At 72.8% G+C, this 57367-nt stretch carries 50 protein-coding genes and 2 pseudogenes (2 of these 52 only partly in view); 36 read left to right on the top strand and 16 right to left on the bottom strand.

The genetic code is table 11. The annotated features are described in order from the left end of the window. A protein-coding gene (locus ACSU53_RS10445) for a SpoIIE family protein phosphatase (protein ID WP_437026682.1) crosses the window boundary here: on the top strand, positions 1-1353 show its 3' portion. It extends 1326 nt beyond the left edge of the window; the window shows 1353 of its 2679 coding nt (coding positions 1327-2679); the start codon falls outside the window, past its left edge; it ends in the stop codon at positions 1351-1353. A 119-nt stretch (positions 1354-1472) separates the two neighbouring features. Continuing rightward, positions 1473-2744: a hypothetical protein gene (locus tag ACSU53_RS10440; RefSeq protein ID WP_437026681.1), complete on the top strand. Its 1272-nt coding sequence runs from the start codon at positions 1473-1475 to the stop codon at positions 2742-2744. Here ACSU53_RS10440 and ACSU53_RS10435 read toward each other — a convergent pair. From ACSU53_RS10435 to ACSU53_RS10420, 4 genes are all read right to left on the bottom strand, one after another. After that, positions 2741-3505 (bottom strand): succinate dehydrogenase/fumarate reductase iron-sulfur subunit, encoded by a 765-nt coding sequence (locus tag ACSU53_RS10435; RefSeq protein WP_437026679.1) that lies wholly within the window; start codon positions 3503-3505, stop codon positions 2741-2743. The genes ACSU53_RS10440 and ACSU53_RS10435 overlap by 4 nt on opposite strands. Beyond that, the gene (locus ACSU53_RS10430; protein ID WP_437026677.1) at positions 3502-5490 is read right to left on the bottom strand and encodes a fumarate reductase/succinate dehydrogenase flavoprotein subunit; all 1989 of its coding nucleotides are present in this window, start codon (positions 5488-5490) and stop codon (positions 3502-3504) included. The genes ACSU53_RS10435 and ACSU53_RS10430 overlap by 4 nt, the downstream gene beginning before the upstream one ends. A 55-nt stretch (positions 5491-5545) precedes the next feature. Then, positions 5546-6382, bottom strand: a complete 837-nt coding sequence (locus tag ACSU53_RS10425; protein ID WP_437026675.1) for a hypothetical protein — start codon at positions 6380-6382, stop codon at positions 5546-5548. Between the two features lie 160 nt (positions 6383-6542). Beyond that, on the bottom strand, positions 6543-6836 hold the full coding sequence (locus ACSU53_RS10420; RefSeq protein WP_437026673.1) for a hypothetical protein: 294 nt from the start codon (positions 6834-6836) through the stop codon (positions 6543-6545). Positions 6837-7125: 289 nt separating this feature from the next. Here ACSU53_RS10420 and ACSU53_RS10415 point away from each other — a divergent pair, with 289 nt between their 5' ends. The 12 genes from ACSU53_RS10415 to ACSU53_RS10360 all read left to right on the top strand — a co-directional run bounded on the left by ACSU53_RS10415 (position 7126) and on the right by ACSU53_RS10360 (position 24272). Continuing rightward, positions 7126-9426, top strand: coding sequence for an ABC transporter family substrate-binding protein (locus ACSU53_RS10415; RefSeq protein WP_437026672.1), 2301 nt, complete (start codon positions 7126-7128; stop codon positions 9424-9426). A gap of 423 nt (positions 9427-9849) precedes the next feature. Next, positions 9850-11766: a translational GTPase TypA gene (gene typA, locus ACSU53_RS10410; RefSeq protein ID WP_437026670.1), complete on the top strand. Its 1917-nt coding sequence runs from the start codon at positions 9850-9852 to the stop codon at positions 11764-11766. An 827-nt stretch (positions 11767-12593) separates the two neighbouring features. Beyond that, a complete protein-coding gene (locus ACSU53_RS10405) occupies positions 12594-14213 on the top strand; it encodes a peptide ABC transporter substrate-binding protein (protein ID WP_437026668.1) in 1620 nt (539 codons plus the stop codon). Positions 14214-14345: 132 nt separating this feature from the next. Beyond that, on the top strand, positions 14346-15275 hold the full coding sequence (locus ACSU53_RS10400; protein ID WP_437026666.1) for an ABC transporter permease: 930 nt from the start codon (positions 14346-14348) through the stop codon (positions 15273-15275). Beyond that, a complete protein-coding gene (locus tag ACSU53_RS10395) occupies positions 15268-16233 on the top strand; it encodes an ABC transporter permease (RefSeq protein ID WP_437026664.1) in 966 nt (321 codons plus the stop codon). Before ACSU53_RS10400 ends, ACSU53_RS10395 begins: the two co-directional genes overlap by 8 nt. Before the next feature lie 11 nt (positions 16234-16244). After that, the gene (locus tag ACSU53_RS10390) at positions 16245-17303 is read left to right on the top strand and encodes an ABC transporter ATP-binding protein (protein WP_437026662.1); all 1059 of its coding nucleotides are present in this window, start codon (positions 16245-16247) and stop codon (positions 17301-17303) included. Then, on the top strand, positions 17296-18444 hold the full coding sequence (locus tag ACSU53_RS10385) for an ABC transporter ATP-binding protein (RefSeq protein WP_437026660.1): 1149 nt from the start codon (positions 17296-17298) through the stop codon (positions 18442-18444). The genes ACSU53_RS10390 and ACSU53_RS10385 overlap by 8 nt, the downstream gene beginning before the upstream one ends. 242 nt (positions 18445-18686) lie before the next feature. Next, a complete protein-coding gene (locus ACSU53_RS10380) occupies positions 18687-20324 on the top strand; it encodes a peptide ABC transporter substrate-binding protein (protein ID WP_437026658.1) in 1638 nt (545 codons plus the stop codon). A 7-nt stretch (positions 20325-20331) separates the two neighbouring features. Further along, on the top strand, positions 20332-21255 hold the full coding sequence (locus tag ACSU53_RS10375; RefSeq protein ID WP_437026656.1) for an ABC transporter permease: 924 nt from the start codon (positions 20332-20334) through the stop codon (positions 21253-21255). Beyond that, complete coding sequence (locus tag ACSU53_RS10370) at positions 21248-22237, top strand: ABC transporter permease (protein WP_437026654.1); 990 nt, start codon at positions 21248-21250, stop codon at positions 22235-22237. The genes ACSU53_RS10375 and ACSU53_RS10370 overlap by 8 nt, the downstream gene beginning before the upstream one ends. 9 nt (positions 22238-22246) lie before the next feature. Continuing rightward, positions 22247-23230 (top strand): ABC transporter ATP-binding protein, encoded by a 984-nt coding sequence (locus ACSU53_RS10365; RefSeq protein ID WP_437026652.1) that lies wholly within the window; start codon positions 22247-22249, stop codon positions 23228-23230. After that, positions 23223-24272 carry an ABC transporter ATP-binding protein gene (locus ACSU53_RS10360; protein ID WP_437026651.1) on the top strand — a complete coding sequence of 350 codons (1050 nt, stop codon included), beginning with the start codon at positions 23223-23225 and terminating at the stop codon, positions 24270-24272. Before ACSU53_RS10365 ends, ACSU53_RS10360 begins: the two co-directional genes overlap by 8 nt. 218 nt (positions 24273-24490) lie before the next feature. On the opposite strand, the gene ACSU53_RS10355 is transcribed toward ACSU53_RS10360, so the two are convergent. Then, positions 24491-26653 (bottom strand): prolyl oligopeptidase family serine peptidase, encoded by a 2163-nt coding sequence (locus tag ACSU53_RS10355; RefSeq protein WP_437026649.1) that lies wholly within the window; start codon positions 26651-26653, stop codon positions 24491-24493. Between the two features lie 200 nt (positions 26654-26853). On the opposite strand from ACSU53_RS10355, the gene ACSU53_RS10350 reads away from it, so the two are divergent. Further along, entirely contained in the window at positions 26854-27048 is a 195-nt protein-coding gene (locus ACSU53_RS10350; protein WP_164333022.1) for a hypothetical protein, read from the top strand. Positions 27049-27133: 85 nt separating this feature from the next. Next, positions 27134-28585 (top strand): amidase, encoded by a 1452-nt coding sequence (locus ACSU53_RS10345; protein ID WP_437026647.1) that lies wholly within the window; start codon positions 27134-27136, stop codon positions 28583-28585. A 54-nt stretch (positions 28586-28639) separates the two neighbouring features. On the opposite strand, the gene ACSU53_RS10340 is transcribed toward ACSU53_RS10345, so the two are convergent. Further along, positions 28640-28825, bottom strand: a complete 186-nt coding sequence (locus ACSU53_RS10340) for a DUF397 domain-containing protein (RefSeq protein WP_437026645.1) — start codon at positions 28823-28825, stop codon at positions 28640-28642. Between the two features lie 16 nt (positions 28826-28841). Further along, positions 28842-28982 (bottom strand): annotated as a pseudogene (locus ACSU53_RS10335) (transcriptional regulator); the annotation flags it as partial. On the opposite strand from ACSU53_RS10335, the pseudogene ACSU53_RS10330 reads away from it, so the two are divergent. The 8 genes and pseudogenes from ACSU53_RS10330 to ACSU53_RS10295 form a co-directional block, all read left to right on the top strand. Further along, a pseudogene (locus ACSU53_RS10330) lies at positions 28977-29165 on the top strand (ATP-binding protein); the annotation flags it as partial. The pseudogenes ACSU53_RS10335 and ACSU53_RS10330 overlap by 6 nt on opposite strands. Positions 29166-29395: 230 nt before the next feature. Continuing rightward, positions 29396-30343: a helix-turn-helix domain-containing protein gene (locus ACSU53_RS10325; RefSeq protein WP_437026643.1), complete on the top strand. Its 948-nt coding sequence runs from the start codon at positions 29396-29398 to the stop codon at positions 30341-30343. A gap of 294 nt (positions 30344-30637) precedes the next feature. Next, positions 30638-31309, top strand: a complete 672-nt coding sequence (locus ACSU53_RS10320) for a phosphotransferase (RefSeq protein ID WP_437026641.1) — start codon at positions 30638-30640, stop codon at positions 31307-31309. Between the two features lie 59 nt (positions 31310-31368). Next, positions 31369-32274 carry an N-acetyl-1-D-myo-inositol-2-amino-2-deoxy-alpha-D-glucopyranoside deacetylase gene (mshB, locus tag ACSU53_RS10315; protein ID WP_437026639.1) on the top strand — a complete coding sequence of 302 codons (906 nt, stop codon included), beginning with the start codon at positions 31369-31371 and terminating at the stop codon, positions 32272-32274. Next, positions 32271-32684 carry a DUF6113 family protein gene (locus tag ACSU53_RS10310; protein ID WP_437026638.1) on the top strand — a complete coding sequence of 138 codons (414 nt, stop codon included), beginning with the start codon at positions 32271-32273 and terminating at the stop codon, positions 32682-32684. The genes mshB and ACSU53_RS10310 overlap by 4 nt, the downstream gene beginning before the upstream one ends. Positions 32685-32876: 192 nt before the next feature. Further along, positions 32877-35066 (top strand): hypothetical protein, encoded by a 2190-nt coding sequence (locus ACSU53_RS10305; protein ID WP_437026636.1) that lies wholly within the window; start codon positions 32877-32879, stop codon positions 35064-35066. Positions 35067-35296: 230 nt separating this feature from the next. Next, positions 35297-36640: a sensor histidine kinase gene (locus tag ACSU53_RS10300; RefSeq protein WP_437033105.1), complete on the top strand. Its 1344-nt coding sequence runs from the start codon at positions 35297-35299 to the stop codon at positions 36638-36640. Next, positions 36637-37251: a response regulator gene (locus tag ACSU53_RS10295; RefSeq protein WP_437026634.1), complete on the top strand. Its 615-nt coding sequence runs from the start codon at positions 36637-36639 to the stop codon at positions 37249-37251. The genes ACSU53_RS10300 and ACSU53_RS10295 overlap by 4 nt, the downstream gene beginning before the upstream one ends. A 99-nt stretch (positions 37252-37350) precedes the next feature. On the opposite strand, the gene ACSU53_RS10290 is transcribed toward ACSU53_RS10295, so the two are convergent. Both ACSU53_RS10290 and ACSU53_RS10285 read right to left on the bottom strand, forming a co-directional pair. Next, positions 37351-38202 (bottom strand): transglutaminase family protein, encoded by an 852-nt coding sequence (locus ACSU53_RS10290; protein WP_437026633.1) that lies wholly within the window; start codon positions 38200-38202, stop codon positions 37351-37353. Positions 38203-38219: 17 nt separating this feature from the next. Beyond that, entirely contained in the window at positions 38220-39302 is a 1083-nt protein-coding gene (locus tag ACSU53_RS10285; protein ID WP_437033103.1) for a GNAT family N-acetyltransferase, read from the bottom strand. 140 nt (positions 39303-39442) lie between these two features. Between ACSU53_RS10285 and fdxA the strand changes: the two genes are divergently transcribed. Continuing rightward, positions 39443-39760 carry a ferredoxin gene (gene fdxA / locus ACSU53_RS10280; RefSeq protein WP_004926152.1) on the top strand — a complete coding sequence of 106 codons (318 nt, stop codon included), beginning with the start codon at positions 39443-39445 and terminating at the stop codon, positions 39758-39760. 133 nt (positions 39761-39893) lie between these two features. After that, positions 39894-40991 carry a bifunctional succinyldiaminopimelate transaminase/glutamate-prephenate aminotransferase gene (locus ACSU53_RS10275; protein ID WP_437026631.1) on the top strand — a complete coding sequence of 366 codons (1098 nt, stop codon included), beginning with the start codon at positions 39894-39896 and terminating at the stop codon, positions 40989-40991. A gap of 242 nt (positions 40992-41233) precedes the next feature. Here the strand turns inward: ACSU53_RS10275 and ACSU53_RS10270 are convergent, their stop codons facing one another. After that, positions 41234-41614 carry an ATP-binding protein gene (locus tag ACSU53_RS10270; protein WP_437026630.1) on the bottom strand — a complete coding sequence of 127 codons (381 nt, stop codon included), beginning with the start codon at positions 41612-41614 and terminating at the stop codon, positions 41234-41236. 272 nt (positions 41615-41886) lie between these two features. Next, on the bottom strand, positions 41887-42906 hold the full coding sequence (locus tag ACSU53_RS10265; RefSeq protein WP_437026628.1) for a heavy metal transporter: 1020 nt from the start codon (positions 42904-42906) through the stop codon (positions 41887-41889). An 83-nt stretch (positions 42907-42989) separates the two neighbouring features. Between ACSU53_RS10265 and dapE the strand changes: the two genes are divergently transcribed. Next, complete coding sequence (gene dapE, locus ACSU53_RS10260) at positions 42990-44069, top strand: succinyl-diaminopimelate desuccinylase (RefSeq protein ID WP_437026626.1); 1080 nt, start codon at positions 42990-42992, stop codon at positions 44067-44069. Between the two features lie 117 nt (positions 44070-44186). Next, positions 44187-44945: a TIGR00730 family Rossman fold protein gene (locus ACSU53_RS10255; protein ID WP_437026624.1), complete on the top strand. Its 759-nt coding sequence runs from the start codon at positions 44187-44189 to the stop codon at positions 44943-44945. Between the two features lie 415 nt (positions 44946-45360). Here the strand turns inward: ACSU53_RS10255 and folP are convergent, their stop codons facing one another. Next, positions 45361-46221: a dihydropteroate synthase gene (folP, locus tag ACSU53_RS10250; protein WP_437026622.1), complete on the bottom strand. Its 861-nt coding sequence runs from the start codon at positions 46219-46221 to the stop codon at positions 45361-45363. A gap of 152 nt (positions 46222-46373) precedes the next feature. Between folP and ACSU53_RS10245 the strand changes: the two genes are divergently transcribed. After that, positions 46374-46730, top strand: coding sequence for a DivIVA domain-containing protein (locus ACSU53_RS10245; RefSeq protein ID WP_437033101.1), 357 nt, complete (start codon positions 46374-46376; stop codon positions 46728-46730). Next, positions 46727-47311 (top strand): DNA-3-methyladenine glycosylase I, encoded by a 585-nt coding sequence (locus ACSU53_RS10240; RefSeq protein ID WP_437026620.1) that lies wholly within the window; start codon positions 46727-46729, stop codon positions 47309-47311. Before ACSU53_RS10245 ends, ACSU53_RS10240 begins: the two co-directional genes overlap by 4 nt. 77 nt (positions 47312-47388) lie before the next feature. Here ACSU53_RS10240 and ACSU53_RS10235 read toward each other — a convergent pair whose 3' ends face one another. Continuing rightward, positions 47389-48195 (bottom strand): enoyl-CoA hydratase/isomerase family protein, encoded by an 807-nt coding sequence (locus ACSU53_RS10235; protein WP_437026618.1) that lies wholly within the window; start codon positions 48193-48195, stop codon positions 47389-47391. Between the two features lie 385 nt (positions 48196-48580). On the opposite strand from ACSU53_RS10235, the gene ACSU53_RS10230 reads away from it, so the two are divergent. After that, on the top strand, positions 48581-48748 hold the full coding sequence (locus ACSU53_RS10230; protein ID WP_003966491.1) for a DUF3117 domain-containing protein: 168 nt from the start codon (positions 48581-48583) through the stop codon (positions 48746-48748). A gap of 150 nt (positions 48749-48898) precedes the next feature. Here the strand turns inward: ACSU53_RS10230 and ACSU53_RS10225 are convergent, their stop codons facing one another. Then, positions 48899-49612, bottom strand: coding sequence for an O-methyltransferase (locus ACSU53_RS10225; RefSeq protein WP_362091361.1), 714 nt, complete (start codon positions 49610-49612; stop codon positions 48899-48901). Positions 49613-49871: 259 nt separating this feature from the next. On the opposite strand from ACSU53_RS10225, the gene sigE reads away from it, so the two are divergent. From sigE to ACSU53_RS10200, 5 genes are all read left to right on the top strand, one after another. Beyond that, complete coding sequence (gene sigE, locus ACSU53_RS10220; protein ID WP_437026616.1) at positions 49872-50531, top strand: RNA polymerase sigma factor SigE; 660 nt, start codon at positions 49872-49874, stop codon at positions 50529-50531. Beyond that, positions 50528-51466, top strand: a complete 939-nt coding sequence (locus ACSU53_RS10215) for an anti-sigma factor family protein (RefSeq protein WP_437026615.1) — start codon at positions 50528-50530, stop codon at positions 51464-51466. Before sigE ends, ACSU53_RS10215 begins: the two co-directional genes overlap by 4 nt. 154 nt (positions 51467-51620) lie before the next feature. Beyond that, positions 51621-53798, top strand: coding sequence for a trypsin-like peptidase domain-containing protein (locus ACSU53_RS10210; protein ID WP_437026613.1), 2178 nt, complete (start codon positions 51621-51623; stop codon positions 53796-53798). A gap of 151 nt (positions 53799-53949) precedes the next feature. After that, positions 53950-54402, top strand: coding sequence for a sec-independent translocase (locus ACSU53_RS10205; protein ID WP_437026611.1), 453 nt, complete (start codon positions 53950-53952; stop codon positions 54400-54402). A gap of 331 nt (positions 54403-54733) precedes the next feature. Beyond that, positions 54734-55411 carry a hypothetical protein gene (locus ACSU53_RS10200; RefSeq protein WP_437026609.1) on the top strand — a complete coding sequence of 226 codons (678 nt, stop codon included), beginning with the start codon at positions 54734-54736 and terminating at the stop codon, positions 55409-55411. Positions 55412-55742: 331 nt separating this feature from the next. Here the strand turns inward: ACSU53_RS10200 and ACSU53_RS10195 are convergent, their stop codons facing one another. Continuing rightward, positions 55743-56876: an Mrp/NBP35 family ATP-binding protein gene (locus ACSU53_RS10195; protein WP_437026608.1), complete on the bottom strand. Its 1134-nt coding sequence runs from the start codon at positions 56874-56876 to the stop codon at positions 55743-55745. Between the two features lie 42 nt (positions 56877-56918). Further along, positions 56919-57367: the 3' portion of a DUF1003 domain-containing protein gene (locus ACSU53_RS10190; protein ID WP_437026606.1), read on the bottom strand. Its footprint extends 163 nt past the window's final position; 449 of the gene's 612 nt are visible here — the last part of the coding sequence; its start codon lies beyond the right edge, outside the window; the stop codon is at positions 56919-56921.

Genomic DNA, 57367 nt, shown 5'->3' with positions numbered 1-57367 from the left:
GGCAGTGAGCCCTTCGGCGACCGCGACCGCGACCTCGCCGTCGAACTCGCCGCGCGGGCCGCCGTCTGCATCGACAACGCGCGCCTGTACCGGCGGGAGCACGAACGGGCGTTGATACTGCAGCGATCCCTGCTCCCGCCCGGCGACCCGGAGGCGTCCGGCCTGGACATCGCCTGCCGGTATCTGCCCGGCAACGTGGCCACCGGGCGGCCCAGCGAGGTCGGCGGCGACTGGTTCGACGTCATCGAACTCCCCGGTCACCGCACCGCGCTGGTCGTCGGCGACGTGATGGGACGCGGCCTGCGCGCCGCCGTCGCCATGGGCGAACTGCGCACCGCCGTGCGCACCCTGGCCCAGCTCGACCTCGAACCGGCCGAGGTGCTCTCCCAGTTGGACGAGATCGCGCGCGGCCTCGGCGCACCGGGCGGCATCCACCAGGCGACCCGCGCGGCCCGCCGCCCCCGGGAGGCCGACCTCTCCGAGGTGTACCTGGCGACCTGTGTCTACGCCGTCTACGACTCCGTCACCAGACGCTGCACCTTCGCCAACGCGGGCCACCTGCCGCCCGTCCTGGTGGAACCGGGGGAGCCCGCGCTGATGCTGGACGTGCCGCCCGGCATGCCGCTCGGCGTCGGCGGGGAGCCCTTCGAGGAGGTGGAGGTCGAACTGCCCGAAGGCGCCCTGCTCGCGCTCTACACGGATGGACTGGTCGAAAGCCGCGATCACCCCCTCGACGAGGGCCTGCAGGCCTTCGTCGGCGCCCTCACCGACCCGTCCCCGGCGACCGGCGACCACCCGGCGGCGACGGGGCCGCCCGCCGGTGCCCGGCCGAACCTCGAGGACGTCTGCGACCACGTGCTCAACACCCTCGACACCCACCACGGCGAGGACGACATCGCCCTGCTGATGGCCCGGGTCCAGGGTCTGCCCGCCGAGTCCGTCGGCGACTGGACCCTGCCGAGGGAACCCCGCAGCGTGGGCCGCGCCCGCGAGCACGCCCGCGCCCAGCTCCTCGGCTGGGACCTGGAACCCCTCGTCGACACCACGGAACTGCTGGTCAGCGAGCTGGTCACCAACGCCCTGCGCTACGGCGAGGGCGAGATCAGACTCCGCCTGCTGCTGGACCGCACCCTGGTCTGCGAGGTGTGGGACTCCGGCCTGGTCCAGCCCCGCCGCCGCCGCGCCCGGGACACCGACGAGGGCGGCCGCGGCCTCCAGCTCGTCGGCCTGCTCAGCGCCGCCTGGGGGTCGCGTCGTACGCCCCGCGGCAAGACGGTCTGGTTCGAGCTGCCGCTCCCCGGCGGGGACACCACGCTGACCGACCCGGCGGAGGCCCTGCTGAGCCTGTTCTGACGCCCCGCCCCCACGGAAGGCCGCAGGCCGCAGCCGCAACCGCGGCCTCCCCGGTGATCGTCATCCCCGGCAACATCAGCCACGCGGGCCCGCCGGGCCCGCCGGGGAGGGGATGCGCCATGGAGCCGACCGACCACTCGCGGACGGCCCGGCAGGCACCACCCGGGGCCCGGGCCCCCGCAGACCGACCGGACTCAGGCGGGTCAGAGGACACGGGGCAGGACGGAGCGGGCGGCCACGCCACCGCACCCGCACCCGAGCCCGCATCCGCGCCCGCGCCCGATCCCGCACCTGCACCCGATCCCACCCCCGCCCCCGACTCCATCCCCGACCCCACCCCCACCCCCACCCCCACCAGCCGTCACCGCCGGCTGCGCCTGGCCCGGCGCGCCGTTCTCGGCGTGCTGCTGGTGCTGCTCCTCCCGGTGCTCGCCGCCCAGGCGGCCCTGCGGATCAACTACGCCGGTGATCCCGCCGAAGGAACGCACACCCGGGGCCGGGACGCCCTCTGGCTCGGCCACGCCTGGGTCGACGGGCGGAAGAAGGACGCCGATGTGCGGGACCTGGCCCGCCGGCTGGAGGGGACCGGGATCCGGGACCTGTACGTGCACTCCGGCCCGCTGGAGCACGACGGGACCCTGCCGGAGTCGGCCTACCCGCGCGCCCGTTGGTTCATCGGCGCCGTCCACCGCGAGCTGCCGGGCGTCCGGGTCCAGGCGTTCCTCGGGGACGTCCTCGCCAACGGCGGCCCCGACGGGCTGCACCTGGACCGCGCCGCCACCCGCGCCGAAGTCGTCCGCAGCGCCGGCCAGGTCCTGGACGCGGGCTACGAGGGCGTCCATCTCGACCTGGAGCCCCTGCACTCGGACGACCAGGACTACCTCCTGCTCCTGGACGACCTGCGCACCCTCACCCGCGCCGAGAAGGCGCAGCTGTCCGTCGCCGCCCACCAGATCGACCCGCTCCCGGCCCTGCACACCGTCGCCGGTGTCTTCGCCGAGCACCCCAAGTGGTGGTCCCAGAGCTTCTTCGGCCAGGTCGCCCGGCGCGTCGACCAGATCGCGGTGATGTCCTACGACACGGCGCAGCCCCTGGAGAGCACCTACGGCGGATACGTGGCCCTGCAGACCTCCCTCGCCCTGGAGGTCACCCCGCCGACCACTCACCTGCTCATGGGCCTGCCCTTCTACCACGAGAGCAACTTCAGCCACTGGGGCCATGCGGAGACCGTCGCCGCCGCCGTCCGCGGTGCCCGCCTCGGCCTCTCCCGGACGGACGCCGACCGCGAACTCTTCGGTCTCGCCCCCTACATCGACTTCGCGGCCACGGAGACGAACTGGCAGGAGTACCGGGAGGGCTGGCTGGCACCCGGGGCCGCCGACAGGACCTAGCGCCTCCGGATCTTCGACCCCAGCCACACCAGCGGGTCGTACTTCCGGTCCACCGCCCGCTCCTTGAGCGGGATGAGCGCGTTGTCGGTGATCCGGATGCCCTCGGGGCACACCTCCGTGCAGCACTTGGTGATGTTGCAGTAGCCGAGGCCGTGTTCGTCCTGGGCCGTGCGCTTGCGGTCCAGGCCGGACGCCTCGGCCTCGTCCAGCGGGTGCATGTCCAGCTCGGCGACCCGCATCAGGAAGCGCGGCCCGGCGAACGCCTGCTTGTTCTCCTCGTGGTCGCGGACCACGTGACAGACGTCCTGGCACAGGAAGCACTCGATGCACTTGCGGAACTCCTGCGGGCGGTCCACGTCCTCCTGCATCATCCGGTACTCGCCCGGCCCGAGTCCTTCCGGCGGCACGAACGCGGGAACCTGCCGGGCCGTGGTGTAGTTGAAGCCGACGTCCGTCACCAGGTCCCGGATCACCGGGAACGCCCGCAGCGGCGTCACGGTGATGGTCTCCTCGCGGCTGAACACCGACATGCGGGTCATGCACAGCAGCCGGGGGCGGCCGTTGATCTCGGCCGAGCACGAACCGCACTTGCCGGCCTTGCAGTTCCAGCGCACGGCGAGGTCGGGGGCCTGGGTGGCCTGGAGGCGGTGGATGATGTCGAGGACGACCTCCCCGTCGTTCACCTCGACCGAGAAGTCCTCCAGGCCGCCGCCGTCCACGTCCCCGCGCCACACCTTGAAGCGGGCCTCGTAGCTGCTCACTCGTACAGCTCCTCTTCGGCGAGGTACTTGACCAGCTCCTCCTTCTCGAAGAGGGCGAGCAGGTCCGGGCGGATGGGTTCGGTGGTCTCCCGGGACAGGGTGATCTGGCCGCGCACCGGGTCGGTCGCCGCGAGACCGCCCGTCGGGTCGGTCAGCCGGCACAGCAGGTTGACGTTGCGCCAGGCGCGGTCCATCGCGGCGTGGTCCTCGCGGGTGTGGCCGCCGCGCGACTCGGTGCGCTCCAGCGCGGCCCGCGCCACGCACTCGCTGACCAGCAGCATGTTCCTGAGGTCCAGCGCGAGGTGCCAGCCCGGGTTGAACTGCCGGTGCCCCTCGACCCCGGCCCGGCGGGCGCGCACCCGCAGCTCCGCCAGCTTCTCCAGGGCCTGGCGCATCTCGTGGTCCCGGCGGATGATGCCGACCAGGTCGTTCATGGTCTGCTGGAGTTCCTGGTGCAGGGTGTACGGGTTCTCGGGAGGACCGGCGTCGCCTTCCCCGTCCTGCGACTCGGCGGAGAACGGCCGCAGCGCCTCCGCGGCGGCCGCGTCGACCTGCGCGTCGTCCACCCGGGGACGCGGGCCGCCTCCGTGCCCCTCCCCGGCCGCGTAGGCGGCGGCGTGCAGGCCCGCCCGGCGGCCGAACACCAGCAGGTCGGACAGGGAGTTGCCGCCCAGCCGGTTCGAGCCGTGCATGCCGCCGGCCACCTCCCCGGCCGCGAACAGCCCCGGCACCCCGCGCGCCGCCGCCGAGTCGGAGTCGACGGCGATGCCGCCCATCACGTAGTGGCAGGTCGGCCCGACCTCCATCGGCTCGGCCGTGATGTCGACGTCCGCCAGCTCCTTGAACTGGTGGTACATCGACGGCAGCCGCCGCTTGATGACCTCGGCGGGCATCCGGGTGGACACGTCCAGGAAGACCCCGCCGTGCGGGGAGCCCCGGCCTGCCTTGACCTCGGCGTTGATGGCGCGGGCCACCTCGTCGCGGGGGAGCAGTTCCGGCGGGCGCCGGTTGTGGTCCGGGTCGTCGTACCAGCGGTCGCCCTCCTCCTCGGACTCGGCGTACTTGTCCTTGAAGACGTCCGGCACGTAGTCGAACATGAACCGCTTGCCCTCGGAGTTGCGCAGCACCCCGCCGTCGCCGCGCACCGACTCGGTGACGAGGATGCCCTTCACCGACGGCGGCCAGACCATGCCCGTCGGGTGGAACTGCACGAACTCCATGTTCAGCAGCGGCGCCCCGGCCAGCAGGGCGAGCGCGTGGCCGTCGCCGGTGTACTCCCAGGAGTTCGACGTGACCTTGAAGGACTTCCCGATGCCGCCGGTGGCGATCACCACCGCGGGGGCCTCCAGCACGAAGAATCGGCCGGTCTCCCGCGCGTAGGCGAACACCCCCGAGACCCTCCCGCGGCCGTCGCCCGGGGGGACCCCCGGCTCGCTCCGCCCGTCCTCCTGCAGCACCCGGGTGACCGTGCACTCCTGGAAGACCTTCAGCCGGGACTCGTGGTCGCCGGTCTCCCGGAAGTCCTCCTGCTGGAGCGCCACGACCTTCTGCTGGAGGGTGCGGATCAGCTCCAGGCCGGTGCGGTCGCCGACGTGGGCGAGGCGCGGGTACTCGTGGCCGCCGAAGTTGCGCTGCGAGATCCGCCCGTCGCCGGTGCGGTCGAACAGGGCACCCCAGGTCTCCAGCTCCCACACCCGCTGCGGTGCCTCCTGGGCGTGCAGCTCGGCCATCCGCCACTGGTTGAGGAACTTCCCGCCGCGCATCGTGTCGCGGAAGTGGACCTGCCAGGTGTCGCCGGAGTTGACGTTGCCCATGGCCGCCGCGATGCCGCCCTCGGCCATCACGGTGTGCGCCTTGCCGAACAGCGACTTGCAGATCACGGCCGTACGGGCGCCCCGCTCGCGCGCCTCGATGGCGGCGCGCAGTCCGGCGCCGCCCGCCCCGACCACGACGACGTCCCACTCCTGCCGGTCGACCACGGTCATTCCTCAGCGCCCCAGTCGTCGTAAGCCATCAGAGAACCCCGCACCCCGTGCCATGTCAGAACAGGCGCGGGTCGTCGAAGACACCGGTCGCCACGAGGTACACGTACAGGTCGGCGACCGCCACGCTCAGCAGCGACGCCCAGGCCAGCTGCATGTGCCGCGCGTTGAGCCGCCCCACCCACTGCCACATCCGGTAGCGCACCGGATGGCGTGAGAAGTGCTTCAGCTTCCCGCCGACGATGTGCCGGCAGGAGTGGCAGGAGATCGTGTACAGCCAGATCAGCGCGATGTTGACCAGGAAGACCAGCGTGCCGAGGCCCATGTGGCCCCAGGCGTAGTTCTCGTCCCGGAAGGCCAGCACCATGTCGTACGTCAGGACGAGCGCGACCAGCAGCGCCGCGTAGAAGAAGTAGCGGTGGATGTTCTGCAGGATCAGCGGGAAGCGGGTCTCGCCGGTGTAGGTGCGGTGCGGTTCGGCCACCGCGCAGGCCGGCGGGGACGCACAGAACCCGCGGTAGTACGCCTTGCGGTAGTAGTAGCAGGTCAGGCGGAAGCCCAGCGGGAAGATCAGGATGATGATCGCCGGGGAGAGGCCCCACCAGGAGCCGAACAGCTCCCAGTTCGGTCCGCCGCGCATCGGCACGCAGTTCTCCGCCAGGCACGGCGAGTAGAACGGCGAGACGTACGGCGCCGCGTAGTAGTCGGTGTTCGCGAAGGCCCGCCAGGTCGAGTAGACGACGAACGCCAGCAGACCGGCGGCGGTGGCGGCCGGGGCCAGCCACCAGCGGTCGGTCCGCAGGTGGGGGGCGGCGATGGCGGCCCGCGTACCCGTTCGTACGCCGCCGCGGCGGGGATGGGGGTCGGTGGCGGGGGGTTCCGTACCAGTGGCCACGTGTCCGCTCCGGGAGGGGTCAGGAAGGCGCGGCGGTCGGGGACAGGACTGCGGGGGTCGGGGACGGGACGGCGGTGGCCGGGCCGGAGGGTGCCGGTCCCGGGCCGGGCGGGGGGCGGGGCGGCGAGCCGGCGGACCGGGCGGCCCGCCGGGTCCGCGCTCAGGGCGCGCGCCGGTCGCGTGCGCCCAGTCCCTCGTCGTCGGTGTCGACCCACAGGGACGGGTCGTACGGGGTGTCGGAGATGGTGACGAGGTCGGGCCGCTTCGGCAGGGCGGCCGGGCCGGCCGCCGACTCGCGCAGCAGCGCCACGCTCTCGCGCAGGTGGTTGGTGTCGGCCCGGACGCGGCGCATCTCCAGACCGCCGCTGCCCAGCTGCTTCTCCAGGCGTCCCACGGACCTCAGCAGGTCGTCGAGGCAGCGCTGGACGGATGCCATTTCATCGTGCACGGACATGACTTGCCCTCACTTCCGCGGGTCCTTCAGGCCCAAGGCGGCAACGTTCATGCGCTTGAGAGTGTTGCGCGTCACACCTTGCGCTGTGAAGGGATGTGCATCGATTGGCCGAGGCGTACGGGTGCACCGGCCGGTGCGTTGCGCCGCACGGGTGGGCTTCCCTGCCGTGGCCGCCGTGTCGCCCTCGGTTGCCGAACCCTTTCCTCTTCAGTGGCGGCATACATCAGATGAGCACCAAATACCGCCAAAAGTGATCGTAACGCCCGCGGCCTTCCGGAGGTACCCAGAGATGTCCCACGACGGCGTCCGCCCGCGCGCGGTACTGCGCTCGGTCACCTTCCTCACCGCCGGCGCGCTCGCGGTGACCGCCCTGGCGGGATGCAGCTCCGACGATCCCGCGGGCAAGCCGCTGGCCGGCGCGGACATCGCCCCCGCGGCCCGCTCCGAGATCACCGACGGCGGCACCCTGCGCTGGGCCGTGGACACCGTCCCGGACACCCTGAACACCTTCCAGTCCGACGCCGACGCCACCACCGTCCGGGTCGCGCAGGCCGTCCTGCCGTCGATGTTCCGCATGGACGCCGACGGCCGCCCCGAGCGCAACCCCGACTACCTGGAGTCCGCCGAGGTCGTCGAGACCGAGCCCAAGCAGGTCGTGCTGTACAAGCTCAACCAGCAGGCCGTGTGGAGCGACGGCCGCGAGATCGGCGCCGCCGACTTCGCGGCCCAGTGGCGTGCCCTGTCCGGCAAGGACACCGCCTACTGGACCGCCCGCAACGCGGGCTACGACCGCATCGAGAAGATCGAGCGCGGCAAAGGGAACCTGGAGGTCAAGGTCACCTTCAGCCGCGCCTACGCGGACTGGCGGTCACTGTTCACGCCCCTGTACCCCAAAGAGGTGATGGGGTCGCCCGACTCCTTCAACGACGGGGCGCGCAAGAAGCTCAAGGTCTCCGCCGGCCCCTTCCAGGTCAAGAAGGTCGACGGCAAGAAGGACCAGGTCACCCTGACCCGCAACGCGCGGTGGTGGGGCGACCCGGCCCGGCTCGAGGAGATCGTGCTGCGCGCGGTGCCCCGCGACGAGCGGGTCTCCGCGCTCGCCGCCGGGAAGATCGACCTGGCGGAGATCGACGCCTCGGCCGCCCGGCGCATCACCGTCAGCGCCCGGTCGAAGGACGGCGCCACCCCCCTGATGGGCCCCGGCCGCGACGCCGCCTCCTCGGCCGAGGCCCTGCACTCCTGGGCCGAGGCGAACGGCTCGGACGAGGACGCCTCGGACGAGGAGGTCACTGCCCGCGAGAAGGCGGCCGCCCGCGCGAAGGAGGAGAAGGCCCTCACCGGCTTCGAGGTGCGCAAGTCGCTCGAACCCGCCTACACCCAGCTCGCCCTCAACGGTGCCGAGGGCCCCCTCGCCGACGAGCGGGTCCGCCGGGCGGTGGCCCGCGCCCTGGACCGCAGGGCCCTGGCCGTGGCGGTGCTGAAGCCGCTCGGTCTGCCCGCCGAACCCGTCGGCAGCCACCTCGCCCTGGCCGGCCAGGCCGCCTACGCGGACAACAGCGGCGCCCTCGGCGACCAGGACGCCAAGGAGGCGCGGGCCCTCCTGGCGGACGCCGGCTGGGTGCCCGGCGGCCCGGTGAAGGAGAAGAAGGGGGACGGGGACAAGGAGAAGGCGGCCGGCGGGGAGGGCGAGAAGGCCGACGGGTCGGGGAACGGCTCCGGAAGCGACGAGGACGACGACGGCACCTACATCGTCGGCGAGGACGGCGAGGACGGCGAGAAGGACGGCGACGAGAAGAAGGAGAAGGGCGAGAGCGAGGAGAAGAAGGACGACGGGAAGGACGACGGGAAGAAGGACGGCGCCGGGGACGACGGCAAGGCGCCGGCGGAGTCGGAGGCCGGGTCCGGTGAGGACCACCTGGCCCAGGACGGTCCGCAGCTGAAGCAGGGCACCGCCCCCGGCGCCTACGCGCCCAAGGGCACGGCCGCCCCGGCCCGGGCCGAGACCGCCCCGCTCGCCAAGAACGGCAAGGCGCTCACCCTGCGCTTCGTGCTCCCCTCCGGGCCCGGTTCGGACGTCCTGCGCACCGTGTCCGACCGGATCACCCGGATGCTCGCCCGGGTCGGCATCCGCACGGACGTCACCAAGGTCGACGACGAGAGCTTCTTCCGGGACCACATCGCGTCCGGTCAGTACGACCTGGCCCTCTACTCCTGGCCCGCCACCGCCTACCCCGCCACCGACGCGCGCCCCGTCTACGCCAAGCCCGTGCCGGCCGCCGACGGCTCGCTGAACGTCGAGCAGAACTACACCCGGGTCGGCACCGACCAGGTCGACCAGCTCTTCGACCAGGCCGTCTCCACCCTGGACGACGGCGATCGCAGCGCCCTGCTCCGCAAGGCCGACTCCCGGATCTGGGCGGCGGCCGGCTCCATCCCCCTCTACCAGCGCCCGCAGCTCACGGCCGCCCGCAAGGACCTCGTCAACGCCGGGGCCTTCGGATTCCGCACCCCGGTGTACGAGGACATGGGCTTTCTGAAGAAGTCCGCCGGGGGCCCGGCCGGCGAGCGCGCCACGCCCGGCGCGGACTGACCGAGCGGCCGTGCCCCGGGGCCGGACCCCACGGCTCCGGCCCGTGAACCGCGCGTGACGTGGGCCGGAAGCCGGGGTGACGCGATCCCCGCTCCGGCCCATGGCGCGTCCCGTCGTCACATTGTGCGGCAGGTCACGCCCGGCCCTGGCGCGATGGCGGCGGAGCCACCCCGTGAGGGGCCCGCAGCGGCCCGCAGGGGCGGTCGAGCTGCGGGCTTTCCGTTCGCGGGCCCCGCCGGACCGGGGGCCGCCGAGGCGCTGATCAGGGGCTCCGGGGGCCCGGGGCGGAACGTTCCGCGCAGGCGGGCGGATGCCGGGCCCGTAACATGGGGAGAGGCCGTGGCGTGTTCAGCCCGGCAGGGTCCGCGCACCACAGCCGTCTGCGCAGGGCCATTCCTCACCATTCCGGGAGTACGCCAACCCATGGCTTTGTCCATCCAGCGTCACGACATCCGCAACGTCGCCATCGTCGCCCACGTCGACCACGGCAAGACCACCATCGTCGACGGCATGCTCAAGCAGGCCGGCGCCTTCGCCGCCCACCAGCTCGACCAGGTCGACGAGCGCATGATGGACTCCGGCGACCTGGAACGTGAGAAGGGCATCACGATCCTCGCCAAGAACACGGCGGTGAAGTACCACCCCAAGGACGGCGGGGACCCGATCACGATCAACATCATCGACACCCCCGGCCACGCCGACTTCGGCGGCGAGGTCGAGCGCGCGCTGTCGATGGTCGACGGTGTCGTGCTGCTCGTGGACTCCTCCGAGGGCCCGCTGCCGCAGACCCGCTTCGTGCTGCGCAAGGCGCTCCAGGCGCGGCTGCCGATCATCCTGTGCATCAACAAGACGGACCGTCCGGACAGCAGGATCGACGAGGTCGTCAACGAGGCCTACGACCTCTTCCTCGACCTGGACGCCGACGAGGAGCAGATCGAGTTCCCGATCGTCTACGCCTGCGGCCGCGACGGCATCGCCTCGCTGACCAAGCCGCAGGACGGCACGGTCCCCTCGGACTCCGACTCCCTGGAGCCGTTCTTCTCCACGATCCTGCAGCACATCCCCGCGCCCACCTACGAGGAGGGCGCCCCGCTCCAGGCGCACGTCACCAACCTCGACGCGGACAACTTCCTCGGCCGCATCGCCCTGCTGCGCGTGCACCAGGGCGAGCTGAAGAAGGGCCAGACGGTCGCCTGGATGAAGCGCGACGGTTCCGTGCAGAACGTGCGGATCTCCGAGCTGATGATGACCGAGGCGCTCACCCGCAAGCCCGCCGAGAAGGCCGGCCCCGGTGACATCTGCGCGGTGGCCGGCATCCCGGACATCATGATCGGCGAGACGCTGGCCGACCCGGAGAACCCGGTCCCGCTGCCGCTGATCACGGTGGACGAGCCCGCGATCTCGATGACCATCGGCACCAACACCTCCCCGCTGGTGGGCCGTGGCGGCAGCGGCAAGGGCGCCGACAACAAGGCGGCCGTGAAGGACCGCAAGGTCACCGCGCGTCAGGTCAAGGACCGGCTGGACCGCGAGCTCATCGGCAACGTCTCGCTGCGCGTCCTGGACACCGACCGGCCCGACGCCTGGGAGGTGCAGGGCCGCGGCGAGCTGGCGCTGGCCATCCTGGTCGAGCAGATGCGCCGCGAGGGCTACGAGCTGACCGTCGGCAAGCCGCAGGTCGTCACCAAGGAGGTCGACGGCGCGGTGCACGAGCCCGTCGAGCGGATGACGATCGACGTGCCCGAGGAGCACATGGGCGCGGTCACCCAGGTGATGGGCGTCCGCAAGGGCCGCATGGACAACATGTCGAACCACGGCTCCGGCTGGGTGCGCATGGAGTTCGTGGTGCCCTCCCGCGGCCTGATCGGCTTCCGCACGGAGTTCCTGACGCAGACCCGCGGCACCGGCATCGCCCACTCCATCCACGAGGGCCACGAGCCCTGGTTCGGCACGCTCCAGACCCGCAACAACGGCTCCCTGGTCGCCGACCGCGCCGGTGCGGTCACCGCGTTCGCGATGACCAACCTCCAGGAGCGCGGGGTGCTGTTCGTCGAGCCCGGCACCGAGGTGTACGAGGGCATGATCGTCGGTGAGAACTCCCGTTCCGACGACATGGACGTCAACATCACCAAGGAGAAGAAGCTCACCAACATGCGCTCCTCCACGGCCGATGTGACCGAGTCCATCGTGCCGCCGCGCAAGCTGTCGCTGGAGCAGTCCCTGGAGTTCTGCCGCGACGACGAGTGCGTCGAGGTCACGCCGGAGTCCATCCGGATCCGCAAGGTGAACCTGGACGCCCGCGAGCGCGCCCGCGCCGCGAGCCGCGCCAAGCACGGCTGACCGGCCCTCAGGGGCCCTGCGGGGCCTTCTCCGGCCGTCCCGCGCGCGGGACGGCCGGATCCCGGCCGTGGCCACGGGCCGCGGCGCTCCGGCCGTCCCCACGGGCCGGCGGCGCGTGCCGGGCGGCCCGGTGGCGTCGGACCCGTGCGGCGGTGTGCCGCCGCGCGGCACGGCCGGTGCCGGGCCGCTGCGGCGGGTGGTGTGACCTGCGGTGTGAGGTGCGCCTCAGTGGCCGGCCGGCGCCATGGCGTGTCCGGCCAGGAGCGGTGATCGGCGAGGTGGGGAAGGGGTAGGGGGAAAACCCTCGATCTGCCCTGCGAACCCGTCCCGAGCGGCTGTTTCGCACTACCCTGCTGCCGGATGGCGCGCCCTGCCGTCGGTACGTCCCTGATCCGTGGGCCACACGGTCAACGGCCGTACCGGGCAAGCGTGCTGAGCGCACGGCAGCCCTCACGGGCACCCTGCAGCGCGGCCACGTTACTCGCAATCGATTTTTCGCTCCCGGGCGTCCGCATAGCGGACGCCCGCTTCCGATAGATGTGTAACAAGTCCGTTTCGCAGGGATCTTTCACCAAACCCTTTGTCCGGATTTTGGAAGATGTAGGACCGAGCTGTGATCGAACCGAGACCTCGTGGGTGTGGTTCGGTCCTGGCGCATGGCAGATAGTTGGGCGCGTAGAGCTCGGATGAACGGGTCACGCGCTGACGGCGCCGACTCACGAGCGCGGGGGCACCTGACTATCTCCGGCACCGGCGACGGGCGGTGGACGGTGGAGTGTCGTGTGCTCCCCTTTGCGGTGAACCAATGGACTCATGAGGAGGAACCCATGCGCGGTGCCAAGAGCGCCAAGTGGGTCGCGGGTGCGATAGCCGTCGCTCTGGCCGCTACTGCCTGTGGTGGTGGCAGTGGGAGTGACGACGAGGGGCAGAAGAAGCGTTCCGGCCCCGAGGGTTACGTCTCGATCGACGTCGGTGAGCCGCAGAAGCCGCTGATCCCGGCCGACACCAACGAGACCAACGGCTCGTACGTGATCCAGTCCCTGTTCACGCAGCTGCTGGACTTCGACAGCAAGGGCGAGATCGTCTACACGAACGCCGAGTCCGTCGAGACCGAGGACTCGAAGACCTGGACGGTCAAGCTCAAGCAGGGCTGGAAGTTCCACAACGGCGAGGACGTCACGGCCAAGTCGTACGTCGACGCCTGGAACTGGTACGCCAACATCAAGAACAACCAGCAGAACTCCTTCTGGTTCTCGGACATCAAGGGCTACGACGACGTCCACCCGGAGAAGGGTGACCCGAAGGCCGACGCCATGTCCGGTCTGAAGGTCGTGGACGACACCACCTTCACGATCGAGCTGAAGGAGCGCGTCCCCTACTTCAACTACAAGCTGGGCTACTCCACCTTCGCCCCGCTGCCCAAGGTGTTCTTCGACGACCCGAAGGCCTTCGGTCAGAAGCCGGTCGGCAACGGTCCCTACGTCTTCGAGAAGTGGGACCACAAGAAGCTCATCCAGGTCAAGGCCAACAAGGACTACAAGGGTCCGAACAAGGCCAAGAACGAGGGCATCCAGTTCAAGAACTACTCGACCCTCGAGGCCGCCTACCGGGACGTCGTCTCCGGCAACCTGGACATGATCCGTCAGGTCGGCCCGACGGACCTGCCGAAGTACAAGCAGGACCTCGGTGACGGCGCCATCGAGCAGCCGTACGCGGCCATCCAGACGCTGGTCCCCGCGTTCTACACCAAGACGTTCAAGGACATCGACCCCAAGGTCCTCCAGGGCCTGTCGATGGCGATCGACCGTGACACGATCACCAAGACCGTCCTGAACAACACCCGTACGCCGGCGATCAGCTTCACGCCGCCGCAGGTCAAGGGCCACCAGGACCTGGGTACGGACGTGTTCACCTACAACCCGGAGAAGGCCAAGAAGCTCATCAAGGAGGGCGGCGGCGTTCCGGGGAACAAGTTCTCCATCCAGTACAACAGCGACGGCGGCCACAAGGAGTGGGTGACCGCGGTCTGCGAGTCCATCCGCAAGGCCACCGGCGTGGACTGCGTCGGCGACGCCAAGCCGGACTTCCCCACGGACCTCGAGGCCCGTGACAACAACCAGGTGAAGGGCATGTACCGCGGTGGCTGGGTCGCCGACTACCCGGTCAACGTGAACTTCATCAAGGAGCTGTACCACACCAACGCCGAGTCCAACAACGGTCGCTTCTCCGACAAGGAGATCGACGGTCTGATGGCCAAGGGTGACAACGCGGAGTCCCTGGAAGAGGCCGTGTCGGCCTACCAGGAGGTCGAGAAGAAGCTTCTCGAGAAGATGCCCGCGATCCCGCTCTGGTACTACCGGATCAACGGCGGCCACGGCAAGGGAGTCGAGAACGTCAACGTCGACTTCCACGGCGACCTCGAACTGACCGAGGTCACCGTCAAGTAAGGAGGCCGTGGGCCTCACCTCACTCGGCCGTTGCCCGCCGCCGCCGATCCGGCGGCGGCGGGGGCCGGACCGGGGGTCGTTCCTTCACGGACGACCCCTTTCGGCCGTAGCACACCCCTCACGGAGGCACGCATGGGGCGTTATGTCGTACGACGACTGCTCCAGATGATCCCGGTTTTCATCGGGTCAACCCTGTTGATCTTCGCCATGATGTACGCCCTGCCCGGCGACCCCGTCAGAGCGCTCATGGGAGATCAGGCGTACGACCCCGCGGTCGTCGCCAGCATCAAGAAGGACCTCGGGCTCGACCAGCCCCTCTGGCAGCAGTACGCGAACTACCTGGGCGGCCTGGTCCAGGGCGACTTCGGCACGGAGATCGCGAGCAAGCGGCCCATCGCCGACATCATCGCCGACGCGTTCCCGGTCACCATCAGGCTCACGCTGTTCGCGTTCACCTTCACGGTCCTCGTCGGCATCGGCCTCGGTGTCATCGCCGGTCTGCGTCCGGACACCCTCCAGGACCGCGGCCTGCTGACGCTGACGCTGATCCTCATCTCCATGCCGTCCTTCGTGCTGGGCTTCCTGATGCAGTACCTGTTCGCCTTCCAGTGGGGAATCGTCGAACCCAACGTCAACGATTCCGAGAACCTGGGCGAACTCCTCCTGCCCGCGATCGTGCTGGGATCACTGTCACTGGCCTATGTGGCCCGTCTGACACGGACCTCGATGGCGGAGAACCTGCGCGCCGACTACATGCGCACGGCGGTCGCCAAGGGCCTGCCGAAGCGCCGCATCGTCGGCGTCCACCTGATGCGCAACTCGCTCATCCCCGTGGTCACCTTCCTCGGCACCGACATCGGCAACCTGATGACCGGCGCCATCGTCACCGAGGGCATCTTCAACGTGAAGGGTGTCGGCAACGCCATCTACGAGGCGCTGATGCGCCGTGAGGGCGCGACCGTCGTCGGCATCGCCTCGCTGATCGTCCTGGTGTACCTGGCCACCAGCCTGCTCGTCGACCTGCTGTACGCGGTCCTGGACCCGAGGATCCGGTATGCCTGAGAAGACCGCCGAAACCGCGAAGACCCCCGAGGTGCCGGCCACCGCCGCCGCCCCCGTGCCGGCCGCCACCCTGGAGACCGGCCCGGCGCCCGCGAAGGCCCGCAGCCTGTGGTCCGACGCCTGGCACGACCTGCGGCGCCAGCCCATGTTCCTGGTGTCCTCCGTGCTCATCCTGGTGCTCCTGGTGATGGCGATCTGGCCGGGACTGTTCACCAGTGCCTCGCCGCGCGACGCCGACCTCGCCGCCCACTACCTGCAGCCGCCGAACTGGGGCCATTTCTTCGCCGAGGACTGGCTGGGCTACGACGGCCAGGGCCGTTCGATCTACGCGCGGATCATCTACGGCGCCCGCGCCTCGATCACGGTCGGTGTCGGCGTCACCATCCTGGTGACCCTGCTCGGCACGCTCATCGGCATGACCGCCGGCTACTTCGGCGGCTGGCTGGACAGCGTGCTGTCCCGCGTCACCGACGTGTTCTTCGGCATCCCGTTCCTGCTGGGCGCCCTGGTCGTCCTCACGTCCTTCGAGAACCGCACCGTCTGGGTGGTGATCATGGCGCTGGCCTTCCTGGGCTGGACCCAGATCGCCCGTGTCGCCCGTGGCGCGGTGCTCACCGTCAAGCAGGCCGACTACGTGGTCGCCGCCAAGGCGCTCGGCGCCTCCACCACGCGCATCATGCTCCGGCACATCCTGCCGAACGCGATCGCGCCGATCATCGTCGTCGCGACCATCGCCCTGGGCGGCTACATCGCGGCCGAGGCCACGCTGTCCTTCCTCGGTGTCGGGCTCGCGGAGCCCACCGTGTCGTGGGGCGTCGACGTCTCCACCGGCCGCGAGCAGCTGCGCAACGCGCCGTTCACGCTGATCATCCCCTCGGTGATGGTCTCGATCACGGTGCTCTCGTTCCTCATGTTCGGCGATGCGGTACGCAACGCCCTCGACCCCAAGCTGCGCTGAGGGAGGCGTACGTGACCATCATCGAAGAAACGGCCGGAACCCCCGTGCCGGACGGGACCGGGGCGGCGGGGCGTCCGCTGCTGGAGGTCCGCGACCTGCACGTGGAGTTCCACACCCGGGACGGCGTCGCCAAGGCCGTCAACGGGGTCAACTACTCCGTGAACGCGGGCGAGACGCTCGCCGTGCTCGGCGAGTCGGGCTCCGGCAAGTCCGTGACCGCGCAGGCGGTCATGGGCATCCTCGACATGCCGCCCGGGCGCATCCCCAAGGGCGAGATCTTCTTCCACGGCCAGGACATGCTGAAGATGTCCGAGGACGAGCGCCGGAAGATCCGCGGCCGGAAGATCGCCATGATCTTCCAGGACGCGCTGTCCTCGCTCAACCCCGTGCTCTCGGTGGGCTACCAGCTCGGCGAGATGTTCCGGGTGCACCAGGGCCTGTCCAAGAAGGACGCCAAGGCCAGGGCCATCGAGATGATGGACCGGGTGAAGATCCCGGCCGCCGCGGCGCGGGTGAGCGACTACCCGCACCAGTTCTCCGGTGGTATGCGCCAGCGCATCATGATCGCCATGGCGCTGGCCCTGGAGCCCGACCTGATCATCGCCGACGAGCCGACGACCGCGCTCGACGTGACGGTGCAGGCCCAGGTGATGGACCTGCTGGCGGAACTCCAGCGCGAGTACCACATGGGTCTGATCCTCATCACCCACGACCTCGGCGTGGTCGCCGACGTCGCGGACAAGATCGCGGTGATGTACGCGGGCCGCATCGTGGAGCAGGCCCCGGTGCACGAGCTCTACAAGAGGCCGGCCCACCCCTACACCAAGGGGCTGCTGGACTCGATCCCGCGCCTGGACCAGAAGGGCCAGGAGCTGTACGCGATCAAGGGACTGCCGCCGAACCTGACGCGCATCCCGAGCGGCTGCGCGTTCAACCCGCGCTGCCCGATGGCGCAGGACGTCTGCCGCACGGACGTCCCGCCGCTGCACCCGGTGACCGAGCAGGACGGGACCGAACTGGTCGGCCGTGCCTCGGCGTGCCACTTCTGGAAGGAGACGATCCATGGCTGAGCTCAGCAAGAAGGACGGGCCGGTCGACGCCACGCCGAACGTCTCCGAGGTGGATGTCGTCGAGACGGCGAGCGAGGCCGAGGAGGTGGCCGCACTCGACGCCCCGGTGGAGCGCGGTGAGCCGATCCTCCAGGTCCGCAACCTGGTGAAGCACTTCCCGCTCACCCAGGGCATCCTGTTCAAGAAGCAGGTCGGCGCGGTGAAGGCCGTGGACGGCATCTCCTTCGACCTGTACCAGGGCGAGACCCTGGGCATCGTGGGCGAGTCCGGCTGCGGCAAGTCCACGGTGGCCAAGCTGCTGATGAACCTGGAGCGGGCGTCCGCGGGCGAGATCTTCTACAAGGGCCAGGACATCACCAAGCTGTCCGGGCGTGCGCTGAAGGCGGTCCGCCGCAACATCCAGATGGTGTTCCAGGACCCGTACACCTCGCTGAACCCCCGCATGACGGTGGGCGACATCATCGGCGAGACGTTCGAGATCCACCCGGAGGTGGCGCCGAAGGGCGACCGCCGCCGCAAGGTGCAGGACCTGCTGGACGTGGTGGGCCTGAACCCGGAGTACATCAACCGCTACCCGCACCAGTTCTCCGGCGGCCAGCGCCAGCGCATCGGCATCGCCCGCGGCCTGGCCCTGAACCCCGAGATCATCATCTGCGACGAGCCGGTCTCCGCGCTGGACGTGTCGGTGCAGGCGCAGGTCATCAACCTGATGGAGGCGCTGCAGGACGAGTTCAACCTGTCCTACCTCTTCATCGCGCACGACCTGTCGATCGTCCGGCACATCTCCGACCGGGTCGGCGTGATGTACCTCGGCAAGATGGCCGAGATCGGCACCGACACGCAGATCTACGACCACCCGACGCACCCCTACACCCAGGCGCTGCTGTCGGCGGTCCCGGTGCCCGACCCGGAGGCCCGCGAGGGCCGCGAGCGTATCATCCTCACCGGTGACGTGCCGTCGCCGGCCAACCCGCCCTCGGGCTGCCGCTTCCGCACCCGGTGCTGGAAGGCCCAGGACAAGTGCGCCGAGGAGGTGCCGCTGCTGGCGATCCCCGAGCGCTTCAAGGGCTCGGACTCCCCGGCGGCCCACGAGTCGGCCTGCCACTTCGCGGAGGAGAAGGACGTGGTCCACGCGGCCTGACGCCCCGTGGACGTGGTCCACGCGGCCTGACGTCCCGTCGGCCGGCGTCGCCCGGAACCCGGCACCCCGTCACGGGGTCGCCGGGTTCCGGCGTGTTCGAACGCGTTCGGCCGCTGCCGATACGTACATACGGCTGGAGTCGTCCCCGTACAGGCGCTGCACAAGTGCGTCGCGCACCCTTTGCCCCGATATTGGCCGGTAAAGGATCAGCGCACGACTGCGCACGTACGAGGAGGCACTCCATGCGCGGAGCCACGCACGCCAAATGGGTCGTTTGCGCGGCGGTGGTCGCCCTCGCGGCGACGGCCTGCGGAGGCGGGGACGGCGACGGCGGGGGGAGCGGCGACGCCAGTGCCGTGCTGAGTGCCTCGTGGGGCGATCCGCAGAACCCGCTGGAGCCCGCCAACACCAACGAGGTGCAGGGCGGCAAGGTCCTCGACATGATCTTCCGCGGCCTGAAGCGCTACGACCCGGAGACCGGCGAGGCGCAGGACATGCTGGCCGAGAGCATCGAGACCTCGGACTCGCAGAACTTCACGATCAAGATCAAGGACGGCTGGACCTTCAGCAACGGCGAGAAGGTCACCGCCCAGTCCTTCGTGGACGCCTGGAACTACGGCGCCAGCCTGAGGAACAACCAGCGCAACGCCTACTTCTTCGGCTACATCGAGGGCTACGACGAGGTCCACCCCGAGGACGGCAGCGCGCAGACCGCCGACACCATGTCGGGGCTGAAGGTCGTCGACGACCGCACCTTCACGGTCAAGCTCAGCCAGAAGTTCTCCACCTTCCCCGACACCCTCGGCTACAACGCCTTCGCCCCGCTGCCGAAGGCGTTCTTCGACGACCACGCGGCCTGGGTCGCCAAGCCGGTCGGCAACGGCCCGTACATGGTCGACTCGTACACCAAGGGCTCGCAGATGTCCCTGCGCACGTGGGACGACTACCCCGGTGACGACAAGGCGCAGAACGGCGGCGTGGACCTCAAGGTCTACACCGACAACAACACCGCCTACACCGACCTGATCGCCGGCAACCTCGACCTCGTCGACGACGTGCCCGCGGCCCAGCTGAAGAACGTCCAGAACGACCTGGGCGACCGCTACCTCAACACCCCGGCCGGCATCATCCAGACCCTCGCCTTCCCCTTCTACGACGAGGCGTGGGACAAGCCCGGCATGGAGAAGGTGCGCAAGGGCCTGTCGATGGCCATCGACCGCGACCAGATCACCGACACGATCTTCCAGAAGACCCGCACCCCGGCCTCCGACTGGACCTCCCCGGTCCTCGGCGAGGACGGCGGGTTCCAGGAGGGCCTGTGCGGGGACGGCTGCGAGTACAAGCCGGACGAGGCGAAGAAGCTGATCCAGGAGGGCGGCGGGCTGCCCGGCGGCCGGGTCACCATCACCTACAACGCCGACACCGGCTCGCACCGCGAATGGGTCGACGCCGTGTGCAACTCCATCAACAACGCGCTGGACAACGACCGCGCCTGCACCGGCAACCCGGTCGGCACCTTCGCCGACTTCCGCAACCAGATCACCCAGCAGAAGATGAGCGGCCCGTTCCGCGCCGGCTGGCAGATGGACTACCCGCTGATCCAGAACTTCCTCCAGCCGCTGTACTACACCAACGCCTCCTCCAACGACGGCAAGTGGTCCAACGAGGACTTCGACAACCTCGTCGACCAGGCCAACCAGGAGACCGACACCGCCAAGGCCGTCGACCTGTTCAAGCAGGCGGAGGAAGTCGTCCGCGACAACATGGCGGCCATCCCGCTCTGGTACCAGAACGGCAGCGCCGGCTGGTCCGAGCGCCTGTCCGACGTCAAGCTCAACCCCTTCAGCGTCCCGGTGTACGACCAGATCAAGGTGAGCTGAGCCCGCCATGGGACGGTACGTCGTCCGGCGGCTGCTCCAGATGGTCCCGGTGTTCATCGGGGCCACGCTGCTGATCTTCCTCATGGTCAACGTCATGGGCGACCCCATCGCCGGCCTGTGCGGCGAGCGCCGGTGCGACCCGGCGACGGCCGCCCAGCTGCGCAAGGAGTTCGGCCTCGACAAGCCGGTCTGGCAGCAGTACGTGACCTACATGGGGAACGTCTTCACCGGCGACTTCGGGACGGCGTTCAACGGCCAGGAGGTCACCGAGCTGATGGGGACCGCCTTCCCGGTCACCATCCGGCTCACCCTGGTCGCGATCTTCTTCGAGATCGTCATCGGCATCACCCTCGGCGTGGTCACCGGACTGCGCCGGGGGCGCCCCGTCGACACCGGCGTCCTGCTGCTCACCCTCGTCGTCATCTCCGTCCCCACCTTCGTCACCGGCCTGCTGCTGCAACTGCTGCTCGGGGTGAAGTGGGGGTGGATCCGGCCGTCGGTCTCCTCCGAGGCGCCGCTCGACGAGCTGCTCCTGCCCGGCCTGGTGCTGGCGTCCGTGTCCCTCGCCTACGTCACCCGGCTCACCCGCACCTCCATCGCGGAGAACCGGCGCTCCGACTACGTGCGCACCGCCATCGCCAAGGGGCTGCCCCGGCAGCGCGTGATCACCCGGCACCTGCTGCGCAACTCGCTCATCCCGGTGGTCACCTTCATCGGCGCCGACGTCGGCTTCCTGATGGGCGGGGCGATCGTCACCGAGCGGATCTTCAACATCCACGGCGTCGGCTACCAGCTCTACCAGGGCATCCTGCGGCAGAACACCCAGACCGTCGTCGGCTTCGTCACCGTGCTCGTGCTGGTCTTCCTGGTCTGCAATCTCGTCGTCGACCTCCTCTACGCCGTACTCGACCCGAGGATCCGCTATGCCTGACCGCCGCCACCATCACGAACCGGAGGACAACGCCGTCACCGACACGGGAATGGGCGGCCCCATGGACCTGGGCATGGACGAGGCGGAGACCCTGGAGAAGACCCCGGGCGGCCCGGAGGGCACCGGCCCGCAGGCGAAGCCGCGCTCCCTGTGGTCCGACGCCTGGCGGGACCTGCGGCGCAACCCCGTGTTCATCGTCTCCGCGCTGGTCATCCTGTTCCTCGTCGTGATCTCCCTGTGGCCGTCCCTGATCGCCTCCGGCAGCCCGCTGAAGTGCGACCTGGCCAAGGCCCAGGAGGGCTCCCAGGCGGGACACCCCTTCGGCTTCGACGGCCAGGGCTGCGACGTCTACACCCGGACCGTGTACGGCGCCCGCACCTCCGTCGCGGTCGGCGTGCTCGCCACGCTCGGGGTGGCGATCCTGGGCAGCGTGCTGGGTGCGCTGGCCGGCTTCTTCGGCGGGGTGGGGGACTCGGTGCTGTCCCGCATCACCGACGTCTTCTTCGCCATCCCGGTCGTCCTCGGCGGGCTGGTGCTGCTGTCCGTGATCACCAGCAACACCGTCTGGCCGGTCATCGGCTTCATCGTGCTGCTGGGCTGGCCGCAGCTGTCCCGCATCGCCCGCGGCTCCGTCATCACAGCCAAGCAGAACGACTACGTGCAGGCCGCCCGCGCGCTCGGCGCGTCCAACTCCCGGCTGATCTTCCGGCACATCGCGCCCAACGCGATCGCGCCGGTCATCGTCGTCGCCACCATCGCGCTCGGCACGTACATCGCCCTGGAGGCCACCCTGTCCTACCTGGGCGTCGGGCTGAAGCCGCCCAGCGTCTCCTGGGGCATCGACATCTCGGCCGCCTCCCCCTACATCCGCAACGCCCCGCACGCCCTGCTGTGGCCCTCCGGGGCCCTGGCGATCACCGTCCTGGCGTTCATCATGCTCGGCGACGCGGTGCGCGACGCCCTCGACCCGAAGCTGAGGTGAACCGCCGTCATGCTGCTGGAAGTGCGTGACCTGCACGTGGAGTTCCACACCCGGGACGGGGTCGCGAAGGCCGTCAACGGCGTCAGCTACGGCGTGGACGAGGGCGAGACGCTGGCCGTGCTCGGCGAGTCCGGCTCCGGCAAGTCGGTCACCGCGCAGGCCATCATGGGCATCCTCGACATGCCGCCGGGCCGGATCACCGGCGGCCAGGTGCTGTTCCAGGGCCGGGACCTGCTGACGCTGAAGGAGGACGAGCGCCGCACGGTGCGCGGCGCCGAGATGGCGATGGTCTTCCAGGACGCGCTGTCCTCCCTGAACCCGGTCCTCTCGGTCGGCGACCAGCTCGGCGAGATGTTCGTGGTGCACCGGGGCATGTCCCGCAAGGACGCCCGGAACAAGGCCGTGGAGCTGATGGAGCGGGTGGGCATCCCGGCCGCCCGGGAGCGGGTCCGGCAGTACCCGCACCAGTTCTCCGGCGGCATGCGCCAGCGCATCATGATCGCCATGGCGCTGGCCCTGGAGCCGGCGCTGATCATCGCCGACGAGCCGACCACCGCGCTCGACGTCACCGTCCAGGCCCAGGTCATGGAGCTGCTCGCGGAACTCCAGCGGGAGTACCGGATGGGCCTGATCCTCATCACCCACGACCTCGGGGTGGTCGCCGACGTGGCCGACCGCATCGCGGTGATGTACGCGGGCCGGATCGTCGAGACGGCACCCGTGCACGACATCTACAAGGCGCCGGCCCACCCCTACACCCGCGGTCTGCTGGACTCGATCCCGCGCCTGGACCAGAAGGGCCAGGAGCTCTACGCGATCAGGGGACTGCCGCCCAACCTCATGCACATCCCGCCCGGCTGCCCCTTCCACCCCCGCTGCCCGATGGTGCAGGACGTCTGCCGCACCGACGTGCCCCCGCTGTACGACGTCACCGACGCCGACTCCGACCGGGGGAGCGCCTGCCACTTCTGGAGGGAATGCCTGCATGGCTGAGCCGATTCTGGAGGTCAGCGGCCTGGTCAAGCACTATCCGCTGACCCGGGGCGTGCTGTTCAAGAAGCAGGTGGGCGCCGTGAAGGCGGTCGACGGTGTGGACTTCACCCTCGGCCGGGGCGAGACGCTGGGCGTCGTGGGGGAGTCCGGCAGCGGCAAGTCGACGGTGGCCAAGCTGCTGGTGAACCTGGAGCGGCCGACCGCCGGGTCGATCCGCTACAAGGGCGAGGACATCACCCGGCTCTCCGGGCGGGCGCTGAAGGCGGTCCGCCGCAACATCCAGATGGTGTTCCAGGACCCGTACACCTCGCTCAACCCCCGGATGACGGTGGGCGACATCATCGGCGAGCCCTTCGAGATCCACCCCGAGGTGGCACCCAAGGGCAACCGGCGCAAGAAGGTCCAGGACCTGCTGGACGTGGTGGGTCTGAACCCGGAGTACATCAACCGCTACCCGCACCAGTTCTCCGGCGGCCAGCGCCAGCGCATCGGCATCGCCCGCGGCCTGGCCCTCAACCCCGAGATCATCGTGGCCGACGAGCCGGTGTCCGCGCTGGACGTGTCGGTGCAGGCGCAGGTCATCAACCTGATGGACCGGCTCCAGAACGAGTTCGACCTCGCCTACCTCTTCATCGCGCACGACCTGTCGATCGTCCGGCACATCTCCGACCGGGTCGGCGTGATGTACCTCGGGCGGATCGTCGAGACCGGCACCGACACCGCGATCTACGACCACCCCACGCACCCCTACACCCAGGCCCTGCTGTCCGCCGTCCCGGTGCCCGACCCGGAGGCGCGGGAGCACCGGGAGCGCATCATCCTCACCGGTGACGTGCCGTCACCGACCAACATCCCCTCGGGCTGCCGGTTCCGCACCCGGTGCTGGAAGGCGCGGGAGCGCTGCGCGGTGGAGGTGCCGCTGCTGACGGTGCCCGAGGCGTTCCTCGGGGCGAGCGGTCCGGTGGCCCACCCGTCCGCCTGTCACTTCGCGGAGGAGAAGCGGGTGGTGGCGCCGGAGGAACGCCCGGACGACCGGAAGTAGGCACCCCGGCGCCCGCCGGGCCCATCGCTGCCCTCCGGCCCGACCGGGCTTAACGGACGCGCAACGCGCCGGACCCCGCGGCGATATACGGGCGGGCGACGCTGGGCGGGTACGGCCGTGCGGGTGCCGTGGGCGGGCCGGGACGCCGCCATGTCGTCCCGGCCCGTCGCCGTGCCCGCGCGCCGCTTCTGCCCCGGTGCGCGGTGCCGGGGCCCCGGTCAGCCGGGCTGCCGGTCCATGCCGAGGGACCGCTTGAGGAAGTCGACCTGGAGCAGCAGCAGGTTCTCCGCGACCTGCTCCTGCGGGGTCATGTGGGTGACCCCGGACAGCGGCAGCACCTCGTGCGGGCGTCCGGCCGCCAGCAGGGCGGAGGACAGCCGCAGGGCGTGGGCGACGACCACGTTGTCGTCGGCCAGGCCGTGCACGATCATCAGCGGACGGTGCGGGTCCGCCGGGGACGACAGGCCGTCGTCGGTGACCAGCGAGCTGCGCGCGTACACCTCCGGGTGCTTGCCCGGGTCGCCCAGGTAGCGCTCCGTGTAGTGCGTGTCGTACAGCCGCCAGTCGGTCACCGGGGCTCCGGCGATGCCCGCGTGGAAGACGTCCGGCCGGCGCAGGACCGCCAGCGCCGCCAGGTAGCCGCCGTAGGACCAGCCCCGGATCGCCACCCGGGAGAGGTCGAGCGGGTGGGAGTCCGCGAGGGCGTGCAGCGCCTCGATCTGGTCGTCGAGGGTGAGGGTGAAGTCGTGGTGGACGGCCTTCTCCCAGGCGGGGGAGCGGCCCGGGGTGCCCCGCCCGTCGGCCACGACCACCGCGAAGCCCTGGTCGGCGAACCACTGGGAGGTGAGGTGGGAGTTGTGCGCGGCCAGGACACGGGCTCCGTGCGGGCCGCCGTAGGGGTCCATGAGCACCGGGAGGGGGGTGTCACCGGCGTAGTCCCGAGGCATAAGCACGGCGCACGGAATTCGGCGTGCGCCCCCATGGGTGAGGGTCACGCGAGGGGACATACCGGGGTCTTCGGCGTAGGACGGGACAGTCGCCGTCGGTTTCCCGTCACGAAGGACCCGCACCCGCGCACCCGGCCGGTCGAGGGTCGCCGAGACCAGCACGGTCACCTCGCCGGAGCGCACCGCCGTGTGCACGCCGGGCCCCTGCGAGACGCGCTCCACGCCCAGTTCGTTGACCCGGTACACGTGCACCTCGCCGATGTCCGGCTGGTCCGCCTCGGCGCCCGCCGACGCCGACACGAGCACGTCGTCGGCGGACACGTCCAGGACCGCGCGGACGTGCAACTGCGGCCCGGTCAGCGGGCGTTCGCCGACCACCAGCCGCCGTGCGCCGCCCTCGTCCGCGATCCGCACCAGCTGCCCGGACGGGCTCCAGCACGGGACACCGGGGAAAAGATCAAGCCAAACCGGATCTTCGTCGGCGTGCACCATCCGGGTCGCCCCGGAGTCCGGGTCCACGGCCAGGATCACCTGCCCCTGCTGGTCCCGGGCCTGCACCAGCAGCAGCGGGGCCCCCGCCGCTGACCAGTGCACATGCGCCAGATAAGGGTAGCGGGCCCGGTCCCAGGAGACCTCGGTGCGCACCCCGTCGAGGTCGAACACGAACAGGCGCACCTCGGCGTTGGCCGTTCCGGCAGCGGGGTACGCGACCCGGTTCGGCTCCCGTTCCGGGCGGGCCGGGTCGGCGATCCACCACCGGTCCACCGGGGTGTCGTCCGCCCGCGCCACGAGCAGCCGGTCACCGTCCGGCGACCACCAGAAGCCGCGCGAACGCCCCATCTCCTCGGCCGCGATGAACTCCGCGAGGCCGTAGGTGACGTTCTCCTGCTCGGGGGGCGCGAGGGCCCGGTCGTCCGCCCCCTCAGCGCCGACGACCCGCAGGGCTCCGCCGGAGACGTAGGCGACGTGGCGGCCGTCGGGGGACGGGCGGGGGTCGATCACCGGTCCGGGGACCGGCAGTTCGCGGGTGGTCCCGGCCCGCAGTTCGGCCGTGAACAACCGCCCTGACAAGGCGAAAGACGCCAGCTCCACCGCCGCGTCGGTCGCGTAGCCGACGATGCCGGCCCCGCCCTCCCGGCTGCGTTCGCGCCGGGCCCGTTCCTGCGCCGACAGGTGCTCCGACGCGCCCCCGAGGAGGGCGCGCGGGTCGGCGGCCACGCGCTCCCCGGGCTTCCCGGAGCCGGTGGCAGCCCCCTCGCCGGGGGTGCCGGTGTCCAGCACCCACAAGGCGGTCGCCCGGTCCGTTCCGGAGGCGGAGCGCAGGAACACGACCCGGGAGCCGTCGGGCGCCACGGCGAAGGACCGCGGGGCGCCGAGAGAGAAGCGCTGGGTACGGGCGTGCCGTCGGGGGAAGGAGTCAGCCTCGGTCGTCATGCCTTGACCATATTGGCCATGCGCCCCCTTGTGCGGCCGTGCGCCGACCGATGCGCACGTACGGATAGTTATGATCGTTAGCGCATAGTGGGTATGAACCTGCTGGCACCTCTGTGGATGTATCCGCTCCCGATTCAACTGCCCCCATGCTCCTGCGTATTCCTACCCCCGCGTCCTGGGATCTTTGGAGGTGAGCCGCCGTGGCACTCTCGATTTCGGCGGTGGTGCTGCTGGCGATCATCGTCTTCCTGCTGATCAAGAAGTCGGGCCTGAAGGCCGGCCATGCGGTGGTGTGCATGCTGCTGGGCTTCTACCTCGCGTCGTCGACCGTCGCGCCCACGATCAGCGAGCTGACGAACAACATCGCGGGCATGATCGGCAGCATCAAGTTCTGATCGCCGGCCCCGGCCCCTCGCGTGTTACCCGCCGGTAAGCAATGATGGCGGGACCATCATTCACGCGCGCAGGGCGGAGCCGACGGTGACGACTTCCGAGGACCGGAGCGAGGCACGGCACGAGGGACGGGACGGGGGACGCACCGGCGTGCACGTCTTCCGCGACGACGCACTCGGCGAGCACGACGCCGTGGGCCTCGCGGAGGCCGTCCGCCGGGGCGAGGTGAGCCCGGCCGAGGCCGCCCGTGACGCGGCGGCCCGGGTCCGGGCCGCCGACGAGCGGCTGCACGCCGTCCAGGTGCACCTCGACCCCCCGGCCCGGAGCGCGGACGGCGGCGGCGCGCTCGCCGGTGTGCCGACCCTCGTCAAGGACAACACCGAGTACCAGGGCCTGCCCACCGGCCACGGCAGCGTCGCCTTCGCCCCCAGGACCGCCCGGCGGCACGCCCCCTTCACCCGCCAGTTCCTCAGCACCGGCGTCACCGTCCTCGGCAAGACCCGGCTCCCCGAGTTCGGCTTCAGCCCCAGCACCGAGTTCGAGCAGGGCGAGCCGGTCCGCAACCCCTGGCACACCGGCCACTCCGCGGGCGGCTCCTCGGGCGGCAGCGCGGCCCTCGTCGCCGCCGGGGCGGTGCCGCTCGCGCACGCCAACGACGGCGGCGGCTCCATCCGCATCCCCGCCGCCTGCTGCGGACTGGTCGGTCTGAAGCCCACCCGGGGCCGGGTGGTGGCGAACGCGCAGGGCCGCCAGCTGCCCATCGACCTCGTCACCGACGGCGTGGTCAGCCGCTCGGTGCGCGACAGCGCCGCCTTCCTCGCGGCGGCGGAACAGCACTGGCGCAACCCCAAGCTGCCGCCCGTCGGCCTCGTCGAGGGTCCCTCGGACCGCCGCCTGCGCGTCGGCCTCCTGGTGGACTCCCCGAACGGCGTCCGCTCCGACGAGGACACCAGGACGGCGGTGACGGACACGGCGAGGCACCTGGAGCGGCTCGGCCACACCGTCGAACCGGTGGAGCTGGCCATCGAGCCCACTTTCACCGAGGACTTCCTGACCTACTGGGGCATGCTGTCGTTCCTGATCGGCGTCACCGGCCGCAGGATCGGCGCCGACTTCGACCGCACCCGCATGGACGGCCTCAGCCGCGGCCTGCGGGAGACGTACGTCGGCAGGTGGCGCACCACGCCGGGTGTGCTGCGCCGGCTCAAGCGCACCCGCCTCGCCTACGCGGCGGCGTTCCGCGGCCTCGACGTGATCCTCTCCCCGGTCCTCGCCCACACCACCCCGAGGCTCGGTCACCTCAACCCGGCCGTCCCGTACGACACCCTGATCCAACGGCTCGTCGACTACGTGGCGTTCACCCCGGTCAACAACGTCGTCGGCACCCCGTCGATCTCCGTACCCGCCGACCACGCGACCCCGGACGGCCTCCCCATCGGCGTCATGTTCTCCGGCCGCCCCGGCGCGGAACGCCTGCTGCTGGAGCTGGCGTTCGAGCTGGAGGCCGACCGGCCGTTCCGGCGGATCCAGGACGTGTGAGACCCCCGTCGCCGCCTCCTGCGCCGGCCGCGGTGCCGGGCAGGAGGCGCGGGGTCAGCCCTCGACCGCGTACGGCACGAAGTCGGCCCACGCGGCGGGGCTGAAACGCAGGTGAGGACGGGCGACGTCCTTCGAGTCACGGACGTGGACGGTGCCGGGCGCGGTGGCGAGTTCGACGCAGGAGTCGCCTTCGCTGCTGCTGTAGCTGCTCTTGAACCATGCGTGGCCCGACCCGTTCACGGCGGGGACTTACGGATCATGTTTCCGCCAGCAGCTGTTCGATGAATGAGGCGGACTCACGCGGCGTCAGGTCTTGTGCCCGAGTGATGCCGTACGGGAGTTCCAGGATACGGAGTTGTCGCAGGTCGGAAACCGGTCGCCCGCCGGCCACGACCGGCGCCCCGTGCTCCGGGAGCCGGTCGTCGGCGCGGAGTCGGGGCGCGGGCTGCTTCTCGTGGAGGCGCTCGCGGACCGCTGGGGGGTGGGCGAGGGGCGGTTCCCGCGCAAGGTCGTCCGGGCGGAGATCGACCTCGCGCCGCCGGAACCCGACGCCTCGCGTTCCGGTGCCGTCGGCGGCTGAAGGACAAAGGACGAGGGGGAAAGAACTCCCACCGAGCCCCGCCCCTCCCGCCCGTGGCCGCGCTCACTCGGGCGGGTGAACATCTCCGCTTCGGCTGGATTTTCGGGCCTCCGAGGCCCGACGCTCAGCACGACGAACGCACCACCCCGACCACAGACATGAGACGGCCCCCGCCGGGACGGCAATCCCACTGCGAGGGCCTGACCACCGAGGAAGAGGACACCTTCCCGATGGGTAACCAGAACCCTAGCGTGCGCCCGCACGCCCAGGCCCGCGTTGCGGGCGACAAGCAGCCCGACCGGCGGCCGGGCACGGCCCGCCGCACCGGCGGGCTCCAGCACGACAACACCCGGCACACCACCCGCTTCACAGTGATCGGCAACCACCTCGCCCAGCACCGCGAACTCTCCCTGCTGGCCATCGGGCTCGGCACCCACCTCCAGTCGCTGCCGAAGGGCGCGGCGGCCGACATCAAGACCCTCACCGCACGGTTCCCCGAGGGGGCCACCCGCATCGCTGCCGCCCTGCGGGAGCTGGAGTGCCACGGCTACCTGCGCCGCGAACGCGTCCGCATGCCCTCCGGCCGCATCGTGACCCGCACGGTCTCCTGCAACCAGCCCGCGGCGGCCCGCGCCCATCCCGGGCCCCGTCCCCGGACTGCCGACCGGCCGGAGCCCCCGGCAGCGCCGGAACCGCCGCAGCCGCACCCGAACCCGCCCCGGCCCTGCGGAGAGCGGCCCCCGCAGGCGGCCACCGGCGCGCCCCGCAAGCCGCTCCCCACCGTGCCCCGCCCCGAGTGCCACGTGCCCGGTCTGTTCCGGGCCGCCGCCGACCTCCTCGCGGACCTGCGGCGCCACCACCCGCAGCTGCTCCTCTCCGTGCCCGACACGGCCCACCTGACCCCCGGCGTCGCCGCCTGGCTGGAGCGGGACGTCACCCCTGCGGCCGTACGCCGTGCTCTGACCGCCGACCTGCCGCCCGAGGGGCTACGGCGTCCCGCCGCCTTCCTGGCGCACCGCCTCACGGCCCAGCTCCCGCCCCCGGCCCGGTACCGCGCACCGGCCGCCGCTCCACCGCCCGCACGGACGCGGCCTCCCCTGCGGAACTGCGACGGCTGCGACCGTGCCTTCCGTGCACCCGAGCCCGGTCTCTGCCGCGAGTGCCTCGGGAGGGCGTAGGGCGCGATCAGGCGCTCCGGTGCAGTCGGAGCCGGTGTCTGCGCCCGGGCCGTGCGCAGGAGGGCACCGTCTGCACGGCCACCATCACCCACTTCGACCCGCCGCGGCTGTTCGCCTTCGACGAGCACGACCCGGACGGCACGGAGGTGGAGTTCGACGACCACCGAACTCGCGGCGCGGCTCGCCACGGCTTCCGCCTGAGGCGAGCGGCGCGCCGTCGGGCCGGGGTGGTCCGAGTCCGCTCCGGCGCGCGCCGCATTGGCTGCCGGGCACCGTCCGGACAGACTGCCCGCCATGGAGCTGATAGGCCGGGGACGGGACGCGGACGTGTACGCCCTCGACGGGGCCAGGGTGTTGCGGCGCTACCGGGAGGGGGGACCGACGGAGCGGGAAGCACGGCTGATGACGCACCTGGCGGTCTGCGGGTATCCCGTGCCGAAGGTGTACGAGGCCGCCGGGGCCGACATGGTCCTGGAGCGGCTGACCAGGCCGACGATGGTGGACGCCCTGGCCAGGAGCCCGTGGCGGGTCGGCGCCCTCGGCCGGATGCTGGGCGGTCTGCACGACCGGCTGCACGCGCTGCCCGCGCCCGAGTGGCTGCCCCGGCGGTTCGCGACGGCCGATGACGACCGGGTGCTGCATCTGGACCTGCACCCGGGCAACGTGGTCCTGACCCGCCGTGGACCCGTGGTGATCGACTGGCGCAACGCGGGAGCCGGGGACCCCGCCGCGGATGTGGCGATGACCCTGGTGACGGTCGCCTGCGCGGACATCCCCGGGGTGGCGGCCCGCCTGGGACGCCGCCTGCTGGTGCGGAGTGTGCGCAGGGGCACCGGGACCGACCCGGGCGGACGGATCCGGGACGCGGCCGGGGCCAAGCTGCTGGCCGACCCCAACCTGACGCCCGTGGAAACGGCGCGACTGCGGCGCCGTGCCGGAGGCCGGGCGGGGGAGTCCGGCCCCTGACCGGCCGGACCGCCCCGGGCCGGGCCCGGGTGCCCGTCCCCTCCTCATAGGGTGGACCCATGACCGAATCGCCCTCTCCCAGCCCCGAGCCGGGGGAACCCCCGGCCGGCTCCGCCCGGCGTCTGCTGCTGGTGCACGCGCACCCGGACGACGAGTCGATCACCAACGGGGCCACCATGGCCCGGTACGCCGCCGAGGGGGCCCACGTCACGCTGGTCACCTGCACGCTCGGGGAGCGGGGCGAGGTCATCCCGGCCGGGCTGGCCCACCTGAGCGGTGCCGCCCTCGGGCAGCACCGGATGGGCGAGCTGCGCGAGGCGGCGCGGGCGCTCGGCGTGACGGACGTGCGCCTCCTCGGCGGCGCCGGGCGCTTCAGCGACTCCGGGATGATGGGGCTGCCGGACAACGACGACCCCGGCTGCTTCTGGCAGGCGGACGTCGACCGGGCCGCCGGACTGCTCGCCGAGGTGATCCGGGAGGTGCGGCCGCAGGTCCTGGTCACCTACGACGACAACGGCGGTTACGGGCACCCCGATCACATCCAGGCCCACCGCGTCGCCATGCGGGCCGTGGAGCTCGCGGCCGGGGAGGGCGGCTGGACGGTCCCCAAGGTCTACTGGACCCGCGTGCCCCGCTCCGTGGCCGAGGAGGCCTTCGCGCGGCTCGCCGACGACCTGCCGGCCCTGCCCTTCGACCGGGCGGCCTCCGTGGACGACGTTCCCGGTGTCGTCGACGACGCACGCGTGACCACCGTGATCGACGGCACCGCCCACGCCGCCGCCAAGGCCGCCGCGATGCGCGCCCACGCCACCCAGATCACCGTGGCCGAGCCGTACTTCGTGCTCTCCAACGACCTGGCGCAGCCGCTGTTCACCACCGAGTACTTCGAGTTGGTGCGCGGCGAACGCCCCCATGCGCCGGAGACCGACCTGTTTGCCGGAATCGGAGCCGGGGAGACCCCATGAGTGACCGGACCTCCTCCCTGCTCACCCAGCCGCCGCGCCCCCCGTCCGGCCGGCGGATCGCCGCCCTCCTGGGCCTGTTCGTGCTCGGCGCCGTGGTCGCGCTGGCCGGGGCGCTGGTGCAGGCGGGCTGGTTCCCGGCGGGGCTGCTGCTGGCCCTCGCGGGCGAGGCCGGACTGTGCCTGGGCGCCTCCCGCGCCCTGCGCTCCCGCAGTGGGGGCGTGGCCGCCGCCGCGGGCTGGACGCTCGCCGTCGTCCTGCTCACCACCAGCCGCCCGGAGGGCGACTTCCTGTTCGCCGCGGGAAGCGGTTCCTACCTCTTCCTGCTCGGGGGCATCGCCGTTGCTGTGATCTGCGCCACCCTGGGGCCCGGACGGCAACCGGACGGCGGTCCCGGCCGACTTGGCACATGACGTACTGCTTCGCCGCTCCACGGGCGTGCGGGTCCGGTGCGGGTTTCCCCAGGAGTCGTGGGAAAGCGGCCGGATGCGGCCAGTATGGTGGTGCGCGCCGCCGAGCCTCCCCCGAACTCGGCCTCGCCCGAGCCGGGGGGATCTCCGTCGTGAGGTCGAGACGGGCGGCGGAGCCAACCGGGAGAACCTGCCTTGAGTCGTGAAACTGACACTCCGTCCACCGGGCCCGACGGGCGCGGGGGAGCCGCCTACCCGTCGGGCACCCCGCCCTACGGCATCCCGGCGATTCCGGACGAGGGTACGGACGCGGGCCGTTCGGCCGCGCGGCCGGAGGAACGCAAGACCGAGACCACGCTGACGACCCGGATCCGGATCAACATCCCCGGATCCCGGCCCATTCCGCCGGTCGTCGTGCGTCAGCCGGTCAAGGACAAGGACAACCAGGGCGCGGACGACCGGAGCACGGCGAACGGGCCCGGCACGGACGGCGGCACGCCTGCCCCCGGGCCCGACGCGTCCGCCGGACCGGCCGAGGCCCCGGCCGCGCCCGGCGCGCCCGCTCCGCTGCCGACCCGTCCCACGGGCGGCCGGCCGAGCACCCCGAAGACCGAGGAGAAGCCGACCAGCGACTGGTTCGCGCCCCGCAAGTCCCCGGCCGCGAAGGGCGGTACGGGCTCCGGTCCCGCCAACGGGTCGGCCCCGGCGGCCGGTTCCGGCACGGCCGGAGGCGGTTCCGGCGCGGGCGGCGGCACCGCGAACGGCGTCCCGGGTCCCGGTGCCCGGGCGGGCGCCGGACGTCCCGGTGGTGTCGTCGGCGGCATGAACGCCCCGGGCGGCTCCCGGCCCCAGGGCACGAACGGTTCCGCACCCGGCACCGGCTCCACCAACGGTGCGGGACTGCCCGGCGCGACCGGCGGCCCGGTGGCTCCGGGGCACGGCGGCGGCACCGGCTCCTTCGACGTGACCGAGGCCCTGGCCGGCGGCACGCGACCGGGTCAGGGCGGCGCGGGCGAACCCGGCCGCGACGACCTGCCCTACTTCCCCGAGGGCGGCCCCGCCGGCCCCACGACCGGTCCCGTCACCGGGAGCGGCCGTCCGATGGGCGGGCCGGGCGGAGCGGACGCCCCCGGGCGGCCGGGAGGCGGCCCCGCCGGACCGGGCGCCCCGGGCGCGCCGGGCCAGGGCGGCGTGCCCGGCGGGGGACTCAGCGACGACACCGCGATCCTCACCCCGCAGATCCAGGTGCCCGAACCGGGCCCCGGCTACGGCGCCCGCCACGACAACGTCTCCGGGAACACCGTCACCAGCGGCATCCCCGTCGTCCCGGCCAGTGCCGCCTTCGACGCGGACACCCCGGCCGGCGGCCCGCGGGCCCACACGCCCCCCAAGCTGCCCGAGCCGGGCCCCGCGCCCGCCGCGAGCTCGTCGAAGCCGTCGAAGAAGAAGGGACGCAGCAAGCTGGTCCTGCTCTGCGGCGGCCTGGTCTTCCTCGGGGGCGTCGCCTACGGCGCCGGCCTGCTGATGAACCACTCCGACGTGCCGAAGGGCACCAGCGTGCTCGGGGTCGACATCGGCGGCGGCACCCGGGACGACGCCGTGCAGAAGCTGGACGCGGCGCTCGGCGACCGGCTGAACGAGCCGCTGAAGCTGACCGTGGGCGGCAAGACCGTCGAGCTGGAGCCGGACAACGCCGGACTGCAGTTCGACGCCGACGCCACCGTCGCGGACGCCGCACAGAGCGACTACAACCCGGTCTCCGTGATCGGCTCCCTGTTCGGCAACCAGCGGGCCGTCGACCCCGTCATGCCCGTCGACGAGGAGAAGCTGCACGCCGCCCTGAACGACGTCGGCGGCACGGCGTCGAACACCGACGGCACGATCAAGTTCGTGTCGGGCAAGGCCGTCGCCGTGTACGGCAAGCCCGGCGAGGGCATCGACGTCGACAAGTCGACCGAGGTGGTCGCGGCGGCCTACCGCACCCAGGTGGAGACCGGCGCCTCGTCCCCGGTCACCGTGCCGACGACGACCCGGCAGCCCACGGTCAGCAAGGCCGAGGTCGACCGGATGATGAAGGAGTTCGCCGAGCCGGCCATGTCGGCCAACGTGACGGTGCAGACCGACGCGGCCCACTCCATCCCGATGAGCCCCGAGAACTCGCTGTGGAAGTTCCTCCGGGTGGAGGCGGTGAACGGCAAGCTGGTCGACAAGCCCGACCTGGGCGCGTTGAAGAAGCTGTACGGCCAGACCTTCGACGGCGTGCTGATCACCCGGGGCAACGGCGAGAAGACGCCCGTCACCCCGCAGGACGTGTACGGGGCCCTGCGCGAGGCGCTGATGAGCAAGACGGACCGGGTCGCGGTGATCGAGACCGATCCCAGCTGACGCGTTTCGCCTGACACCTGTCAGCCGCCGCCCGCCCCCCGGCGGACGGCGGCCTGACGGCCGTCTCGCCACGGCCCCCGCCGTCCGCCCCGGCGGTATGACATCCGTCATCCGCCGGCCGGGACCCGGGGCACTGCCCCCGGGGCGTCCGGCCGGGCCAGGATGGTCGTATGAGGACAGCGACGAGGGCCACCGGCAGCAGCTCCTACGGAGGGCTGGGCGCCGCAGCCATGGGCAAGCGCCCGGAGAACCGCAGGCAGTGGCTGGTGAAGGCGCTGTGGTCGGGCATCTGGCTGGTCTTCCTCAGCGCACCCGTGGTCGACCTCCTGGACGGCGGCCACGGCCCGGCCGCCCAGGTTCTCGGCTGGACCGGGCTCGTCGTCTTCGTCGCCTGCTACCTCGCACTGGTCTTCCGCACCGGGCGCACCGAACGCAACGGCGCCGTCCTGCTGGTGCTCGCCCTCCTCTGCGCGGAGTCCGGCGCTCTGGTCCTGTTCCTGGGCCGGGAGTGGCTGGTGCTGTTCGTCTACGTGGCCATCGCCTCCGGCGCGGCCCTGCCCCTGCGGCTCGCCTGCTGGACCATCCCGGGCGCGTCGGCCCTGATGGCGGGCGCGGCGCTCGTCGTCCCGGAGGGGAGGGTGTTCCTCGCCGGGCTCCTCGTGCCCGCGCTGCTCGGCGGCTTCGCCATGACCGGCGTGCGCGAACTCGTCCGGACCACGATCGCGCTGCGCGAGGCCCGCGCCACCGTCGCCCAGCTCGCCGCCAACGAGGAACGCCTGCGGCTCGCCCGTGACCTGCACGACCTGCTCGGCCACTCGCTCTCGCTGATCACGCTCAAGAGCGAGCTGGCCGGCCGGATGCTGCCCGGGCAGCCGGAGCTCGCGGCCCGGCAGGTCGCCGACATCGAGCAGGTCAGCCGCCAGGCCATGACCGACGTGCGGGAGGCCGTCACCGGCTACCGGCGTCCCCGGCTGGGCAGCGAGATCGCCGGCGCCCGGATGGCCCTGGCGGCCGCCGGGGTCCACGCCGACCTGCCCGCCGACGCCGGCCTCGCGGACGTCCCCGAGGAGAGCGAGTCCGCCCTGGCCTGGGCGCTGCGGGAGGCCGTCACCAACGTCGTCCGGCACAGCGGGGCCGGTCGCTGCACGGTCGAACTGCTGCGCCGCCGCACGGTGGAGGGCGAACCGGTGCTGGAACTCTCCGTCGAGGACAACGGCTCCGGCTCGGCGGGCCCGCGCGGCGACGGCCCGCACCGCGACGGCCCGCGCGGCAACGGCCTGACCGGCCTCGCCGAGCGGCTGCACGCGGCCGGCGGCACCCTGGAGGCCGGTCCCACCGGGCAGGGCTTCCGGCTGGTCGCCCGGGTGCCGCTGACGGCACCGGAGCCGGACGCGGCGGACCCGGCGCCGGACCGGGGCGCGGAACCGGGGGCGGAGTCCGGCGCGGGCTCCGGCGCGGAGGGCACGGGCTCGGGGCCGGACCCGGGGCCGGGGGCGAGCCCGGGAGCGGGCGCCCGGCCGGAACAGGGCGGCCCGGGGGCGGGCCCGGGCGCGGACGTAGGATCCCGCGCATGAGCCGCACGATCAAGGTCCTGCTCGCGGAGGACCAGTCGATGGTCCGCGAGGCTCTGGCCGCCCTGCTGGGCCTGGAGGACGACATCGACGTCGTCGCGCAGGTCGCCCGTGGCGACGAGGTGCTGGCCGCGGCCCGCGAACACGCCGTGGACGTGGCCCTGCTGGACATCGAGATGCCCGGCGCGAACGGCATCGAGGCCGCCGCGCTGCTGCACCGCGAACTGCCGGACGTGAAGCTGGTCGTGCTCACCACCTTCGGCCGGCCCGGCTACCTGCGCGGCGCCATGGAGGCCGGTGCCGACGCCTTCCTGGTCAAGGACGCCCCGGCTGCCCAGCTCGCCGCCGCGGTGCGCACCGTGCTGGCCGGGGAGCGGGTGATCGACCCGACCCTCGCCGCGGCGGCCCTGGCGGACGGGGCGAACCCGCTCACCGAACGGGAGCGCGAGGTGCTGCGCGCCGCCGCCGACGGCTCCACCAACGCCGAACTCGCCGGTGCGCTGCACCTGTCCCAGGGCACCGTCCGCAACTACCTGTCCACCGCCATCCAGAAGCTGGCCGTCCGCAACCGCACGGAAGCGGTCCGGGTGGCCCGGGAGAAGGGCTGGCTGTAGCGCCCGGACGTGCCGGCCGGGCCGCAGCCCCGGCGGCCCACGGCACGGCCGCGGAGGGGCGCGCGCCGGGCTCCGCTCCGGCGGCCCGGTCCGGTCCCGCTAGTTGAGCAGCGCGCGGGCGGCCCGGGCCTGGCCGCGGATGCGGTCCGCGGCCGGTTCGTCCACCGCGGCCACCACCTCGGCGTACGCCTCCAGCTCCGCGGCGCCGTCCGCGAAGGCGCCGCGCTGCACCAGCAGCTGGGCCCGCTCGTAGCGCAGCCGCGCCGGGTGCGAGGGGAGCAGCAGGGACAGGTCGAGGGCCCACAGCGCCACGGCGGAGTGCTCGGGCCGGGCCGCCGCCCAGGCGCGGATGTTGTTCAGCACGCGCAGCACGACGTCCAGCGGATCGGCCGGCGTCAGCATCGACGGGTCCAGCGAGCCGCCGGTGGTCCCGGCGACCAGCAGGTCCGCGTCCGCCCCGGTCAGCAGCCGGCCCCCGTCGAACGGGTCGGCGAGCACCGGCGGTCCCTCGTGACCGAAGCCGACGACGAAGTGACCGGGCAGGGCCACCCCGTACACCGGGGCCCCGGCGCGCCGTGCCACCTCCATCCACACCACCGACAGCAGGATCGGCAGCCCGCGCCGCCGCCGCAGCACCTCGTGCAGCAGCGACGACTCCAGGCGGCGGTAGTCGGCCGGGGTGCCGTGGAACCCGCAGCGCTCGCCCAGCAGGTCGCGCAGGGCGAGCGCCCACGCGCGCGGGCTGCCGGGCCGGTGCGGGAGCAGCCCGGCCAGCCGGTCCAGTTCGATCTGCGCGGCGTCCAGGCCCGGCTCGTCCAGCGCGCCGTCCGCCTCGGCGGCCAGGAGCAGGCACAGCGTGGCCAGGTCGGGCCGCTCGGACCTGGCCTCCTCCGCGAACCGCCGCCGTACGTCGGCGGAACGCCCGGGGGAGGGCGGCTGGGGTGACGGCATGACGGGTTCCTGCCCTCTCACGGTGTTCCGTCACCGGCCGCGGCCGGAGCCCGCGGTTCCGGTTCCGGTGCCCGGTGGTAGTGGTACGCGTGGTGCACGGTGAAGCCGAGCCCGGCGTACAGCTGCCGGGCGGCGGTGTTGTCCAGGTCGACCTGGAGCCAGGCCGCCGACGCGCCCTCGTCGAGCGCCCGGCGGGCCAGCGCGGCCATCACCGCCGTCGCCAGCCCCTCCCGCCGGCGCCCCGGGTCGACCACCACCGCGGCGAACCCGGCCCACCGGCCGTCCACCACGCAGCGCCCGATGGCGGCGGGCGTGCCCGGTCCGTCCCCGGCCGTGGAGGGGGCGCCGGGGACGGTGGCGAACCACACCGACGGTCCGCCGCCCAGCACCCGCAGGCCCACCTCCTCGGCGCCCGCGCGCCCGTACCGGGCGAGCCACGCGCGGTCCACCGTCCGGGACAGCTCCACCCGGGCCGGGTGCGCGGGCAGGTCGGCGAGCGGGGCGAGGGCGCCCACCCACACCTCGGAGGTCACCTGGAGGATCCAGCCCCGCCGTTCCAGCTCCGCCGCCAGCAGCTCCTGCGTCCCCTGCGCGCCGGTCGCGGTCTGCACCTGGGCGGGCAGCCCGCGCTCCGCGTACCAGGCCCGTACGGCACGGAGGGCCTCGTCCAGCGGCACGCCCGGGTCGCCGAGCGGCAGCACCGAGTTGGCGCGCCGGGTGAAGCCCGTCCGGTGCCCGCCCTCCCCGCCGGCCGCCGCGCGCAGTTCCCAGTCGCCCAGCCGCGCGCTCTCGACCGGCGGCCACCCGCGCGCGGCGGCCCGCGCCAGTTCCTCGTAGGTGGCGGCCGGTCCACGGCGGCGCGCCGGGGCGGACGGCACCGTCTTGCCGGCGACCAGCACGGATTCCGGTATCCGGACGTTCTCGCCGGTCCTCCGTGTGATCCGCAGCACACCCTCGTCCCATGATGTGAGAACGCCTACCGTGTCGGTGAACTTCTCACCCGAGGGACCATGTTCGATCAAGCTCCGTACGGAGACCCGTTTCCCCACGTCAGCGGGGGTGATGCGGACCTCCGGACGGTCGGCCGCGAAGAATTCCACAGGTCGGTCCACCCCTCCTGTTCGGATCATGCCCAGGAACGGAGATACTAGGGGCGGGCATCGACGACGCCGCGCTCCCGCGCGCCAGGCGGCGGAGCCTGAGGAGGCCCGCCAGCGCCCTATCGAGGAGGAACGACAGCGTGACCTACGTCATCGCGCAGCCTTGTGTCGACGTGAAGGACAAGGCGTGCATCGAGGAGTGCCCGGTCGACTGCATCTACGAGGGCCAGCGGTCCTTGTACATCCACCCGGACGAATGCGTCGACTGCGGCGCCTGTGAACCGGTCTGCCCGGTCGAGGCCATCTTCTACGAGGACGACACTCCCGAGGAGTGGAAGGACTACTACAAGGCGAACGTCGAGTTCTTCGACGAGCTCGGATCGCCCGGCGGCGCCAGCAAGCTGGGTCTGATCGAGCGGGACCACCCGTTCATCGCCGCGCTGCCGCCGCAGGCGTAACCCGCCCCAGCGGCCCGCACCGACGTGCCGCCTCGGTCCCGTACGGTCCGGCCGCCCCGGCCACCGCACGGGACCGAGGCGTGTGCGGGACCAGAACCGGACCTGAACCGGACCAGAAAGGGAGCCCGTACTCGTGTCCGTAGTCTCCGACCGCCTGCCCGCCTTCCCCTGGGACAAGCTGGAGCCCTACAAGGCGACGGCCGCCGCGCATCCGGACGGCATCGTCGACCTGTCCGTCGGCACTCCCGTGGACCCGGTGCCCGAGGCCGTCCAGAAGGCCCTGGTCGCCGCCGCCGACTCCCCCGGCTACCCCACGGTCTGGGGCACCGCCGAACTGCGCGACGCGATCGTCGGCTGGGCCGGACGCAGGCTGGGTGCCCGCGATCTCACCCACCGGCACGTCCTGCCCGTCGTCGGCTCCAAGGAACTGGTCGCCTGGCTCCCCACCCAGCTCGGGCTCGGCCCCGGCGACCGGGTCGCCTTCCCGCGCCTGGCCTACCCGACGTACGAGGTGGGCGCCCGGCTGGCCCGCGCGGAGCACGTGGCCTACGACGACCCGACCGCGCTGGACCCGTCCGGACTGAAGCTGCTCTGGCTCAACTCGCCGTCCAATCCCACGGGACGGGTGCTCTCGCGGGAGGAGCTGACCCGGACCGTCGCCTGGGCCCGCGAGCACGGCGTCCTCGTGCTGTCCGACGAGTGCTACCTCGAACTGGGCTGGGACGCCGAGCCGGTGTCGGTGCTGCACCCGGACGTCAACGGCGGCCGTCTCGACGGGATCGTCTCCGTCCACTCCCTGTCCAAGCGGTCCAACCTCGCCGGGTACCGGGCCGCCTTCCTCGCCGGCGATCCGGCGGTCCTCGGGCCGCTGCTCCAGATCCGCAAGCACGGCGGCATGATGACGCCGGCGCCCACCCAGGCCGCCGCCGCGGCGGCCCTGCGCGACGACGAGCACGTGCGCGTGCAGCGCGAGCGCTACGCGGCCCGCCGGGATGCCCTGCGGGAGGCCCTGACCGGCCACGGCTTCCGCATCGAGCACAGCGAGGCGGGCCTGTACCTGTGGGCCACCCGGGAGGAGTCCTGCTGGGACACGGTCGCCGACCTGGCCGGCCGCGGCATCCTGGTGGCCCCCGGCGACTTCTACGGCCCCGCCGGTGAGCGGCACGTGCGCATCGCCGTCACCGCCACGGACGAGCGGGTCCGGGCCGCGGTGGACCGCCTGACGGCGTGATGACGCGGCACTGACCCGGCGCCGACGCGGCACCGCCCCGGCGCCGACGCCCGGCGCGCGGGCCGGCGCGGGTCGGCCGCGGCGCCCGTCGGGCGTCCGACGGCACCCGGCGTGCCGCCCGGCCGCACCGCGGTCACCCGGCCACGGGCCGGCGCCCAGGACGTCCGACGGGCCCGGGGAGAACTCCCCGGGCCCGTCGGACGTAGGCGGCCGTGTACCGGCCGTGTGCGCCGTGCCGCGGCTCAGCCGAGCGGCAGGTCCTGGACCGGCAGGGTCTTGGCCGACGGCAGGCCCCGCGAGGTGAGCGAGTCGGTCGGCAGGTCGCCGCCCTCGGTCGCCGCGCCCGCGGTGTCGCCCAGCACGTCCCCGGCGGAACCGGCCACGCCGCCGGCCGCCTCCTGCGCGACGGGGGCGGCCTGCTCGACGGCCTTGCCGCCGGTGTCGCCCGCCACCTCGGTCACGGTCCGGGTCGCGCCGTCCAGGGCGGTCACCCCGCCGAGGTCGGGGGCGGCCGGGAGCCCGGGGGCCGCACTGGCGGTACCGGCCGCACCGACCCCGGCGGCCGCTCCGGCGGCGACCAGCAGCGCGGCACGGGCGATCCGACGGGTCAGGGGGAGGGACATGGTGCTCCTTCGAGGAGGAAGAACAGCTCGGACGCCGTGACTACCGCTCGAAGGCCGGGAAGGTTGCGGCGCGCCCGGGTAAAGACTCGGTAACGCGTCGCATTATCGGATCGGGAGGAAAGGGGACGAAGGCCGTCCGGGCGAGGCGGGTGCAGAATCGCTTCAGCCCCGTGGGCGCAGGGCCGGCCCCGCCGTCGGCCGGGTCTGCGCGCCCGGCCCCGCACCCGTCAGCACGGGGCATCGCGCATGACCCCTGCGAGTGAGCGCCCGCACTACCGCCCGGTGGTGATCCGCACCCGGTCCGGCCTGTCGGCGGGCTTGCCGGAGCCCTTCGCGTCGTCCTGGCGCCACGTGCTGTCGGTGGTCCCGGCCACCCAGACCCGGCCCGCGTAGGAGACGCGCTGTATGCGGAGCTGGGAGGCGTTGGCCACGGCCCAGTGCGCGAGCTGCCAGCCCCGGGTCCCGGCCCTCCGGGGACCGCCGGCCGCCCGGTCCCGCCCGTCGTCGACCGGCAGCGTCAGGGTCCGTCCGTCCGGCTCGACCGTCACGTCGGGGGCGCTCGGGGACGGCGTGGGCGTCGCCCCGGCACCGCCCTCCGCGCCGGCCGGGGCGCCGACCTCCGCACCCGCCGGCTGGATCAGGTCCCGCCCGAAGTCCCGGGCGAGCGCGGCCTGGACGGCCTCCGTGCCCGACGCACGCGACGCGCCCGGACGCCCCTCGCAGGTCAGGGTCGCCCCCGAGCGTCCGGTCAGCGCGGCGGCCAGCAGGGCGGCGTCCGGCTCGTGCTTGGCGTACGCCTGCGGGAACCCGCTGCGCTGCACCTTCTGCGCGGCCACGGTCAACGGCAGCCGGGTGTAGCCCGGCACCTTCTCCAGCCCCTCGTAGAACTTCTCGGCCGAGTGCACCGGATCCATGATCTCCTCCGGCGTGCCCCAGCCCTGCGACGGCCGTTGCTGGAACAGGCCCAGCGAATCCCGGTCCCCGTAGTCGATGTTGCGCAGCGTCGACTCCTGGAGCGCGGTCGCCAGCGCGATCGTCACGGCCCGCTCGGGCAGGTCGCGCGCGGTGCCCACGGCGGTGATCGTCGCCGCGTTCACCGCCTGCTCCGGCGTGAACTCGTAGGTCGCGCCGTCGCCCTTGGCGGACACGACCTTGCATCCCGGCCCGCGCCCGCCCCCCGTGACGTACTGCACCACGAGGTATCCGGCGACCGCGAGCATCACCACGAAGGCCGCCCCGAAGCGGAAGAGGCGGCCCCGACGTCGTCTGGAAGGAAGCGGCGGCTCTGACACGCCTACAAGGTACTGGAGAGTACGCACCCCTGTGTGCCGGGTGTGGACAGTCGTCCGGGACCTGCCGCGTTAGGGTCGGGGCCATGGCCGACACCCCGCTTGACCTCACGCTGGACGCCGCGCGCCTGACCGCGCAGCTCGTCGACTTCCCGTCCGAGAGCGGCAACGAGAAGCCGCTCGCGGACGCGATCGAGGCCGCCCTGCGCGCCCTGCCGCACCTCACGGTCGACCGGTACGGCAACAACGTGGTGGCCCGCACGCACCTCGGGCGGGCGGAGCGCGTGATCCTCGCCGGGCACATCGACACCGTCCCGATCGCGGACAACGTCCCCTCCCGCCTGGACGACGACGGCGTGCTGTGGGGCTGCGGCACCTGCGACATGAAGTCCGGCGTCGCCGTCCAGCTGCGCATCGCGGCCACCGTCCCGGACCCCAACCGCGACCTCACCTTCGTCTTCTACGACAACGAGGAGGTCGCCGCCGACCTCAACGGCCTCGGACACGTGGCCGAGGCGCACCCCGAGTGGCTGGAGGGCGACTTCGCGGTGCTGCTCGAACCCTCCGACGGCCAGGTCGAGGGCGGCTGCCAGGGCACCCTGAGGGTCCTGCTGCGGACCAGCGGCGAGCGGGCGCACTCGGCGCGCTCCTGGATGGGCTCCAACGCCATCCACGCCGCCGCCCCGATCCTGGAGCGCCTGGCCGCCTACGAACCCCGGTACCCGGTGATCGACGGCCTGGAGTACCGCGAGGGCCTCAACGCCGTCGGCATCTCCGGCGGGGTGGCCGGCAACGTCATCCCCGACGCGTGCGTGGTCACCGTCAACTTCCGCTACGCCCCCGACCGCACGCCCGAGGAGGCCCTGGCCCACGTGCGCGAGGTGTTCGCGGACTGCGGGGTGGCCGAGTTCACCGTCGACGACCACAGCGGCGCCGCCCGGCCCGGCCTGTCCCACCCGGCCGCCGCCGCGTTCATCGAGGCGGTCGGCGGCACCCCGCAGCCCAAGTACGGCTGGACCGACGTCTCCCGCTTCTCCGCGCTGGGCGTCCCGGCCGTCAACTACGGCCCCGGCAACCCCCACTTGGCGCACCGGCGGGACGAACGCGTCGAGACCGCCAAGATCCTCGCCGGCGAGGAGCGGCTGCGGTCCTGGCTGACGGCATGATCGGGATCACCCGGCTGTGGTTTACACCGGTGCATCGCGGACATGCTGAGGTCCCCTGCACGTAACCCGCGTAGATCTACGCTGAGGTGGAACAACTGGCACACGGAGGGAGCGCGCATGGCTACTGGCAACCCGGAGGGCAAGCAACAGCCACCGCAGGAGCAGCGTCTCGGTCCCGTGCTCCGCAGGCGGGACCAGGTGCAGACGAGCACCACCGACCAGCGGCTGCTGGACGAACGCGCCCCCAGCGGCTGGGTGCACACCGACCCCTGGCGCGTGCTGCGCATGCAGTCGGAGGTCATCGAGGGCTTCGGCTCGCTCTCCGAGCTCCCGCCCGCCATCAGCGTCTTCGGCTCCGCGCGCACCCCGGTGGACTCCTGGGAGTACGAGACCGGCGTCAAGCTGGGCCGCGGCCTGGTCGAGGCGGGCTTCGCGGTCATCACCGGCGGCGGCCCCGGGGCCATGGAGGCGGCCAACAAGGGCGCCCTGGAGGCGAACGGCGTCTCGGTCGGCCTCGGCATCGAGCTGCCCTTCGAGCAGGGCCTGAACCCCTACGTCGACATCGGCCTGAACTTCCGGTACTTCTTCGTCCGCAAGCTGATGTTCGTCAAGTACGCCCAGGGCTTCGTGGTCCTGCCCGGCGGCCTCGGCACGCTGGACGAGCTGTTCGAGGCCCTCACCCTCGTCCAGACGCAGAAGGTCACCCGCTTCCCCATCGTCCTCTTCGGCACGGAGTACTGGGGCGGCCTGGTCGACTGGCTGCGCGGCACGGTCATCGCCCAGGGCAAGGCGGCGGAGAAGGACCTGCTCCTCTTCCACGTCACGGACGACGTGGAGGAAGCGGTGGCGCTGGTCTCCAAGGAGGCGGGCGTCTAGGCACCCCGGGGCGCAGAGGCTCCGGGGCCCGGTGCGTGCGTCCCCCGCCCGGACGGGACGGCACCCGGACGCGGACAGCGGCCCGCCCGGGTGACGGCCGGGCGGGGACAGGGGACGCAGCGAGGCTCGCGCACCGCGGGGCGGCCCCTCCCGAACCCCCGCCCGGCCATCGCCCCGGCGACCCCAGGGCCTGTCGGTGTCGTTCGGATCATCCCGGCGTCGCGGGGCCCGGCACGCATCTCTCATCCCGGCGTCGCGGGGCCCGGCACGCACCTCGGCGGCGTCGTCGCCGGTCGCCGACGCTCCGCGCCGACGCCCTCCTCCGCCGTGCTGCTGCACGCCACGAGGCCCCGCGCGGGGTGGGCCGGACACGCGCCGTGCCCCACGGCCGGCCGGATCCGACGAACGAAAACCGCTAGGCCAGTCCCCGCCGGGCCACCGCGGGCTCCCGGTGACCGGCGATCGCCCCCACCATGTCCAGCACCTGCCGCGTCTCCGCGACCTCGTGCACCCGGTACACCTGCGCCCCCAGCCAGGCCGACACCGCCGTGGTCGCCAGCGTGCCGAGCAGCCGCTCCTTCACCGGCCGGTCCAGGGACTCGCCCACGAAGTCCTTGTTGGACAGCGACACCAGCACCGGCCACCCCGTGGCGACCATCTCGCCCAGCCGCCGCGTCGCCTCCAGGCTGTGCCGGGTGTTCTTGCCGAAGTCGTGCCCGGGGTCGATCATCACCGACTCCCGCGGCACGCCCAGGCCGACGGCCCGCTCCGCCAGGCCCACGGTCCGTTCCAGGATGTCGGCCATCACGTCGTCGTAGGTCACCCGGTGCGGCCGGGTCCGCGGCTGCGCGCCGCCCGCGTGGGTGCACACCAGCCCGGCGCCGTGGCGCGCGGCGACCTCCGCGAGCCGCGGGTCGATCCCGCCCCACGCGTCGTTGAGGACGTCCGCGCCCGCCTCGCAGACCGCTTCGCCGACCTCGTGCCGCCAGGTGTCCACGCTGATCACGACGTCCGGGAAGCGCCGCCGCACCTCGGCGACGAAACCGACGGTCCGCCGGGCCTCCTCGTCGGCGTCCACCTCCTCGCCCGGCCCGGCCTTCACCCCGCCGATGTCGATGATCGCGGCGCCCTCGGCCACGGCCTGCTCCACACGGGCCAGGGCCGGTTCGTCGCGGAAGGTCGCCCCCTGGTCGTAGAAGGAGTCCGGGGTCCGGTTGACGATCGCCATGATCACCGGCTCGTGCGGCTCGAATTCCCGCCTGCCCAGCCTGAGCATCCCCTGTGACCTCTCCTCGTGCGTATCGGCGCCGGCCGCCGAACGGCGGTCCGGCGACCGCCTGCGGCCTGTCCTGTCAGACTCGCATGGCACGATCGGAGCCACACACCCGACTCCGACAACATCCGACCGTGGGGGCCCCACCGATGGTGATGTTCTTGTTCCTGGTCGTCGCGCTCGCCGTCGTGGTCACCGCGGTGACCCTCGCGGTGGTCGGCGGCGGTGAGAAGGGCCCGCTGCCCGAGGCCGCCCCCGAGCGCCTGCGGGACGCCCTGCCGCCGGACCGCCCGGTCAGCCGCGCCGACGTGGACGGCCTGCGCTTCCCGCCCGCCGCGCGGGGCTACCGCATGGCCGACGTGGACGACGCCCTCGCCCGCCTCGGCGCCGAACTCGCCGAGCGCGACGCCCGGATCGCCGACCTGGAGTCCGCGCTCGCCGGTGCCCGCGCCGCCGCGGCCCACCTGTCCATGGACAAGCCCGCGCCCCGCCCGGAGGCCGGGCAGCAGTGAGCGACGGAGCAGCCCGCACCGGCCCCGACGGCGCCCCGCGCTGTCCCTGGGCCCTGTCCGCCCCCGACTACCTCGCCTACCACGACGAGGAGTGGGGCCGCCCGGTCCACGGCGACGACGCCCTGTTCGAACGCCTCAGCCTGGAGGCCTTCCAGTCCGGCCTCTCCTGGATCACCATCCTGCGGCGCCGGCCCGGCTTCCGCGCCGCTTTCGCCGGTTTCGAGATCGCCCGGGTCGCCGAGTTCACCGACGCCGACCGGGAGCGCCTCCTCACGGACACCGGCATCATCCGCAACCGCGCGAAGATCGACGCCACCCTCGCCAACGCGCGGGCGCTGGCCACCTGGACCCCCGGCGACCTCGACGCCCTCATCTGGTCCCACGCCCCCGACCCGGCGGGCCGCCCGGCCCCGCGCACCCTCGCCGACGTCCCGGCGGTCACCCCCGGGTCGACGGCCCTGTCCAAGGCCCTGAAGCAGCGGGGACTGCGCTTCGTCGGCCCGACGACGGCGTACGCGCTGATGCAGGCGTGCGGCCTGGTCGACGACCACCTGGCCGACTGCGTGGCGAGACGGGGCTGAGCCGCCCCGCCCGGCCGTCCGGCGGTTCCGGCAGGGCGGGGCCGGCCGGCGGCCGCCCCGCCCGGGCGGGCGGACCGCTAACGGCCCAGGTACTTCGGCTTCTCCTTGTTCACGAACGCCTGCACCGCGATCGCGTGGTCCTGGGAGCTGCCCGCGCGCGTCTGCAGCTCGTCCTCCTTCTCCAGCGTCTGGACCAGCGAGTGCCCGAGGCCGTACGCCACCGACTCCTTCAGCGCCGCGTACGCCACCGTCGGCCCCTCGGCGAGGGCCCGGGCCACCTTCTCCGCCTCCGCGTGCAGCTCCGCGGCGGGCACCAGCCGGTTGGCGATGCCCAGGTCGTACGCCTCCTGCGCGGAGATGCTGCGCGGGAAGAGCAGCAGGTCGGTGGCACGGCCGGGACCGATCACCCGCGGCAGCGTCCACGAGATGCCCGAGTCCGCGGTCAGGGCGACCCCGGCGAACGAGGTGTTGAACGCCGCCGTGTCCGCCACGATCCGGTAGTCCGCCGCCAGGGCGAAGCCGAACCCGGCGCCCGCCGCCACCCCGTTCACCGCGGCGACCACCGGCTTGGGCGCCCCGGCCAGCGCCGTCACGATCGGGTTGTAGTGCTCGCGCACCGTGCTCATCGTCTGCCCGGAACCGCTCTCGCGGTCCTCGGCCAGCAGCCCGATGTGCTCCTTGAGGTCCTGCCCCACACAGAACGCGCGGTCACCGGCCGCGGTCAGCAGCACGGCCCGCACGGCGTCGTCGTCCGCGGCGGACCGGACCGCGTCCCGGAGGGCGACCTTCGTCGCGACGTTCAGCGCGTTCATCGCCTCCGGGCGGTTCAGCGTGATCGTCGCGAGTCCGTCGCTCACCTCGTAGAGCACGGTGTCGTCGGCCATGGCGTATCCCCTCCAGCTGGCGGCTCCGGGACGTACCGCTGAGTACGTCCCCGTCTGCAGGACAGCATGACGGACATCACCGGGCGCGGACCGCACCGGTGGTGTGACCTGCGTCAAAGAATCGCGGCCCGTTTTTCGTCCGCGTTCGGGGGCGAGGCGGCGCAGTATCGCAGTCACATCCCCGAATTGAGTGGTTTTGCTCGCGCGCGTTGCCCAAGCGATGCCGACCGATGTTGGTCATCGGGTCCTGCGATGCGGGATAATGGCCTGGAAGCAATGTGTTCGATGCCGGTGCGGTGTGTCCTGTCGTTCGTCCAGGACCGCGGATGCCCTTCGTGGGCCGTCGGCTAGACGGTTGAGCTGGGTTTCAGGAAGGGGAACGAGCATGGCGGCCATGAAGCCGCGGACGGGTGATGGCCCGCTCGAGGTGACCAAGGAGGGGCGGGGCATCGTCATGCGCGTTCCGCTCGAAGGCGGCGGGCGGCTCGTCGTCGAGCTGACCCCGGACGAGGCCGACGCGCTCGGCGACGCCCTCAAGAAGGTCGTCGGCTGACGCGCAAGCGACCATACCCTTTCAGCCGCCCCGGTGCCGCTCCTGGTACCGGGGCGGCTGTCTGCGCAGGCGGAGGGCTGTGTCAGGCGGCACCCAGGGGGCGTGCGGGGCGTGCGGCGGGTCGTGGGGCGTCCGGGGTCCGGACGGCCGTCAGCGCTTCACCGCGCACAGCAGCCCGTCGCCGACGGGCAACAGGGAGGACACCAGTTCCTGGCTCTCGCGCACGGCCCGCACCAGCTCCCGCAGCCGCAGCACCTCGGTGGGCTGCGGCCCGGAATCCACCGTCCGGCCGTTCGCGAACACGCCTTCGAAGGCGACCAGGCCCCCGGGACGCAGCAGGCGCAACGATTCAGCGAGATAGTCCTGGTACTCCAGCCGGTCCCCGTCGCAGAAGACCAGGTCGTAGCCGGCGTCCGCGAGGCGGGGCAGGACCTCCAGGGCGCGCCCGGGGATGAAGCGCGACCGGTTGGCGGCGAACCCGGCGTCCCGGAACGCCTGCCGGGCCGACTGCTGGTGCTCCGGCTCCGGGTCGACCGTGGTCAGCACGCCGTCGGGCCGCATGCCGTGCAGCAGGTGGATCCCGGAGACACCGCAGCCGGTCCCTATCTCGGCGACCGCCTTGGCCTCCACGGTGGCCGCGAGCAACCGCAGCGCCGCGCCCGTGCCGGGCGACACCGAGCGCAGCCCTGCCTGACGGGCCCGGTCCCGGGCCCAGTGCAGCGCCTCGTCCTCGGCGACATAGGCGTCGGCGAACGCCCAGCTCGTCTGCCGGTTGGCGGTAATGACCCTCTCCTGTCCCCGTGAATGCCTGGCGAGACTGTATCCGTTGGCGTCGGGAACCCGCAGATGGGACCGGTCGTTCAAAGGGAGAGGACGACACGTGCGGCACGACGGGGGGCAGGCAGTGGACGAGCACGCCGGGCACATGCCGACGGAGCCGCACGAGCCGGACCGCGGCAGATCAAATTCTCGTAAAACCGCTTATCCGGAGCTAACGGGCGAGGTGGCTATGGTAGGGGCTCCACTGGACACCACCAGAGCCGATAGGGGAGGTGCGGCTGTACCTGTGGATCGGGGAGGAGTGCTGCGGCGCTTCCTTGGATCGGCGGGCAGGCCGAAATCCGTGAACGACACCGCTGCCGACCACAGCCGCGCCGGCGACCCGGCCCAGACCGCGAGCTTCACCACCGACGCGGACGGGCAGGCGTGGACTCCGCCCACCTGGGAGGAGATCGTCAGCATGCACAGCGGGCGGGTCTACCGGCTCGCCTACCGTCTGACCGGAAACCAGCACGACGCCGAGGACCTCACGCAGGAGGTCTTCGTCCGCGTCTTCCGCTCCCTGTCGACCTACACGCCCGGCACCTTCGAGGGCTGGCTGCACCGCATCACCACCAACCTCTTCCTGGACATGGTGCGGCGCAAGCAGCGCATCCGCTTCGACTCGCTCGGCGACGACGCGGCCGAGCGGCTGCCCAGCAAGGAGCCCACGCCCCAGCAGGTCTTCAACGACGCCCACTTCGACGCGGACGTCCAGCAGGCCCTGGACACCCTCGCGCCGGAGTTCCGCGCCGCCGTCGTGCTGTGCGACATCGAGGGACTGTCCTACGAGGAGATCGCGGCCACCCTCGGCGTCAAGCTGGGCACGGTGCGGTCCCGCATCCACCGCGGACGCTCCCAGCTGCGCAAGGCCCTGGCCCACCGCTCGCCGAAGGCGCGCGCGGAGCGCGGCTCCCTCGTGCCCCGAGTTCCCGCCCTGGGAGGAGGGGGCGCGAGCGCGTGAGCGGATCACTGCCCACACCGCCCGAGGGACACCTCGCGGAGCAGCACCTGGGAGACCGACTCTCCGCCCTGGTGGACGGAGAGCTCGGTCATGACGCGCGTGAGCGCGTCCTGGCGCACGTCGCCACCTGCGCCAAGTGCAAGGCGGAGGTGGACGCCCAGCGCCGCCTGAAGAACGTGTTCGCCCAGGCGGCCCCGCCCCCGCCCTCGGAGAGCTTCCTGGCCCGCCTCCAGGGTCTGCCCGGTGGCGACCCCGGCGGCGGCTCACCGCTGCTCGGCGGCGGCCCCGGCGTGTTCGACAGCCGGCGGGGCGAGGGCTTCGAGTTCGCCTACCAGCCCGCCCGGCCGCACGGCTCCGCCCCGCCGGACGGACCGTCCGGCCGCGGCTTCCGCATCCACGACGTCAGCCGGCACGACACCGACCGGCCGGCCTCCCGCGGGCTGCGCTTCGCCTTCGTCGCCGCCGGAGCGGTGTCGCTGGCCGCGATCGCCCTCGGCGGTGTCACGACCAGCATGGTCGCCGACACCGAGGTCCGCGGCGCGGGCAAGGGCAGCAACGTGACGCCGACACGGACCCAGGGCACGGGCGCCGCGACGACGCCCGAGTCCCAGCGGCGCCGCGGCGCCGCACCGCTGATCGGCCACGGCACGGCGGGCCGGCCCCCGGTGCCCGCCGCGCCCACCGGGATCTCCGCTCCGCTGCTGCCGGGACTGCCGCCGCCGGCGGCCGGCGACCAGACCCTCACCGCGCCGATGATGGCCGGCGCGGCCGCCGTCTCCCCGCTGATACGGCCCCTGCCCCCGCTTCCGCCGCTCACTCCCGCGGGCTGGTCCACGCCCTCCGGCATCCGCCCGCCCACCCTGCTCGACGCGGCCCCCGCACCGGCGTCCCCCTCGGCCCTCCCCCAGGCGTCCGCCTCCAGCAGGGCCCGCTGATCCCCGGGCCGCTCGATGCGCGGGGCCGCACGAACCTGATTGAATCCGGTGGGCGCGCCCAGGCCCACGCAGCCGGGTGCCGGACCGTGCTCCGTCGGCCGCGGCGGTCACGGGACCACGGAGTCGAGGAACTGCGGCCAGCTGCGGGGAGAGCATGAACGAGGGGAAACCGGGCCCACCGGGGGAGCGGCCGGACACGTCCGCCGACATCGCGCCGGCGGACCCGTCCGGCACCCACGGTGCGCAGGCCGGGCGCGACGGGGGCGGTACGCCTGCCCCGGAAGGCCGGCGGTCCGCGACCGGGGCACCGGGCGCCGACGCCGCGCGGACGACACCGGACGGGGAGGAGCCCCGGACGGCGGGGGCCGGCGGGGACGGCGACTTCGAACTGGCCCGCCCCGCGCACACCACCGACGCCGAGGGCGACTACGCCCTCAGCAGCCCGCGCACCCCCCGGACGCCCGGAGCCCCCGACGGCCCTGACGCGTCCCCTCACCCCGGCGGGCCCCGGCGCCCGCACGACACCCTCCCCGAGCAGGCGGCGACCGAGGGCCCCGGCGGGCAGGGGCCCGGTGCCCCGGCCGTCCCCGGCCCCTCGGGCGCACCCGTTCCCGGGCCGTCCGGCGAGCCGGTGGGCCCCGCGCCGGCGGTCGCCGGCCCGTCCACCGGACCCGTCGACCGGTCGGCCTCCCTTCCCGGTCCGTCCGGTGAGCCCGTCGGCCCGGTGCCGGCCGGTGAGGAACGGCCCACCCCGCTGCACGACCCGGACCCCTACAGCACCCCGCCCTACGGCGAGCCGGGCCCCTGGGCCCCTGCGCCCCCCGTCCAGCACCCGGCGACGGTCTCCGCACAGGCCGCGCCGCCCCACGACGCGCCCCCGCCGGCCGCACCGGAGGCCGCCACGCCTCCGCACGGCACCCCCGTGGGCGCCCACCCCACGGCGCAGGGCCCCGCGCACGATGCCGCGGCCCCGGGTGCCCCCGCGCCCGGCGCACCGGTCCACGGCGCGCCCCCGCCCGGCGTCCCGCACCAGGAGACGCCGGCCCCGTCGCCCGGCACGGCCCCCGGCGGCCCCCCGCACCCGGCACCGGGCCCGGCCCGGCCCGCCCCCGCGGCCGACCCCTGGGGCCGCTACGACCCCTGGGCGGCTCCCGCGGCGCCGACGGTGGCCTCCGCGCCGCTCCAGGTGAGCGGCCCGGCCGAGGAGAGCGAGGAGAAGCGGCGCAAGCGGCGCTCGCGGACAATCCTCGGCCTCGTGCTGGTCTTCGGGCTGCTGTGCGGCCTCGTCGGCGGCCTCGTCGGGGCCTACCTGGAGCGCAATGGCGGAGTCGGGGCCGTGGAGCTGCCGCAGGCGGGCAAGGAGCCCGCCGACCGCGACCCGGACAGCGTCGCCGGGATCGCCTCCCGCGCCCTGCCCAGCGTCGTGACCCTGCACGCCAGCGGGACGAGCGCGGCCGGCACCGGTACCGGGTTCGTGCTCGACACACGCGGCCACATCCTCACCAACAACCATGTGGTGGAGCCCGCCGGCCGGGACGGCGAGATCACCGTGACCTTCCACAGCGGCGACACGGCCGAGGCCACGGTCATCGGCCGGGACAGCGGTTACGACCTGGCCGTCGTCAAGGTCAAGGGCGTCCGCGGGCTCACCCCGCTGCCCCTCGGCAACTCCGACAACGTGCAGGTCGGCGACCCCGTCGTCGCCATCGGCGCCCCCTTCGACCTGGCCGGGACGGTCACCTCCGGCATCATCAGCGCCCGGGAGCGGCCCATCACCGCCGGCGGCGAGAAGGGCGACGGCAGCGACGTGTCCTACGTCGACGCCCTGCAGACCGACGCGCCCATCAACCCGGGCAACTCCGGCGGTCCGCTCCTCGACGCCGAGGCGCGCGTGATCGGCATCAACTCGGCGATCCGGTCCGCGGGCGGCGGCGGCGACCTCGACGGCGGCCAGGCGGGCTCGATAGGGCTCGGCTTCGCCATCCCGATCAACCAGGGCAAGCGGGTGGCCGAGGAGCTGATCGACACCGGCAAGGCCACCCACCCGGTCATCGGCATCACCCTCGACATGGAGTTCTCCGGCGACGGCGCCCGCGTCGGCACCAAGGGCACCGACGGCGGCCCCCCGGTCGTCACCGACGGGCCCGGCGACAAGGCCGGGATCGAGGCGGGCGACGTCATCACCGAGGTGAACGGCCAGCGCGTCCACTCCGGTGAGGAACTCATCGTCAAGACGCGCGCCCACCGCCCCGGGGACCGGCTGGAGCTCACCCTGGAGCGGGACGGCGAGGAGCGGACGGTGTCCCTGGTGCTCGGCTCCTCCGGCGGCTGACCACCCCGTGTCCCGGCGTCCGCACCCCGCGCGGGCGCCGGGACGGTACCGGACGGCGGGGGCGGCCGGGTACCGTGGACGCGGCCCGGACCACGGACGACCACGACGACCACCGAGGGCCGCGGACCGAAGGCATCGCAAGGAGCTTCAGGTGTTCAATGACATAGGCGCGCTCGAGCTGGTGACGATCATCATCCTCGCTGTGCTCGTGTTCGGCCCGGACAAGCTCCCCAAGGTCATCCAGGACGTGACGCGCACGATCCGGAAGATCCGTGAGTTCTCGGAGAGCGCCAAGCAGGACATCCGGGAGGAACTCGGCCCCGAGTTCAAGGACTTCGAGTTCGAGGACCTCAACCCCAAGACCTTCATCCGCAAGCAGCTCGACAACGACGAACTGGGCCTCAAGGAGATCCGCAGCGGCTTCGACCTGAAGAAGGAGATGGCCGAGGTCACCGACGCCGTCCACGGGCGCGAGTCCGAGGCGTCGGCCTCCCCGTCGCCCGCCGCGTCCTCCGGGTCCGCGTCCGGCCGCGTGGACATGTCCAAGAAGCCCGCGGCCCCGCCCGTCGACGACCGCCCGCCCTTCGACATGGACGCCACCTGACCCGAGGCGTCCGGACCTGACCGCTTTCCCGGCGGCTCCGCCGGCAGCCGCACCGGGCCGGGGCCCAGTGTGTCGAACCGTGCGTACCCGCGCCGTACGCGCCGTTCCGGGACCGCCGGGGCGCACGCCCCCGCGCACGTGACGCGTTTCATACTCCGGCCGGGCCACGCGGGGCCCGATCCGGTCGTTCGCGCGCCGTACGCGCCGGGTGATGTCCCGGTCCGCGGCGGTGGGGTGGCTATGCTGCCCCAGTTGTTGCGCGGACCGGACGAGTGCGCCCGAAGGGGGGCGGGCCGCCCCGGACCGACGAGAATGAGGAGGCGTCCGGGCAATGGAGACGACGAGTCAGGCCGTCGCACAGGCGCCGGCCGCGGAGAGTGGACCACGACCGGCCACCTCCGCCCGGCGTGCGGCCGACGGCTATCTGAGCGCGACCTTCCCCTGGTACGGCCTGGACGAGGCCTTCACGGGCCGGCGCTGGCTGATGCAGGTGGGCACGGCCGCCGACGGGGCGGTCGAGCACGGGTCGATCGGGCACGGCGACGAGCCGTCGGTGCGCAGCGAGTACACGGCGGGCCCCGACCAGGACGCCCGCGAGAAGTTCGCCGTGGTCGTGACCGTCGCCGCCAACCCGGTGCGCCGCAGCGCCGACGGCACCGGTCTGCTGGAGGCCACCTCGGTCTCCTCCGCGGCCTGGCTCGCCGGTGTCGGACTGCTGTCCTTCACCTGGCCGGGCCAGATGGACCACTCGCTGCGGGACAACTGGCTGGAGCAGCAGACGGAGACCGCCTGGGCGCTCGCCGACGACCTGGAGGGGGAGGACTGGTCGACGCTGTCCCTCCCCGTGGACGGTGTGCCGACGCCGTTCCACTACCGGGAGTCCGAGTTCGGCTGGGTGCTCGCCGGATCCACCCGGGCGGGCGTCCACGTCGGCGCGTACGGCCGGGGCATGAGCGCGTACGGGCTGGGCTTCGCCGAGGTGAAGGACGTCGCCGCCTACGCGGACTGAGCAGGCGGGCCCGGCGGGACCGCAGCGGCCACGCGGGACGCCCGCCCGTGCGACGCCCCCGCCCGTGCGACGCCCCGTCGCCGGGACACCGACGCGCCGGGCCCCACCGCACGAGGCGCCGTCCCGTCAGGACGGCGCCCCCACGGGCCGGTCACCACAGGACCGGCCGCGACAGGGCCGGCCACGGCGGGTCCGGCCGCGAGAGGGGCCGCACGACCGGTCCGGCCGGCGCGAGGGGCCCCCGGCCCTCTACGACACACCCCCGGGACACGTCCCGGCGCCCGGGACGGGTCCCGGGCGCCGGAGGGGTCTCGGAACTCCCTGAGCGGTCCTAGAACTTGTTGCGGGGCGTGATCCCCAGCGAGAGCCCGGCCAGGCCCCGCTGCCGCCCGCCCAGCTTGCCGGCGATCGAGCGGAGCGCCGCCCCCGCGGGGGACTCCGGGTCGGTCAGCACGACCGGCTTGCCCTCGTCGCCGCCCTCGCGCAGCCGCACGTCGATCGGGATGGCGCCGAGCACCGGGACGTTGGTGCCGGTGGTCCGGGTCAGGCCGTCGGCCACCGACTGGCCGCCGCCGCTGCCGAACACGTCGACCATCTCGTCGCAGTGCGGGCACGGCAGGCCGGACATGTTCTCGACCACGCCGACGATCTTCTGGTGGGTCTGCACCGCGATGGAGCCCGCCCGCTCGGCGACCTCGGCCGCCGCCTGCTGGGGCGTGGTCACGACCAGGATCTCCGCGTTGGGGACCAGCTGGGCGACGGAGATCGCGATGTCACCGGTGCCGGGCGGCAGGTCCAGCAGCAGCACGTCCAGGTCGCCCCAGTACACGTCGGCCAGGAACTGCTGGAGCGCGCGGTGCAGCATCGGGCCGCGCCAGACGACCGGCGCGTTGCCGGGGGTGAACATGCCGATCGAGATGACCTTCACGCCGTTCGCCGACGGCGGCATGATCATGTTCTCGACCTGGGTGGGCCGCCCGTCGGCGCCCAGCATGCGCGGCACCGAGTGGCCGTAGATGTCGGCGTCCACGACCCCGACCTTCAGCCCGTCGGCCGCCATCGCCGCCGCCAGGTTCACCGTCACCGACGACTTGCCCACGCCGCCCTTGCCGGAGGCGACGGCGTAGACCCGGGTCAGGCTGCCCGGCTTGGCGAACGGCACCTCGCGCTCGGTCTGGCCGCCGCGCAGCGCCGCCGCCAGCTCCTTGCGCTGCTCGTCGCTCATGACGTCCAGCGTGACGTCGACACCCGTGACGCCCTCGACCGCCGCCACCGCGTCCGTCACGCGCTGCGTGATGGTGTCCCGCATGGGGCAGCCGGAAACCGTCAGGTAGACGGTGACCGCGACCCGCCCGTCGGCGGCGATGTCCACCGATTTGACCATCCCCAGCTCGGTGAGGGGCCGGTTGATCTCGGGGTCGTTCACCGTCGCCAGTGCCTCACGCACCGCGTCTTCCGTAGCCATACGACGATGGTACGGCGCCGGGTGCACCCACCGGTAAGCCCGTCAGCGGTCGTCTGCGTCACGTCGGGGCGGACGTTCCGCCCGGAGTGCCGGAATCGCGCCCTGCTCGCGGTGGCCGTTGCCGCGCCGCTCGTCCAGTTCCTTCACCAGGTCCTGCAGCTCGGAGCGGATCCAGTCCCGGGTCGCGACCTCGCCCAGCCCGATCCGCAGCGCGGCGACCTCCCGGGTCAGGTACTCGGTGTCCGCGATCGACCGCTCGCCCTGCTTGCGGTCCTGCTCCAGGTTGACCCGGTCGCGGTCGTCCTGCCGGTTCTGCGCCAGCAGGATCAGCGGGGCCGCGTAGGACGCCTGGAGGGACAGCACCAGGGTCAGGAAGATGAACGGGTACTCGTCGAACCGCAGCTCGCGCGGCGCCGACACGTTCCACACCACCCACACGACGATGACGACCGTCATCCAGACGATGAACCGCCCGGTGCCCAGGAAGCGCG

This window comes from Streptomyces sp. enrichment culture, assembly GCF_964273255.1.
Classification (GTDB): domain Bacteria; phylum Actinomycetota; class Actinomycetes; order Streptomycetales; family Streptomycetaceae; genus Streptomyces.
The sequence above is the reverse complement of the archived record's forward strand: the minus strand, read 5'-3'. Positions and strand labels throughout refer to the sequence as shown.

Excerpts from the sequence above, each read along its gene's own strand:
- ACSU53_RS10375 (WP_437026656.1), top strand. The coding sequence starts at position 20,332 with ATGGGACGGTACGTCGTCCGGCGGCTGCTCCAGATGGTCCCGGTGTTC.
- ACSU53_RS10385 (WP_437026660.1), top strand. The coding sequence starts at position 17,296 with ATGGCTGAGCTCAGCAAGAAGGACGGGCCGGTCGACGCCACGCCGAAC.
- ACSU53_RS10310 (WP_437026638.1), top strand. The coding sequence starts at position 32,271 with ATGAGTGACCGGACCTCCTCCCTGCTCACCCAGCCGCCGCGCCCCCCG.
- ACSU53_RS10200 (WP_437026609.1), top strand. The coding sequence starts at position 54,734 with ATGGAGACGACGAGTCAGGCCGTCGCACAGGCGCCGGCCGCGGAGAGT.
- folP (WP_437026622.1), bottom strand. The coding sequence starts at position 46,221 with ATGCTCAGGCTGGGCAGGCGGGAATTCGAGCCGCACGAGCCGGTGATC.
- ACSU53_RS10360 (WP_437026651.1), top strand. The coding sequence starts at position 23,223 with ATGGCTGAGCCGATTCTGGAGGTCAGCGGCCTGGTCAAGCACTATCCG.
- ACSU53_RS10195 (WP_437026608.1), bottom strand. The coding sequence starts at position 56,876 with ATGGCTACGGAAGACGCGGTGCGTGAGGCACTGGCGACGGTGAACGAC.
- ACSU53_RS10245 (WP_437033101.1), top strand. The coding sequence starts at position 46,374 with ATGTTCTTGTTCCTGGTCGTCGCGCTCGCCGTCGTGGTCACCGCGGTG.
- ACSU53_RS10400 (WP_437026666.1), top strand. The coding sequence starts at position 14,346 with ATGGGGCGTTATGTCGTACGACGACTGCTCCAGATGATCCCGGTTTTC.
- ACSU53_RS10420 (WP_437026673.1), bottom strand. The coding sequence starts at position 6,836 with ATGTCCGTGCACGATGAAATGGCATCCGTCCAGCGCTGCCTCGACGAC.
- ACSU53_RS10270 (WP_437026630.1), bottom strand. The coding sequence starts at position 41,614 with ATGTCCCTCCCCCTGACCCGTCGGATCGCCCGTGCCGCGCTGCTGGTC.
- typA (WP_437026670.1), top strand. The coding sequence starts at position 9,850 with ATGGCTTTGTCCATCCAGCGTCACGACATCCGCAACGTCGCCATCGTC.
- ACSU53_RS10235 (WP_437026618.1), bottom strand. The coding sequence starts at position 48,195 with ATGGCCGACGACACCGTGCTCTACGAGGTGAGCGACGGACTCGCGACG.
- ACSU53_RS10300 (WP_437033105.1), top strand. The coding sequence starts at position 35,297 with ATGGGCAAGCGCCCGGAGAACCGCAGGCAGTGGCTGGTGAAGGCGCTG.
- ACSU53_RS10325 (WP_437026643.1), top strand. The coding sequence starts at position 29,396 with ATGGGTAACCAGAACCCTAGCGTGCGCCCGCACGCCCAGGCCCGCGTT.
- ACSU53_RS10255 (WP_437026624.1), top strand. The coding sequence starts at position 44,187 with ATGGCTACTGGCAACCCGGAGGGCAAGCAACAGCCACCGCAGGAGCAG.
- ACSU53_RS10415 (WP_437026672.1), top strand. The coding sequence starts at position 7,126 with ATGTCCCACGACGGCGTCCGCCCGCGCGCGGTACTGCGCTCGGTCACC.
- ACSU53_RS10380 (WP_437026658.1), top strand. The coding sequence starts at position 18,687 with ATGCGCGGAGCCACGCACGCCAAATGGGTCGTTTGCGCGGCGGTGGTC.
- ACSU53_RS10405 (WP_437026668.1), top strand. The coding sequence starts at position 12,594 with ATGCGCGGTGCCAAGAGCGCCAAGTGGGTCGCGGGTGCGATAGCCGTC.
- ACSU53_RS10365 (WP_437026652.1), top strand. The coding sequence starts at position 22,247 with ATGCTGCTGGAAGTGCGTGACCTGCACGTGGAGTTCCACACCCGGGAC.
- ACSU53_RS10355 (WP_437026649.1), bottom strand. The coding sequence starts at position 26,653 with ATGACGACCGAGGCTGACTCCTTCCCCCGACGGCACGCCCGTACCCAG.
- ACSU53_RS10370 (WP_437026654.1), top strand. The coding sequence starts at position 21,248 with ATGCCTGACCGCCGCCACCATCACGAACCGGAGGACAACGCCGTCACC.
- ACSU53_RS10290 (WP_437026633.1), bottom strand. The coding sequence starts at position 38,202 with ATGCCGTCACCCCAGCCGCCCTCCCCCGGGCGTTCCGCCGACGTACGG.
- ACSU53_RS10430 (WP_437026677.1), bottom strand. The coding sequence starts at position 5,490 with ATGACCGTGGTCGACCGGCAGGAGTGGGACGTCGTCGTGGTCGGGGCG.
- ACSU53_RS10440 (WP_437026681.1), top strand. The coding sequence starts at position 1,473 with ATGGAGCCGACCGACCACTCGCGGACGGCCCGGCAGGCACCACCCGGG.
- ACSU53_RS10230 (WP_003966491.1), top strand. The coding sequence starts at position 48,581 with ATGGCGGCCATGAAGCCGCGGACGGGTGATGGCCCGCTCGAGGTGACC.
- ACSU53_RS10320 (WP_437026641.1), top strand. The coding sequence starts at position 30,638 with ATGGAGCTGATAGGCCGGGGACGGGACGCGGACGTGTACGCCCTCGAC.
- ACSU53_RS10395 (WP_437026664.1), top strand. The coding sequence starts at position 15,268 with ATGCCTGAGAAGACCGCCGAAACCGCGAAGACCCCCGAGGTGCCGGCC.
- dapE (WP_437026626.1), top strand. The coding sequence starts at position 42,990 with ATGGCCGACACCCCGCTTGACCTCACGCTGGACGCCGCGCGCCTGACC.
- ACSU53_RS10295 (WP_437026634.1), top strand. The coding sequence starts at position 36,637 with ATGAGCCGCACGATCAAGGTCCTGCTCGCGGAGGACCAGTCGATGGTC.
- mshB (WP_437026639.1), top strand. The coding sequence starts at position 31,369 with ATGACCGAATCGCCCTCTCCCAGCCCCGAGCCGGGGGAACCCCCGGCC.
- ACSU53_RS10210 (WP_437026613.1), top strand. The coding sequence starts at position 51,621 with ATGAACGAGGGGAAACCGGGCCCACCGGGGGAGCGGCCGGACACGTCC.